The sequence below is a fragment of the Pseudomonas sp. So3.2b genome (assembly GCF_019464415.1).
GTDB lineage: Bacteria > Pseudomonadota > Gammaproteobacteria > Pseudomonadales > Pseudomonadaceae > Aquipseudomonas > Aquipseudomonas shahriarae.
The window spans coordinates 2,311,261-2,367,114 of sequence record NZ_CP080494.1 but is presented as its reverse complement, the minus strand read 5'-3'; the positions used below and the strand labels follow the sequence as shown (position 1 = coordinate 2,367,114).

Below are 55,854 nucleotides of genomic sequence, written 5' to 3'. Positions count from 1 at the left end.
GAGCGCTGGTACCTGCCGGGCAGCCACAGCCTCAACTTCCTCCTCGAAAACGCCCTGGGCGGCGGCGGTATCGCCAGCCTGCGCATCGACCCACAAGGCAAGGCTTTCGCCCAGCAACTGCTGGAAATCCCGATTGCCGTGCCCCGCCACATCGCCGATCAACTCACCTAAGGGACTCTCGCCGTGGCCTTCGACTCGATCTTCAAAGCCGACCTGTTCCAGGGGCAGACCCTTATCGTCACCGGTGGCGGCAGCGGCATTGGCCGTTGCACCGCCCATGAACTGGCGGCACTCGGCGCCCATGTGGTGCTGGTGGGGCGCAAGCCGGAAAAGCTGCAACGGGTCACCCAGGAAATTACCCAAGACGGCGGCCACGCCAGCTGGCACGCCTGTGATATCCGCGATGAAGAAGCGGTGAAGGCGCTGGTCAGCCAGATCATCGAGGCACACGGGCCGATCCAGGGTCTGGTGAACAATGCCGGCGGCCAATACCCCTCGCCCCTGGCGTCGATCAATCAAAAAGGCTTTGAAACCGTGCTGCGCACCAACCTGGTGGGCGGTTTCCTGATGGCGCGGGAAGTGTTCAATCAGTCAATGAGCAAGCACGGCGGTGCCATCGTCAACATGCTGGCCGACATGTGGGGCGGCATGCCCGGCATGGGCCACTCGGGCGCAGCGCGCGCGGGGATGGACAACTTCACCAAGACCGCCGCGTTCGAGTGGGGTTACGCCGGGGTGCGGGTCAACGCAGTGGCGCCGGGCTGGATCGCCTCCAGTGGCATGGACACCTACGAAGGCGCGTTCAAGGCGGTGATCCCGACCCTGCGCGAGCATGTGCCCCTCAAGCGCATTGGCACCGAATCGGAAGTCAGTGCGGCGATTGTGTTCCTGCTCAGCCCCGCCGCCGCATTCGTCAGCGGCAGCACCTTGCGCATCGACGGCGCCGCCAGCCTGGGCAGCCGCGCCTGGCCGCTGCACAAGGCGCAGCCGCCGAGCCCGTCGTTCAATGGTTTTCACCGCGCCTACCTGCCGGATGTGCTCAAGGAGGGCCAATAAACCATGCCGGTCATCGACTCCCTACTCGACACCCACAGCCCGCAGTTCGCACAGAACCGCGAGGCCATGCTCACCGCCATCCATCATCTGCGCCAACTGGAACAGAACCTGTTGGACAAGGCCGCCGAGGCCAAGGGCAAGTTCGACAAACGCGGCCAACTGCTGCCCCGTGAGCGCCTCAACCTGTTGCTCGACCCCGGTGCGCCCTTCCTCGAACTGGCAAGCCTGGCCGGTTACAAGCTGCACGACGACAAGGATGGCAGCGCGGCCGGCGGCGGGCTGATTGCCGGTATCGGCTATGTCAGCGGCGTGCGCCTGCTGGTGGTGGCCAACAACAGCGCAATCAAGGGCGGGACGATTTCCCCCAGCGGCTTGAAAAAATCCCTGCGCCTGCAACAGATCGCCATGGAGAACAAATTGCCGGTGGTGACCCTGGCCGAAAGCGGCGGCGCCAATCTTAATTACGCGGCGGAGATTTTCGTCGAAGGCGCGCGCAGCTTCGCCAACCAGGCGCGGATGTCAGCCATGGGCCTGCCGCAGATCACCGTGGTGCACGGCTCGGCCACCGCCGGCGGTGCCTATCAGCCGGGGCTTTCGGATTACGTGGTGGTGGTGCGCGGCAAGGCCAAGCTGTTCCTGGCCGGCCCGCCGCTGCTCAAGGCCGCCACCGGCGAAGTGGCGACGGACGAGGAACTGGGCGGCGCCCAGATGCATGCGCAAACCGCCGGCACCGCCGAATACCTGGCGGAAAATGACGCCGACGGCGTGCGCATCGTGCGCGAGATTGTCAGCCTGCTGCCCTGGGACGACCGGCTGCCACCCCAGCCGGCGCGGACCTATACAGAGCCGCTGTATCCGATTGAAGAGCTGCTGGGCCTGATCCCCTCGGACCCGAAAAAGCCCTATGACGTAAGGGAAATCATCGCGCGTATCGCCGATGGCTCCAACTTCCTGGAGTTCAAGGGCGAGTTCGATCCCCACACCGTCTGCGGCCACCTGCACATCCAGGGCCGGGCCTGCGGGTTTATCGGCAACAACGGCCCGATCACGCCCAAGGGCGCGAGCAAGGCCGCGCAATTTATCCAGCTGTGCGACCAGAGCCAGACACCGCTGCTGTTTTTCCACAACACCACCGGCTTTATGGTGGGCACCGAATCCGAGCAACAAGGCGTGATCAAGCACGGCGCGAAGATGATCCAGGCGGTGGCCAATGCCCGCGTGCCCAAGCTCACGGTGGTGGTCGGCGGTTCCTACGGCGCCGGCAACTATGCGATGTGCGGCCGTGGCCTGGACCCACGCTTTATCTTCGCCTGGCCCAACAGCCGCACCGCCGTGATGGGCGGCGCCCAGGCCGGCAAGGTGCTGCGCATTGTCACCGAGGCCAAGCAGTTGAAAGACGGCCTGGTGCCCGACCCCAAGGTGCTCGACATGCTCGAACACGTCACCGCGCAGAAACTCGATAGCCAGTCCACGGCCCTGTATGGCAGCGCCAACCTGTGGGACGACGGGCTGATTGACCCGCGGGACACCCGCACGCTGCTGGGCTACCTGTTGGATATCTGCCAGCAAGCCCAGGTGCGCCAATTGCAACCCAACAGCTTTGGCGCCGCGCGCTTTTAACGATCAGGAGAACAATAAAAATGATCTTCACCCAGGAACACGAAGAGCTGCGCCGTACCGTACGGGGTTTTATCGAGCGCGAGATCAACCCCCACGTCGACGAATGGGAAAAAGCCGGGCGCTTTCCCATCCACGAGATTTTCCGCAAGGCCGGCGATCTCGGTCTGCTGGGTATTTCCAAGCCAGAGAAGTTCGGCGGCATGGGTCTGGACTACAGCTACTCGATTGTCGCCGCCGAAGAATTCGGCACCATCCGCTGCGGCGGCATCCCGATGTCCATCGGCGTACAGACTGATATGTGCACCCCGGCGCTCGCACGTTTTGGCTCCGATGAACTGCGCGACGAATTCCTGCGCCCGGCCATCAGCGGCGAACAGGTGGGCTGCATCGGCGTCTCGGAGACCGGCGCTGGCTCCGACGTGGCGGGCTTGAAAACCCACGCCCGCAAGGACGGCGACGACTACGTGATCAACGGCAGCAAGATGTGGATCACCAACTCCCCCAGCGCCGACTTTATCTGCCTGCTGGCCAACACTTCGGACGGCAAGCCGCATATCAACAAGTCACTGATCATGGTGCCGATGAACACCCCTGGGATCAGCGTCAGCCCTCCCCTGGAAAAGCTCGGCATGCACAGCTCGGAAACCGCCCAGGTGTTTTTCGATGATGTGCGTATTCCACAGCGCAACCGCATCGGCCACGAAGGCGCGGGCTTCATGATGCAGATGCTGCAGTTCCAGGAAGAACGGCTGTTTGGCGCGGCCAATATGATCAAGGGCCTGGAGGCCTGCGTCGACAGCACCATCGCCTACTGCAAGGAGCGCCAGACCTTCGGCAAGGCCCTGATCGACAACCAGGTGATCCACTTTCGCCTGGCCGAACTGTCCACCGAGATCGAGTGCCTACGCGCCCTGGTCTACCAGGCCACCGAGCAATACCTCAAGGGCCAGGACGTGACGCGGCTGGCCTCGATGGCCAAGCTCAAGGCCGGGCGCCTGGGCCGCGAAGTCAGCGACAGCTGCCTGCAGTACTGGGGTGGCATGGGCTTTATGTGGGACAACCCGGTGGCCCGCGCCTATCGTGATGTGCGCCTGGTGTCGATTGGCGGCGGCGCCGACGAGATCATGCTGGGGATCATCTGCAAACTGATGGGTACGCTGCCGGGGAAAAAATCGTGAACGCCTGTGAAACCCTGCTGCTGGAGCCGCACAACGGCGTGTTGCACATCACCCTCAACCGCCCGCAGAACCGCAATGCCATGAGCGTGCAGATGGTCAGCGAACTGCGCGCCGTGCTGACGGATGTCGCCCGTGACGAGCAGGTGCGGGCATTGGTGATCAGTGGCGCTGGCGGGCACTTCTGTGCGGGCGCCGATGTTAAGGACATGAGCCGCGCGGGCAGCCGCGAAGGCTTGCGTGATTTGAACCGGGTGTTTGGCGCGCTGTTGCAAGAAGTCGAAGCCCTGCCCCAAGTGGTGATTGTGGTGTTGCAGGGCGCGGTGCTGGGCGGCGGTTTTGGCCTGGCGTGTGTCAGCGACATCGCCATTGCCGACCACCAGGCACAGTTCGGCTTGCCGGAAACCAGCCTCGGCGTGCTGCCGGCGCAGATCGCACCGTTTGTGGTGCGGCGCATCGGCCTGACCCAGGCCCGGCGCCTGGCGTTGACCGCAGCGCGGTTTGACGGGGTCGAGGCGCAGCGCCTGGGGGTGGTGCATTTTGTCGAGCATGCCCCCCAAGGATTGGCGCAGCGCCTGGATGAGGTGTTGGGGCAGGTATTGCGCTGTGCACCGCGCGCCAATGCGCGAACCAAGGCGTTGTTGCTCCAGAGCCTGGATCAGCCGTTGGAGCTGCTGCTGGATCAGGCTGCCGATTGGTTTGCCGAGGCGGTGACCGGGGAAGAAGGCATTGAGGGGACGCGGGCGTTTGTCGAGAAACGCAAGGCCAGGTGGGTGAGTTGATCTTGAAAACGCCACATCCCCTGTAGGAGCTGGCTTGCCTGCGATGCGGGCACCTGGATCTGTCAGGGATACCGAGGTGATGCAATCGCAGGCAAGCCAGCGCCCACACAAGCCCGCGCCTGCGCAACCAATCAAACAGGGACCCAAAATGCCCAGTTTCAATAAAATACTGATCGCCAACCGCGGCGAAATCGCCTGCCGAATCCAGCGCACCGCCCAGGCCCTGGGCTACCGCACCGTGGCGATCTATAGCGCAGCCGACGCCAACGCCCTGCACGTACAAATGGCCGACGAAGCGGTGGATATCGGCCCCGCCCCGGTGCAACAGTCCTACCTGAACATCCCGGCGATCCTCGATGCCGCACGCCTGACCGGCGCCGATGCGATCCACCCCGGCTACGGCTTTCTCTCGGAGAACCCCGAGTTCGCCAAGGCCTGCATTGCCGCCGGCCTGGTATTTATCGGCCCCAGCGCCGACGCCATCGAGTTGATGGGCAGCAAGCGCCTGTCAAAAATCGCCATGCTCGACGCCGGGGTGCCGTGCATTGCCGGCTACCAAGGCAGCGCGCAGGACGACACCACCCTGCAGAGCGAAGCCGAGCGCATCGGCTACCCGCTGATGATCAAGGCCAGTGCCGGCGGCGGCGGACGCGGCATGCGCCTGGTGCACGCGCCGGCGCAGTTGCTCGAACAACTGCACACCGCACGCTCCGAGGCCCTGAATGCCTTTGGCAGCGACGAACTGATTCTGGAGCAGGCGCTGATCGAACCGCGCCATGTGGAAATCCAGCTGTTCGGCGATGCCCACGGCAACCTGATCTACCTGGGCGAACGTGATTGCTCGGTCCAGCGCCGCCATCAGAAGGTCATCGAAGAAGCACCCTGCCCGGTCATGACTGCCGAACTGCGCCAGGCCATGGGCGAAGCGGCGCTCAAGGCCGGACGCGCAGTGGCGTATGTCGGCGCGGGCACTGTGGAGTTCCTGCTGGACCGGAGCGGGCGGTTCTATTTCCTGGAAATGAACACCCGCCTGCAAGTGGAGCACCCGGTCACCGAACTGATCACCGGCCTGGACCTGGTGGACTGGCAACTGCAAATCGCCGCCGGCCAGCCCCTGCCCTTGCGCCAGGACCAGGTGACGCTGAGCGGGCATGCCATGGAAGTGCGCCTATACGCCGAAGACCCGGCCCAGGGTTTCTTGCCACAAACTGGCGAGGTGTTGCGCTGGGAGCCGGCAGCCGGGGTGCGGGTCGATCATGGATTGCAAGCCCCGCAGCGCATCAGCCCGTTCTATGATCCGATGCTGGGCAAGATCATCGCCCATGGCGCTACCCGCGAAGAGGCCCGGCGCAAGCTGCTGCGGGCGGTGCAGGACTGCGTGCTGCTGGGGATCCCCAGCAATCAGCGGTTACTGGTGGACCTGCTGGGGCATGCGCAATTTGTCGCGGCGGATTTCAGCACCGGATTTATTGCCGAACACTTCAGTGACATTGCCCGCCCTGCCGTCAGCGAAGAAGACCTGGCTCTGGCCGCCGCCCTGTTTTATCGGCACAGCGCGGCAGTGCATGGCCCGGCCCTGGCAGGCTGGCGCAACAATGCCAGCGTGCCCTGGACCTACCGCCTGGGCGTCGATGAGCACCGCCATGAGGTCAGCGCCCGCTTACTGGCGGAGGATCATCTGCAAGTCGGCAACATCGACATCCACCTCCTCGACAGCGACGGACGCTGGGCCAGCCTGGTCATCAACGGCATTCGGCGGCGGATTGCCTATCACCTGCAAGGCTCCCAGCTCTGGCTGTTGAATGCCGGCACCAGCCTGTGCGTGAGCAACCAGACGCAAACCGTGGCCAGTCGTGAAGCGCCCGTCAGCAGCGGCACGGTCAAGGCGCCGATGGACGGTGCCATTACCCTGCTGCAGGTGCGCGAAGGGGATGTGGTGAGCAAGGGCCAACTGCTGCTGGTGCTCGAAGCGATGAAAATGGAGCATCCGCTCAAAGCGGGCATCGACGGGGTGGTCAAGGCCATTCACGTCAGCGCCGGTGATCAAGTGCGCAATCGCCAGGTATTGCTGCAGATCGAGTAGCCCTGGGCGGAACTACCAGGCTTGGCTACGCTCTATCCCCATCAGAAAGGGATGAGTACGGGAACCTGCGATGCCTCATTGGCTGATTATTGATCTTGAAGCCACAACGGATGACGGCGGCTGGCCCGTGTCGGAGATGGAAATCATCGAAATCGGCGTGAGCCTGGTCAACCGCCAGGGCCGCGAGCTGGACCATTTCCAGCGCTTCGTGCGGCCCTTGCGCCGCCCGTTGTTGACGCCGTTCTGCCGCCAGCTGACGCACATCAGCCAGGCCAGTATCGACAGCGCAGCGCCCTTGACCGAGGTCTGGCCGCTGTTCGAACGCTGGCTGGGCCAGCATCATCCGCGCCTGGAAGGCTGGGCCAGCTGGGGCGACTATGATCGCCAGCAACTGGAGTTGGAGTGGCAGCGCCATGGCTTGGCCAGCGCGCTAAGCCAGACACCCCATGTGAACCTCAAGCAACGCTTCGCCAAGGCCCGACGCCTGGACAAGCCGTTGGGGCTCAATGGCGCCTTGCAACTGGCGGGCATGCAGTTCAACGGCCAGCAACACCGGGCACTGGAAGATGCGCGCAATACCGCGCGTTTGCTGCCGTTGATTTTGCCCGTGTAGAAGGCATACTGGCCGACCTTTCTTGCCCCTTTTTTCGAGGATTCGCCCATGTTCAAAGTCAATGAGTACTTCGACGGCACCGTCAAGTCGATCGCCTTCGGCACCCCTGAAGGTCCGGCGACCATCGGCGTGATGGCTCCGGGTGAATACGAATTCGGCACGGCCCAGCGTGAAATCATGCACGTGGTCTCGGGCGCGCTCACCGTCAAGTTGCCAGGCAGCGACGCCTGGGAAACCTTCGCCGCCGGCAGCCAGTTCAATGTGCCTGCCGACAGCAAGTTCCAGCTCAAGGTGGCCGTGGACACTGCCTACCTCTGCGAATACCGCGGCTAAGCTTTTTCCGCGCAAAAAAAATGCCCGCCTCCCAAGAGGCGGGCATTTTTCATGGGCGACGGTTATTCGAGGATCGTCACCGGCATGCCGACTTCCAGGCGGCCCGCACCGTCATTGACCAGGTTCTGGCCGAACATCACGCCATCGGGCTGTTTGCGGTAGGTTTCCAGGGTCGCCAGCGGCTGGCGATCGGCACTGCGCTCCCCGGTCGCCGGGTCGATGGTGGTGAGGATGCACCGCGAGCAAGACTTGACCACCCGGAACTCCACCTCACCAATGCGCAGGCGCTTCCAGCCATCCTCGGCAAAGGCCTCGCTGCCTTCGATCACCAGGTTGGGGCGAAAGCGCAGCATTTCCATGGGCCGGCCGACGCGTTGCGACAAGTCGTCGAGAGACGCCTGGCCTATCAGCAACAAGGGGAAACCGTCGGCGAACGCCACCTGGTCATCGTCCTTGCCGTAGCCGGCCGCCGTGGTGCGCGCGCGCTCCAGCGGGACTTGCACCAAGCGTGTCGGTTTGCCGATGAACTGGCTGACCCAATCGGCGGCCTCAGCACCGGCGTCCGGGACCCGCAGGGTGTCGCGCCAGATGGTGACACCACGCAGCTCGGCATCGGCGCCGGGCAACGCCACATCCAGGGTGGGCAGGCCTGCAGCGCTCAAGGTCAGGCCACCGGCGGCATTCCACAACGCCGACAGCTGGCTCATCTGCGCCACGGCACGCTGGGTCAGGAATCGCCCACTGGCCTCGTCCACCAGCATCCAGCGTCGGTCCCCGTCCAGCCCGAGTTTATCCAGGCCGATCTGCGACAAGGTCTCTGCCTTGCCCGACTTCAAGGGGTACCGATACAACGCGCTGAGACGAAGCATGAGCGTGGGTTCCTGTGAGCAAAAGCGTCACCCTATACGAGCACGCCGGCAGAATCAAAATTTCCCCCGGCCGGCAATTAGAGGCCCCCTCGTCACAGGCCGGAATCAGGCCGGCACTTCGTCCAGCATCAGGCGCTGGCGCACCACATCCACCAACTTGTCGGGCTGGAATTTGGAGAGGAAGTTGTCGCAACCGACCTTCTTCACCATCGAGTCGTTGAAGCTGCCCGACAAGGATGTGTGCAGCACCACATAGAGGCCGCGCAGACGCGGGTCGTTGCGGATCTCGGTAGTCAGGCGGTAGCCGTCCATCTCGGGCATTTCGGCGTCGGTGAAGATCATCAACAGTTTGTCGGTCATCACCTGGCCGCTGTCCGCCCATGCCTTGAGCATGTTCAAGGCCTTGAGGCCGTCACTGGCGATATGCATCTTCACCCCCAGTTGCCCCAGGGTGTCGCGCAGTTGCGACAAGGCCACGTTGGAGTCATCCACCAACAGCACTTCGCGACCACGGGCACGTTCGAGCACCGGATCCTCGAGTTTTTCCCGGGAGACCTTGGCGTTGTAGGGCACGATCTCGGCGAGGACTTTTTCCACGTCGATGATTTCCACCAACTGCTCATCCACCTTGCTGATGGCCGTGAGGTAGTGCTGGCGGCCGGCGCTCGCCGGCGGTGGCAGGATCGACTCCCAGGTCATGTTGACGATGCGGTCGACGCCGCCCACCAGGAACGCCTGTACCGAGCGGTTGTACTCGGTAACGATAATGGTACTGTTGGGCCCCGGTACCAGCGGACGCATGCCGATGGCCTGGGACAGGTCGATCACCGGCAAGGTCTGGCCGCGCAGGTTGACCACGCCGCAGACAAACGGGTGACGCTGGGGCATCAGGGTCAGCTTGGGCAACTGCAGGACTTCCTGCACCTTGAACACGTTGATTGCGAACAACTGGCGCCCTGCCAGGCGAAACATAAGGATCTCCAGGCGATTCTCACCCACCAGTTGCGTGCGTTGATCTACCGTGTCGAGAATGCCAGCCATTGAAGACTCCTGGGGTGTGCTGAAAGATTTGCTGCTTACTGGAGAAAGATATCGGCAGACAGTGCCAAACCTTGACCCCCCGGTAAAATGCCACGCAAATGCATTGATGTCACACTGACATCATGCTTTACTGGCCTCACCTTGCCGTCCGGTCGTCAAGCCACGCCGCACGACCCTCAAACGGACATAAGGTTCCGCCATGTAAGGGATTCCCCTAGTCGCAATCAGGTCCAACCTGATATTCGCGATATCCAATAGCCATTAATGTGACGCCATTCTCATTGCATGAACGGAGTCAGGCTTTTGTTTGCTATCGCAAGCCCACGGCCCAAGGGCCTTCCAGGCATTAACGCCTGGGCAATCGAAGTAATGCGAATGCCTCTGGTTGTTCCCACTGCAAGCAGCGCCAGCAGTCGCGACGCTGGTCATTCAAATAAAAGTACTACTCAAAATTCAGAAATGAACTACAGATCTCGGTCATATTTCGGCGCTAGTTTTAAGCCGTTGCTCCGGTATTACATCTCATTGTCTGACCGTACGTTGTGGAGACTTTCATGATGAACGACGGTAAAGAGTGGCAAGACGCACTTCCCGAGTTCCTCCTGGAGGCAGAAATGCTGCTGGCCAAGTCTGAGGAATGCCTGAGCCACCTGCATTTGATCCGCAACGATAACGATGCCATCGACTGCATGAAAAACAGCCTGGTCAAACTGGCAGAAAAGGCCGATGCCATGGCGCTGGACGCCATTGGCAACTTTTCCCGGCATATCCAGGACCTGATCAGCAACGCCCAAAGCCCGATGCAGCTCCACGATACGGCACTTGCAGCCCTGCATGACTGCCTGACGCTGCTGGCCTGGCAACTGGAACTGATCGACGTCAAGACCGGCAAACTCAGCCTGGATGACGCGGAGCAAACCACGTTGATTGAGACGGTTGCCCAGCAGATCCCCCAGAAGGATGTTGGCGCTCGCCATCGCCACTCCATGCCCTACGCCTCCTGAACCTGCCGTGCGGTTAATCCAGGCCGCCGGCGGGCGCCCAACTAATGCTCGTCAAATATTTAGCCAGCCAACTATCATTAACCCAATATGGGTAATAGCGATACAAAACCAAATTAATAGTACAACTAGACGCCGCGGAACTAAGCCTTGTAGCAGGCGACCAACGGTAATTGTTGGTGGTACTATTAGCGCGCTCGAAGTGGCCGACCGTGAATACGTAATAAATCTGAGAAGCGCCTCGAACCAAGACTAAACCCAATCGCTTTCCAAACAGAGCCCGGCCAGCGGTCATGACCGGTCTACCCGCAGCGAACACCCATCGGCTCCATCTGCTATGTACGCCAGCCTCAAGTCACTCATCGCCAGGTTCGTCCTCTCGGGCAATACCCGTTGGATCACCCTGGGTCTTTGCCTGTGCGCGACTCTGGTCAGCCTCTGGGTCTATGCCCACAAAGCACCGCTGCCGCTGTTTTTGCTGTTGCTCAACCTCGCCGCCCTGACCGCCGCCGGCCTGCAGCGTTGGCGCTCGCGCAAGTCGATCAAGTTCCAGCCCCAGGAATTGGCCGACCGCCTGCTGCAAGTCCAGGAAAACGAGCGCCATCGTCTCAGCCGCGAGCTACATGACGATATCGGCCAACTGCTGACCGCTGCCAAACTGCAAAGCGACTGGCTGCAACGCCGCTCGCCGGCAGAGTTGCAGGACCAGTGCGGCGTACTGTGCAACACCCTCAACGAAACCCTGGCCAAAGTGCGGGACGTCTCGGCCATTCTCAATCCCCGGCAACTGACCAGCCTGGGCCTGGAGGCGAGCCTGCGCGCGCACCTGCTCAAGACCCTGGCAAACACCCCGGTACATTGGAGCCTGGAATGCCAGCAACGCCTGACCGGGATTCCCGAAGAGATGGCGGTGGCGGCCTTTCGTATCACCCAGGAAGCCGTGACGAACATGTTGCGCCATGCCCAGGCGCGCAACCTGCTGGTGCGCCTGCAACGTTTGCCACAGGGGTTGTCGCTGTTTATCAGCGATGACGGCCGGGGGTTCTCCCCCGCCACCGACCCGGCCCTTGCGGGGCAACGGGGCATGTCAGGCATGTGCGAACGCATTGATCAACTGGGCGGCATGCTGACGGTCAATAGCCAACCCGGCTTTGGCACGCGAATCGAAGCGCTGTTCCCCTGGGCGCCCCGTACCCTCGAACGGGCCAATTCCCCTGAGGTTCTAGAGTGACCTGCAATTTACTGCTGGTAGATGACCACGCCCTGATCCGCGCGGGTGTGCGCGCGCTGATCCTGGATATCCCAGGCTATGCGGTGATTGGCGAGGCCACCGATGGCGCGCAACTGCTCGCACAATATACCGCCTTGCTGCCCGATATCGTCTTGCTGGACCTGTCGATGAAGCACACCAGCGGCCTGGATGCGTTGCAGCAACTCAAGCACGCCTACCCCAAGAGCAAAGTGCTGATCCTGTCGATGCACACCGACCCGCAATTGATCATGCGTGCCCTGGAGGCAGGCGCCCACGGCTACCTGCTCAAGGACACCACCGCCAACGAGCTGGAACATGCGCTGCTGGCACTGCGCAACAACGAGCGCTACCTGAGCCCGGCCATCGCCCACACCGTGATCAACCAGGCCTTGATCCACAGCCAGTCCCACCCGGAGGCGCCCGTGCAGCGCCACAACCTGACGGCGCGCCAGCTGGAAATCCTGCGCCTGATCGTACGCGGCAAATCCACCCGGGAAATCGCCCACGGCCTGGGCCTGAGCATCAAGACTGTGGAAGCTCACCGCTCGCAGATCATGAAGCGCCTGCAGATTTTTGATGTGGCCGGCCTGGTGCTGTTCGCCGTGCGCGAACAGATCATCAGCCTGGACGATTAGCCAGCAACGGTGAATCCACCGGCAAGTGCACCTGCAAGGCCTTGGGCAAGGCGCTGAAGCGCAGGTCACTGCCCTTGAGCGGTTCGCCATCCAGGTTGATATCCAGTCCTTCGGCCACCTTGATTTCCACCCACGGCAGGCGTGCCCGCACAAACAGGTTATCCAGGCCCCAGCCGTCGGTCATCAGGCTGCGCAAGGTGCCGACCACTTCCTGAGGCGCCGGCAGGATGCTGATATCCAGCAAGCCATCATCGGCCATTGCCCCCGGGCACAGCTCGTGCCCGCCACCGGCCTGGCGACCGTTGCCGATGCCCAGGGCCAGTAACTCGCCGCTCCAGTGAAAGTCCGGCCCCACCAGCTCCCCATAAGCCGCCCGCAACTCGCTGAAACGCGACAAGCCGGTAAACAGATAGGCCGCACCGCCCAGCACCTTTTTCAGATCCTCGGAAGTGTTGGCCGTGACCTGGCTGCCAAAACCGCCAGTGGCCATATTGAGAAACACCTGCCCGCCAACCTCCCCCAGGTCGATAGCGCGCGGCGCAACGTCCAACAGCGCCAGGGCCTCACGCGGCTCCAACGGCACGCCGGCCGCACGGGCGAAGTCATTGGCAGTGCCCAGGGGCATCAGCACCAGGCTGGCGTCGGTCTTGGCGCGGGCCATGGCCTCGGCCACATCACGCAGCGTGCCGTCGCCGCCGCCCGCGATCAGGCGTGTGTAGCCGGCATCCAGGGCTTCACCCACCAGGCGTTGGGCATCGCCGCCCTCCCAGGTGACGCGCACCGCCAGCTCCCACCCCTGCTCGCGCTTGCCTTGCACTGCCGCCCGCACGTCTTCGTTGAGGGCTTGCTTGCCGTGCAGAATCAACAGTGCCTTGGGTTTACTCATGGGGTGAAGCTCCTATTGTTGGAGGGGACCTGAGGGATGTTGACCTTCGGCAGTCAGAAAAAAGCCATTGGGCTGTAAATAAATTCTTCAGCCCAACACTTCACTCAGGGGAATGAAATTCACCCGATCACCGATGGCCAAGGTGCTGCCCTCCACCACTTCCACCAAACCCTCTGCCCAGGCGGCACTGCGCAGCACACCGGAACTCTGGTTCGGGTAGATCACCGCCCGCCCCTGCTCCAGGCGCCCGCGCAGGTATTCGCGACGGTTGCCCGGCTTGGCCCACACGAACCCTGCCGGCACCTCGAAACGCAACGGCTGCACCACCGCGACACCCTGACGGCGCAACAGATACGGGCGCGCCAGCAAGGCGAACGTAACCAGAGTGGACGCCGGATTCCCCGGCAGGCCGATCACCGGTACGCCGCGGAAATGACCGAATGTCAAAGGCTTGCCAGGCTTGATCGCCAGCTTCCACAAGGCCAGTTCGCCCTCCTCGCGCAATGCGATACCGAGGAAGTCCGCTTCCCCCACCGAGACTCCGCCGGTGGACAGGATCAAGTCCACCGAACCCAGTGCGCCCAGGCGGGTGCGGGTCAACTCCAGGTCATCGGGCAAGATACCGGCGTCGATCACCTCGCAGCCCAGGCGTTGCAACCAACTGCACAACACCCGCCGGTTGCTGTTGTAGATCTGTCCCGGCCCCAGTGGCAGGCCCGGTTCGATCAACTCGTCGCCCGTAGACAGCACCGCCACACGCACGCGGCGCACCACCGCCAACCGGTCGCGCCCCAGGGACGCCGCCAGGCCCAGTTCAATCGGGCCGAGCCGTGTACCGGCAGCCAGGACTTCCTCACCGACTGTAGTCTCCTGCCCCTTGGATCGGATGTTTTGCCCTACGCGCAGCGCCTGGGTAAAGCTCACGCGCTGATCGGGTTGCAGCTCGGCGTTTTCCTGCATTTCCACACAGTCGGCCCCGTCGGGTACCGGAGCGCCGGTGAAGATCCGCGCACAGGTACCCGCCGCCAAGGGCTCAGGGGCCTGGCCAGCGAAAATACGCTGGCTCACCCGCAGCGGCTCGCCGGTCCAATCGGCAGTGCGCAGGGCGTAGCCGTCCATGGCGCTGTTGGGCCACGGCGGCAGGTCGAGGGTGGAAACCAATGCCTCGGCCAATACACGCCCATCGCACGCGGCCAATGGCAGGTGTTCCTGCTCACGGATCGGCGCGGCCTCGGCCATGTTCAGCAGCCGTTCCAGGGCTTCTTCCACCGGCATCAGGGCGCCGGTCTTGCCCGGCTTATCCACGGGATTCACACGGCTCGGCCAGCTTGAGGTGCGGCACAAAATTGCATGGGCGATGGCGGGCATCCAGCTGTTCGGCGAGAATCCCGTCCCAACCTGTACGCACCGCATTGGTGGAACCCGGCAGGCAGCACACCAGGGTGCCATTGGCCAGGCCGGCCAGGGCACGGGACTGCACGGTAGAGGTGCCGATATCGGCGACCGAAATCTGCCGGAACAGCTCGCCAAAGCCGTCCACTTGCTTGTCCAGCAAGCAACTGACCGCTTCGGGGGTGCTGTCACGGCCAGTGAAGCCGGTGCCGCCGGTAATCAGCACCACTTGCACCACATCCTCGGCAATCCAGTGGGCGACTTGCGCACGGATTTTGTAGAGGTCATCTTTGAGCAATACCCGTTCGGCCAGGCGATGCCCAGCAGCGAGCAGGCGGTCAACAAAGACCTGCCCGGAGGTGTCGGTTTCCAGGGTGCGGGTGTCGCTGACGGTCAGTACAGCGATATTAAGAGGTACGAAAGGCGCATCAGCCTTGGCTTTCATGGCTCGGTCCGGTTGTCGAAGGAACAGCCCGATGTTATATCACAGCCCCCTATTTCACTGCCGCTGCGGAGCCGTCATGCCACTCAATTCTTCGCCCCTGCCCTGCTCGATCCTGTTGCTGGCCGGCGGTCGCGGCCAGCGCATGGGCGGCCTGGACAAGGGTCTGCTCGACTGGCACGGGCAGCCGCTGATTGCTCACCTGCACCAACTGGTGCGGCCGTTGACCGACGACCTGATCATCTCCTGCAACCGCAACCAGGCGCAGTACGCCCCGTACGGCGACCAGTTGGTGAGCGACGACAGTCCGGACTTCCCGGGCCCCTTGGCCGGTATCCGCGCCGGCCTGGCCGCCGCGCGCCATGAACATCTATTGATCTTGCCCTGCGATGTGCCGCATATCGACGGGCAACTGTTGGCAGACCTGCTCGAAACCGCGCGGCAGCACCCCCAGGTACCGGTGATGATCCGCCATGGGGCGTTCTGGGAGCCTTTGCTCTGCGTCATACCGACGCGCCTGCGCGACGCGGTGGAGGACGCCTGGCTGGCTGCAGAGCGCAGCCCGCGCCAGATCCTGCTGAAACTAGGGGCCCAGGCGCTCGATTGCGCCGAGAACGACCCTCGCCTGGCCAACCTCAATACACCAGAGTTGTTGCGCCCACGCCCCGGCGTGTCAGAATGAGCGCTAGACAAGGAACTTTGCCGACGTTGCATACGTCACAAGGTCAGAACTCAACACAGTATTACTCTCGGAGAAGACTCATGACCCAACGGACCATCGCCGCTCTCATGCTTGCACTGGGCCTTGCTACCCTCGCCGGTTGCGCCTCGCCTACAGTGATCACCCTGAATGACGGTCGCGAAATCCAGGCTGTCGATACCCCTAAATTCGATCAGGATTCGGGCTTCTACGAATTCGAACAACTGGATGGCAAGCGTACCCGCATCAACAAGGATCAGGTTCGCACCGTTAAAGACCTGTAAGTCTTAACGCCAGATACAACAAAGCCCGCTCTTAAGCGGGCTTTGTTGTATCTGGCGCATGGGAAACATCACCACTCAAGCACGATCCGGCTGCTGAAGTCGCGCTGCTCGCCGGTCACCGGGTCGATAAACCGTACGCCCTGGGCCAGCAACTTGAGCGGGTTGGCGTAGTCATCCACAGCATCCTTGATGACCTCGGGATAAAACGGGTCATTGCAGATGCTCGCCCCCAGTGCCGTCATATGCACGCGCAGTTGATGCTTCTTGCCCGTCACCGGAAACAGGCCATAGCGCCACAGGTCACCATTCTTCTCGCGCACCTGCACCGCCGTTTCCGTGTTGCTTGCACCGGGCCCTTCCTGCATGCGGAAGAACGGTTCGCCCTCCACCAGGCGACTCTTGTGCACCAGCGGGAATGTCAGCGCGGGCAAGGCCGGGGCAATGGCTTCGTAGAACTTATCAATCTGGCGGGTGGGGAACAGTTGTTGATACGCCGAGCGGCTTTGCGGGTTGGCAGAGAACAGCACCAGCCCGGCAGTATGGCGATCAATGCGATGCAGCGGCACCAGCGACGGGTTATCCAGGCGGCGGATCAGGCGGCGCAGTAAAGTCTGCTCGACATATTCGCCGGCGGGCGTCACTGGCAGGAAGTGTGGTTTGTCGGCCACCACCAGATGCTCATCGGCATACAGGATGGTCTCCTGCACCGGGATCGGCTTCTCATCCGGCACTTCGCGAAAGTAGTGGATGCGCAAACCTTCCTTGTAGGCCAGATCCACGGCGACGGGCTGGCCATTGCCATCCAGCACCCGGCCACGGGCGATGCGGTCCAGCCACTGCTCGCGGCCGATGGCGCGAAAGTGCTCGCACAGGCAGTCGAGCACCGTCGCCCAGGGCCCAGGCGGCAGGTACAGCGTACTGGCTTGGTTCTGGGCAGCGGAAAAACCGGTATCGGACATGCGTACACTCAAGGGCCTGGAAATACTAAGGGGGCATTATCCCCCAGAATCTCAAGCCCTGACCAATTCGGCCCGCAGCACCGGCGAGGCGCTGGCAGCCTCGGTAAACTCCTTGAGCCAACGCAGGACGTCCACCGCCTCCCAGCGGCCGGGATCGTACAGTGCATACAGCAAGCCCTGATACCCCACCACATCCAACTGCTTGTGATAACCGGCGCGCTGGAACAAGGCTTCGATTTCGGCAAAACAGGTATTGAAATGCACTTTGTTGAACGGCGTCTTGCCTTCCGTGACCAGGCCATCGAGCCGCAGTTCATTCACCGCATCGCGTACGATATCGACGGACATGCGGTTGACGCTGCTTTTCAGTTGTTCGACATTCACCACGGGCGCTCCCTCTCACCCAAATCGCTGTACAAACATACAGTAACCGAATAATCAGCAACCTGCCACGGGATTAGCGCTAACTTAAAAAGGCGACCACCTGTTCAGTTTCGAACGGCCAGCCCAGTTCCGCCCCGGTATCCACCCGGCGCAGCACCGGAATACTTAGGCCATAGACGTCAAACAGCGCTTGTGAATCGGCGATATCCACCAACTCGACCAACAGCCCGCATTCGACCAACGGCATGATTTCAGCTTCCGCAAGCTCACACAGATGGCAGCCCAGGGTGCCGAACAACTGGCATTCAGGAGGCATGGCGTAAAGACCCGATAAGAAACAGGTACCCATTCTAGGCCGCGAGAAAAACCTCGTCGAGTCATGCCAAAGACCTGATCCAGATCACCATGGCCTATAACTGATTCAGCGATTCTCGCGGCTTTTTTCCTGCAACACCCCGACGGAGATGTCTGTGTTTGCCAACCTGCTGATCATTCTTGCCTCATCCCTGGTCGTCATTGCGCTGTTCCGTCGGCTGCAACTGCCTCCGGTGCTCGGCTACCTCTGCGTGGGCCTGGCCGTAGGGCCGACAGCCCTGGACTGGGTCAATGACAGCGAAGACCTGCCAGACCTCGCCGAACTGGGGGTGGTATTCCTGCTGTTTTCCCTGGGCCTGGAGTTCTCCCTGTCCAAGATGCTCAGCCTGCGCCGGGTGGTGTTCGGCCTCGGCAGCCTGCAGGTGCTGTGCTGCGCGGTAGTGCTGGGTGCCCTGCTGCTGTTGATGGGCATGTCGCCGGTGGCCGCCTTGCTGCTGGGGGCCGGGCTGGCACTGTCATCCACCGCCATTGTGAGCAAGGAGCTGACCAGCCTCGGGGAGATATTCAGCACTCATGGGCAGAATGCGATTGGCGTGCTGTTGTTCCAGGACGTGGTCGCGGTGCTGTTGCTGACCCTGGTCCCGGTGTTCGCCGGCAGTAGCGAGCAGGCCTGGTACTGGGCACTGCCCCTGACCCTGGGCAAGACCGTGGTGTTGTTCTTCGGTCTGCTGCTCGCCAGCCGCTGGGTGCTGCCGCGCCTGTTCCATGAAGTAGCCGCCTCGCATTCGGCGGAACTGTTCGTGCTGCTGGCCCTGGTGATTGTGTTGCTTACGGCCTGGCTCACACACCTGCTGGGCCTGTCGCCGGCCCTCGGCGCGTTCCTGGCGGGCATGCTGCTGGGGGAAAGCCATTACCGGCACCAGATCGAAGCGGATATCCGACCGTTTCGCGACATCCTGCTGGGGTTGTTTTTTGTCAGTATCGGCATGCTGATCGACTTGCAACTGTTCGTCAGTCACAGCCTGCAGATCCTCGGGCTGACCCTGGCACTGATGTTGATCAAGGGCTGCATTGTCGCCGCGCTGGTCAAGCTGCGCGGCAGCGACAGCGAGACCGCCTGGCGCAGCGGCCTGGCCCTGGCCCAGGGCGGTGAGTTCTGTTTTGCACTGATGGCGCAAATGCAGTTGAGCAATATGCTGCCCGGCGAAATCAGCAGCCTGCTGCTGGCCGCGACGTTCTGCTCCATGCTGCTGACGCCCCTGCTGCTGCGGGCCGCGCCCTCTATCGCCCTGCGCCTGCATCGCAAGCCCAACCAGCAAGTGCAACTGGAGGCAATCACCGCGCTCAACGCCGAGCTGCGCGGGCATGTGCTGATCTGCGGTTATGGCCGGGTCGGCCAATCCATCGGGCGTTTCCTGCGCCGTGAACAACAGGCGTTCATTGCCCTGGACGATGACCCCGAACGGGTGCAGGAAGCCGCCACCGAGGACAGCAGCGTGCATTATGGCGATTGCCGGCGCGGCGCCCTGCTCAGCGCAGTCGGCCTGGAGCGCGCACGCCTGGTGGTGATTGCCGTGGACAATAGCGACGTGGCCCTGGTGGTGCTCAAGGAAGCGCGACGGATCAACCACAAAGTGCCGATCCTGGTGCGCACCCGCGACGACAGCCAGTTGACTGAACTGAAGGCCGCCGGGGCCAGCGAGGTGGTGCCCGAACTACTGGAGTCGAGCCTGATGCTCGCGTCGCACGCAATGATCATGCTCGGCCTGCCCGACCAGCAGGTGCGCGACCGCGTCGACGAAGTACGGCGCAATCGCTACCGCTTGCTCCACGGTTTCTACCAGCATACCGACGCCAACCGTGAAGCCCCGATCAATCCTGACTGACTGCACCAATCTTATGGATCGACAAGTCCGCGCCGTAGTACTCCTCTTCCTGGCTCAAGCGCAGGCCGCAGAGGCGCTTGAGCACGCCGTACACCAGCAACCCGCCCGCCAGGGCCACTACCACCCCCAGGGCGGTACCGATCAACTGGCTGATCAGGCTCACGCCGCCCAGCCCACCCAAGGCGCTCTGACCGAAAATCCCGCAGGCAATCCCGCCCCACACACCACACAAGCCATGCAACGGCCAGACACCCAGCACATCGTCGATCTTCCACAGATTCTGGGCGGCGATAAAGCACCACACAAACAGGCCACCGGCCACCACGCCGGTGACCAGCGCGCCCACCGGATGCATCAGGTCGGAGCCCGCGCAGATCGCCACCAGCCCGGCCAACGGGCCATTGTGCAAGAAGCCCGGGTCGTTACGCCCGATCACCAGTGCCGCCACGGTCCCACCTACCATGGCCATCAACGAGTTGACCGCCACCAGCCCGCTCACCCCGGACAAGGTCTGCGCACTCATCACGTTGAAACCGAACCAGCCGACGATCAATATCCACGAGCCCAGTGCCAGGAACGGAATGCTCGACGGCGCAAACGCCACCAGACGCCCGTCGCGGTAACGCCCCTGACGCGGCCCCAGCAGCAACACCGCCGCCAGCGCCAGCCAACCGCCCATGGCATGTACCACCACCGAACCGGCAAAGTCATGGAAGGATGCGCCGAAGGTCGCCAACAACCAGGCTTGCAGGCCAAAGTTGCCATTCCACACCATGCCCTCGAAAAACGGGTAGATGAATGCCACGATCAGCGCCGTGGCACACAGTTGTGGAACAAAGCGTGCACGCTCGGCAATGCCCCCGGAGATGATCGCCGGGATGGCTGCTGCGAAGGTCAGCAGGAAAAAGAACTTCACCAGGCCATAACCATGGTCGGCACTGAGCACGGCGGCCGGCTGCATAAAGCTGACCCCGTAGGAGATCCAATAGCCTATAAAGAAATAGGCCAGGGTCGAGACCGCAAAATCACTGAGGATTTTCGACAACGCGTTGACTTGGTTCTTCTGCCGTACCGTACCGACTTCCAGAAACGCGAAGCCGGCATGCATCGCCAGGACCATCACCGCGCCGATCAGAATAAACAGCGTATTGGAGCTATGGACGAGAGTGTCCACCGCGCTTTGCACATTTTCCATGGGGATTGGCAGGCCTGCAGTTCAGGAAAAAGCACCAAAGCAGTTCATTGCCCAACAATCGCGCACTAAATTGGTACTGCGCGTTCTACCCTTCTTCAGAGGGAATGAACCGCTTTGGCGCGACGACAATCGAATAAGGCAGTGACTTGCGGGTTTTTCCACGGGTTTTAGGGATTTAGGGTAAGGTTTTTCAAGGCGTTGGCCGAAACCGCCCACAATGCGCGCAAGCCTTGCGGCTGGCGCACCAAGGCAAAGCAAAAGCTGTACCAGACAATTGCAGTGAACCTTCACCAATACCGGTGACTCTCAAGCAAAACCCTGTAAAAGCACCAGACAGCCACTCACGGAGATAACCATGGCCAGAAAATCGGCAAAGACTGCTCAAGAAATATTGATGGAAGATTTCCAGACCCTGGTCAGCGATACCGAAAAGCTGCTGGACGACACCGCGATTCTGGCCGGTGACCAGGCTGACGAGCTGCGCTCGAAGATCCATGACAGCCTGCTGCAGGCCCGGGAAACACTGAAGTTGACTGAGGACTCCCTGCGCGAACGCGGCAAGGCAGCAGTCACCGCCACCGAGGACTACGTGCAGGCCAACCCTTGGCAATCCGTTGGCATCGCTGCCGGCGTGGGCTTCCTGATCGGTCTGCTGGCTACAAGGCGCTAATCATGTCTATCGGCGAAACCGGCTCGTCCGCGGGCCCAAGCTCCACATCGCGGCGCCTCGGCGCGGCTGTCCTGGGCTTGCTGCACAGCCATGTCGAGCTGTTCGGCATCGAGTTGCAGGAACAGAAAGCACGCACCGTCAGCCTGTTGCTGTTTGCCGGGCTGGCACTGGTGTTCGCCCTGTTGCTGCTGGTGGGGTTATCGGCGCTGGTCATGATCCTGGTCTGGGATACCTACCGCCTGACCGGGATCATCAGCCTTTGCGTATTTTACGTTCTGGCCGCAGGGTTCTGCGGGTTGCGCTTGAAGGCGGCGGTATTCGATGAATCCACGCCTTTCCACGCCACCCTCGAAGAGTTGGCCAACGATCGGGAGCGCCTGCTGCCATGAGCCTGACTGAATTGCCGCACACCAACTCCCGGCGAGAAATGCGCAAGGCCTTGATCCGCCTGCGCATGGAAATGCACCGCCAGGAAATTCGCCACGAGTCCCAGCAATTGCTGCTGCCCTTGCAAAAGGTGCGCAACATGGGCCAAAGCTGGCAGGACGGGTTTGGTATCAAGCATGCGCCGCTGTGGGGCGTCGCCGCTGTGACCCTGCTGGGATTCTTCACCGGCAAAGGCGCCAAGGGTGGCGGCATCGGCACCATGACCCGTCTGGTACGGCTCGGTGCGGGCCTGATCCCGTTGATCAAGCTCGCCATGCAGGGTGCGTCCCGCAAGTCCTGACGTAACTGGCTGCATTCTTGCAAACGGATCTGGCCCGGCGCCCTCTCTGCAGGGGCCGGGCCTTTTTCATGCCGAAGCACCTAAGGAGGCTCTGTGATTGACGGGCAACCGCTCGCCTGTTTTCAACCGTTTATCGACACCGCCACCGGACGCATCGCCGGGGTGGAAGCGCTGGGCCGCCTGCTCCAGGCAGATGGGCAACTGCTCTCGGTAGGCCCACTGTTCGCCGATGCACGCACGCCCACCTCGGCGTTACGCCGCCTGGACCGCAAGATCCGCGACAATGCCCTGAGCCGCCTGCATGAAGCACCTGAAGACTGGTTTCTGAGCCTCAATATCTCGCCCCGCTGGATCACGTTGCTGCGACCCGGACAAGCCCTGCCCAGCCTGAAGCAGTTGCAGGCCCATGACGTCGATCCAAAACGCATCGTGTTTGAGATCACCGAGCTGGGAGGCGACAGCCAGCGCCTGGCCGAAGTCGTCGCCCGCTATCGTGAAGCGGGCGCACGGATTGCCATTGATGATTTCGGCGCCGGGTATTCGCAACTGGATCGGGTCCTGGCCCTGCGCCCGGATATCCTCAAGCTGGATATGCGCCTGTTCCAGGCCGCGGCACTGGGTGGCCCGAGCGGCGAGGTGGTGCGCGCCCTGGCGCAAATGGCGGAAAAAACCGGATGCTGGATCATCGCCGAAGGCGTGGAAACCGAAGCGCAACTGAGCTTTGCCCTTGAGTGTGGCGCACGTTATGTCCAGGGCTATCTGTTTGCCCAGGCGCAACGGGACTGGTTCGCCGCCGATGCCTTCGTCCCGCGCTTTGCCGTGCTGCGCCAGGCTTATGTGCAGCAGAAACTGATGGAGCGCGGACGGATCATGCAATTGCGCCAGCAATTGATCGAACTGATGCAGATCCTGCAAGGCTGGGCCCTGGCCCAGGCTCCCCTGAGCCAACTGCCATGGCTGCCGGGTTTTCCCCGGTTACTGCGGTTTTATCAGTGCGATAGCCACGGCACCCAACTGACCCCCAACTTCGAATGGCGCCAGGATGCCTGGCAAGCCGACAGCCGCTACCTGGGCCACAACTGGTCATGGCGCCCCTACTTCTATCATCTGCTGGCCGAAGGCTGGGAAGAGCGGCGCCTGATTCTCTCCAACACCTACCGTGATGCCACGACCAATCAACACTGCCTGACAGCAGGACAATTCTTCAGTAACGGTCAGCGCTTGCTGTTAATCGATATTGACGCCGCCGGACTGTAGTTTTTCGCTTGCTCCGGGCGCGCCGAACCGGGAAGCTGAGGGCCGACATTCATCCTATGGAGAGCCCTCGCCTTGGATTGGCCTACCCTGCTTACCCGCGAACGCCTTGGAAAACCCCTGCACAGTCCGGAAGAACTGGGCCGCAGCCCGTTTCACAAAGACCATGACCGGATTATCTTCTCCGGGGCCTTTCGCCGCCTGGGCCGCAAGACGCAGGTTCACCCGGTGACCAGCAACGATCATATCCATACCCGGCTGACCCACTCGCTGGAAGTCAGTTGTGTGGGGCGTTCCCTGGGCATGCGCGTCGGCGAGACCATTCGCAGCGCCCTACCCGACTGGTGCGACCCCAGCGACCTGGGGATGATCGTGCAGTCGGCCTGCCTGGCCCACGACATCGGCAACCCACCGTTCGGTCATTCCGGCGAAGATGCCATTCGCCATTGGTTCCAGCAGGCAGCCGGCCGTGGCTGGCTGGATGACATGAGCAGCGCCGAACGCAATGACTTCCTCAATTTCGAAGGCAACGCGCAAGGCTTCCGCGTGCTGACACAGCTGGAATACCACCAGTTCGACGGCGGCACGCGCCTGACCTACGCCACCCTGGGCACCTACCTGAAGTACCCATGGACCGCCCGCCACGCCGACTCCCTGGGCTACAAGAAACATAAGTTCGGCTGCTATCAGAGCGAGCTGCCGATCCTTGAACAGATCGCCCAGAAGCTCGGCCTGCCACAACTCGAGGAACAGCGCTGGGCGCGCCACCCATTGGTCTATCTGATGGAGGCGGCCGACGACATCTGCTACGCCCTGATCGACCTGGAAGATGGCCTGGAAATGGAGTTGCTGGAATACGCCGAGGTCGAGTCGTTGCTGTTGAACCTGGTCGGTGATGACCTGCCGGAAACCTATCGGCAACTGGGGCCCGAGGATTCCAGGCGACGCAAACTCGCGATCCTGCGGGGCAAGGCGATCGAGCACCTGACCAACGCCGCCGCGCGGGCGTTCGTCGAACAACAGCCTGCGCTGCTGGCCGGGACCCTGCAAGGCGACCTGGTGGAACACATGCACGGCCCGGCCAAGCGCTGCGTACTGAATGCCAAGGACATGGCCCGCAAGAAGATCTTCCAGGACAAGCGCAAAACCCTGCATGAGATCGGCGCCTACACCACCCTGGAAATCCTCCTGAACACTTTCTGCGGCGCGGCCCTGGAGCAACATGGCGGCCGTACGCCATCCTTCAAGAATCGACGCGTCCTGGATCTGCTCGGCAACAGCGCCCCCCATCCTGACTGGCCACTGCATCGTTCATTCCTGCGCATGATCGACTTCATCGCCGGCATGACCGATAGCTACGCCAGCGAGATGGCCCGGGAGATGACCGGCCACTCAAACCCTCAATGACCCACACCCCGGGCAGGTTTTCCTGCCTGGGTGCTTGCCTCAAAGAATCCACCTACGCAGGCACCAGAGCAGCCTGATCGAATTCACCCCAACACCCGATGAATAATCACCCCTCTCTTATCCGCTCCAACGATCAGCTCCTACACTCACGCAAACCCACGATAGCCCAGCGCCTGACTCACCGAGCAAACAGACACAGGCATCGGCCGACGTGTTTCCGGCTGCTGCTACTTCCACGGAAACTCCTATGCCCGAACGAAAATTGCGCATCCTGTTGGTGGAAGATCACCCTTTTCAACTCCTGGCCATTCAGTGCCTGCTCAAGAGTTTCGGCTTCCACCAACTGACCCCTGCCGAGAGTGCGGAGCAGGCGATCAAGTTGATGAGAACAACCGAGGCCCCCTTCGATATCATGTTATGCGATCAATGCCTGCCGGACCTCACCGGGTTGGAGCTGGTGGAGATAGCCTGCCATACGGGCTTTGTCAAAAGTGCTGTATTGCTAAGTGGACTGCCTGCCCTCGAACTGGAATGTTTGAAAACCCTGGCAATACAACGTGACTTGCGCCTGCTTGGATATTTGGCTAAGCCCTTGAATAAAGAAGCCTGGATCGAATTGATCAGCCAGTCGGGACTTGCCGATGATTAAAGAGTGCGACCTTGCACTTGCCCAGCAACCATCTGACCAAACTGCTCCCCCACTACATCAATACACCGAGCCTGGCCAAAGTAATTTTCAAATTTTGGCGTAGGACATTAAACACTCTTGAAACTGAAACATTACCTTAATTAAAGCGGCAAATAACACCGCACAACTTCCCAATCCTTCACCTAAGAAACTCTTACAACACGACCAATAAAGCCTTAGTGCGTCGTAGTCCAATACCTTTTTGGCCGTAGGAATTTTCCTGTTTTATATCTACTCAGCCTTCCCTTCATGCTCCTGCCCTACCTTCTGAGCTAATGTGCGCGCTTATTTGCACTAGTATGGAATTGGCTCATGAATACAGTTTTTATTATTGACGACCACCCGGTCATTCGACTTGCAATCCGAATGTTGCTGGAACATGAAGGTTACAAAGTAGTCGGCGAAACAGATAACGGTTGTGATGCAATACAAATGGTCCGCGAATGCCTCCCAGACCTCATAATTCTTGACATCAGTATTCCAAAACTCGACGGACTGGAGGTTCTCTGCAGGTTCAATGCAATGAGCACGCCAATGAAAACCCTGATCTTGACGGCCCAATCGCCGACACTTTTTGCGACACGCTGCATGCGTTCCGGTGCTGATGGCTATGTTTGCAAAGAAGGCGACCTAAGTGAACTGCTAAGTGCTGTCAGAGCTGTACTTTCAGGTTACAACTATTTCCCAAGCCAGGCATTAAACAGCACCGGCACCGATGTGGGCGAAAACGAAGAATTGAATCTTTTCAAAGCCGTTAATGATCGGGAACTTATGGTCCTACAACTTTTCGCGCAAGGCCGTACAAACAAGGAAATTGCCAAAGGCATGTTCCTCAGCAACAAAACTGTTAGCACTTATAAAAAACGACTTATGCAAAAACTTAAGGCCAAGTCCTTGGTAGAACTTATCGAGATGGCAAAACGCAACGCGTTAGTGTGAGAAACAGGATGCCAAGGCGTTTAAAGGACTATCTAATCATTTTGAGTACCGGGCTGTGCTTGAGTACAGCCGTGCCAGCCACTCAAACCGCTCCAGAACGCTACGCACTGCTGAGTCGTGCCGGCATCGTTCAGTTGGACACTCAACTGACCCCCACGCAGCGCCATTGGCTACAAAACAAACGGGAACTGCTGCTGGGAGCCTCGACACCCGACTACCCACCTTTCGACATCACCGCCAGCGGTCGTGACTATGAAGGTATTACTGCCGATTACGCGGGCATCCTCGCCAAAGCCCTGGCATTGCCCGTCTCGGTGGTGCGCTACCCCTCGCGGGAGGCGGCAATCCAGGCACTGGAAGAGGGGAAAATCGACCTGCTGGGCAGCGCCAACGGATTTGAAGCGAGCAACACCGACATCGTCCTGTCAACACCCTATGCGGTCGACCAGCCGGTACTGGTCACCCGTGACACAGAAACCCGCCCGCTCGATGACGGGCTGGCGGGCCTGCGCTTGAGCCTTGTCTACCACTACCTGCCCTTGAAAGAAGTCGAAGCGCTGTACCCCAATGCGATCATCCAGATCTATCCGTCCTATTTGAATGCGCTGAATGCCGTGGCCTTTGACCAGGCCGATGTGTTTCTCGGCGATACCATTTCCACCCATTACATGATCAACAAGGGCTACCTGAAGAACATCCGCATGGCCAATTTCGGCAAGCACGAAGCGTACGGCTTCAGTTTTGCCGTGCACCGCGACCAGCAGACCCTGCTGGGCATCATCAATACGGTCCTCGCCGGTGTCGGGACCTACGAGCGGGAGAACATCGCCAAACGCTGGAGTGCAGGCAGCGATATCCTGCTGACCGACCATAAGTTGCAGTTGAGCCAGCGTGAAGAGCGCTGGCTCATGGATCACCCAGTGGTGAAAGTGGTCATCAACGAAACCTTCGCGCCACTGACATTCGCCGACTCAGATGGTCAACTGCGGGGCATGACCGCCGACCTGCTGGAGTTGATCCGGCTACGTACGGGCTTGCGCCTGGAGTTCCTGAACACCCGCAACGTCAAACAGATGATCGAGCAGGTGGAAAACGGCAATGCCGACATCATTGCCGCCATCAGCCCCAGCCGCGAACGCGAAACCAAGCTCAATTTCAGCCGCCCGTACCTGCAGAACTCCTATGTCCTGCTGACACGCAAGGAACCTGGGGCACCCTCAAGCCTTGAGCAAATGGCGGGGAAAAAACTGGCAATCACCGAAGGCAACCCCCTGGTGGGCTACCTGCGCCGCGAGTTTGCACAGATCACCCTGGTGGAGGCCAGCGACACCTTCAAGGCCTCGGAAATGCTGGCCCAGGGGCAAGTGGATGGGGCCGTCAACTCGTTGGTGGTTGCCAACTACTTCCTCTCATCCCACTTCTTCCAGGGTCAGTTGCAGGTCAGTTCGAGTATCGGCACGCAACTGGCTTCTTTTTCCCTGGCGACGTCACGCAGCGCCACCGAACTGGCCTCCATTCTCGACAAGGCCCTGCTCAGCATCGCGCCGGACGAACTTGGGGTCATCAACAACCGCTGGCGTGGCTACACGGCCGCCTCCGACAGCTATTGGCGCAACTACCACCGTCTGATTATCCAGATCGTCAGCGCCGCCGGGCTGCTGCTGCTTACATCCCTGGCCTGGAACGGCTACATGCGCCGACAGATCAAGCAGCGGCAGATGGCGGAAAGGGCCCTGAGCGATCAATACGAATTCATGCGCGCCCTGGTCAATGAGACCCCTCACCCGATCTACGTGCGTGATCGCAATGGTTTGCTACAGACCTGCAATGACAGTTACTTGCAGGTCTTCGGCGTCAAGCGCGAGGACGTCATCGGCAAGAGTGTCATGCAGATCAACCTGGAAAACGAAGCACAAGCCAGTCAGTACCATGCCGACTATCTGCGGGTAGTCGCCGAAGGCAAGCCGCTGATCCTGGATCGCGCCCTGCATATTCATGGGCAGCACCTGACGATCTATCACTGGATCCTGCCGTACCGCGATTCGGTCGGTAAGGTCCAGGGCATCATCGGCGGCTGGATTGATATCAGCGAACGCCGCCAATTGTTCGATGACCTGCGCAGCGCCAAGGACCGTGCCGATGAGGCCAATCGCGCGAAAAGCACATTCCTGGCGACCATGAGTCATGAGATCCGCACCCCCATGAACGCGGTGATCGGCATGCTGGAGCTGACCCTCAAGCGTGCCGACCATGGGCATCTGGATCGTCCGGCCATCGAGGTGGCCTACAACTCGGCCAAGGACTTGCTGGAGTTGATTGGCGACATCCTCGACATCGCACGCATCGAGTCGGGTCGCCTGAGCCTGGCGCCGGAACGCGTCAACCTGCGGGAACTGATCGAGTCGGTGGTGCGTGTGTTCGATGGGCTGGCACGCCAGAAGAGTCTCAATTTGCTACTGGAGTTCAATCCCGGCGTTGAAGAACGTGATGTGCAGATCGACCCCCTGCGCTTCAAACAGGTCCTGTCGAACCTGGTGAGCAATGCCATCAAGTTCACCGAGCAGGGCGAAGTGAAGATCAGGGTGGATATCCAGGCCACCGGCGAGCCACAGCAAATCGAGATGAAACTGGTGGTCGAGGACACCGGCATCGGGATCAGCCGAGACGATCAGCAGCGCCTGTTCGAACCGTTTTCCCAGGCCGACAATTCCGGGCACCTGGCCAGGAGCGGCGCAGGTCTTGGGCTGGTCATCTGTCGTAGCCTATGCGAAATGATGGGAGGGCAACTGACCCTGAGCAGCGTGCCCAGGGTCGGCACCCAGGTGTTTGTCTCGCTGCAGATGACCAGCCTGCCACCTGCCTACCCGCTGATCGAGCTCAAGCCTGCGACCCAGGATGCTGCGGCGGTGCTCAATGTGCTGGTGGTGGACGACCATCCGGCCAACCGCCTGCTCATGTGTCAGCAACTGGGTTTCCTCGGGCACCGGTTCACTGCAGTCCAGCATGGCGCGGCGGGGTTCCAGGCCTGGCGCCAGGAGCACTTCGACCTGATCATTGCCGACTGCAATATGCCGATCATGAACGGCTATGAACTGGCACGGTCGATCCGCGAACATGAACAACGGGAGGACATCACGCCCTGCATCATCCTGGGCTTTACCGCCAATGCTCAGCCGGAGGAAAAACAGCGCTGCCGGGATGCAGGCATGAACGACTGCCTGTTCAAACCCATCAGCCTTACCACACTGGAGCGCCATCTGGCCGAGATCACCCCACTGTCGCCAGGGCGGATCTTTGACCTCGATAGCCTGAACACCCTCACCGGTGGTGATCCACTGTTAAGCCAGCGTCTGTTGGAAGAATTGTTGAGCAGCAGCCGGCGTGATCGCGAGGAACTCATGGCAATGCTCGGACAAGGCACGCCTCAGGACCTGATCGACCAGGCCCACAAGATCAAGGGCGCTGCCAGGATCGTCCAGGCCCGCACACTGGCCAAGCAATGTGAGGTGCTGGAACAGGCAGGTGAGGCAGCCGACCCGGTGCAGGTCGAGATTTGGATCAAAGCCATAGAACAAGCCATGCTCGACCTTGAGCACGTGCTGCAAGAGCAGTTGGACAATATGGCGCCATTGTAGGGGCGGGCTTGTCGGGTCGCCGCATCGCGGCGATGGTCGTTAACGTAGACGTGGGGCCCCGCCCCCACTGTTCTACCCGACGCCATCGCAGGCAAGCCAGCTCCCACAAGGAATGCAACTGCGCTCACTCAGCAGTCAGTCAACCGCAGGAAGATTGCCGCCAGTTGCTCAATCCCCATCTGATCCTCAAGCCTGAAACGCGCCAGTTTCGGGCTATCCAGATCCAGCACCCCAATCAACCGCCCATCCTTGATCAATGGCACCACCAGCTCACTGTTGGAAGCACTGTCGCAAGCAATATGCCCGGCAAAGGCATGCACATCTTCCACCCGCTGGGTTTGCCGTGAAGCCGCCGCCGCACCACACACCCCTCGACCAAACGGGATCCGCACACAGGCGATCTGCCCCTGGAAAGGCCCCAGCACCAGTTCCTCATCACGATTGAGATAGAAGCCCGCCCAGTTCAAGTCATCGAGTTGGTTGAACAGGAACGCCGAAAACTGCGCCGCGTTGGCGATAAAGTCGCGCTCATCGGCCAGCAGCGATTCCAGCTGCGCACAGAGCATGGCGTACCCATCAAGGCCGCTGCCCGACTGTTGCAAATCAATCATGGCTGACGCTCCAGCAATTTAAGCCCCACCCAGTAGCGGGCGAACTGGTAGGCGCAACGACCGTTGCGATTGCCACGGCCGGTGGCCCAGCGCACCGCAAGGATGTCGAGTGCTTCATCGCGCTGCCACTGCAAACCCGCTTTGTTGGCCAACTCGCCGATCCAGTGCTCCACCACGTCCAGGAAGTGCTCCTGGGTGAAAGGATAGAACGACAGCCACAAACCAAAACGGTCGGACAAGGCGATCTTGTCTTCCACCGCTTCACTGGGGTGCAGTTCACCGTCCACGCGTTTCCAATTGTCGTTGTCGCTCTGGTTTTCCGGTACCAGGTGACGACGGTTGGAGGTGGCGTACAGCAGCACGTTTTCCGGGGCCTGCTCCAGCGAACCGTCGAGCACGCTCTTGAGCACACGGTAATCGCCTTCGCCGGCCTCGAACGACAGGTCGTCGCAGAACAGGATAAAACGCTGGGGCAGCTTGAGCAGTTGCTCGACCACCCGCGGCAGGTCGGCCAGGTGGTCACGCTCGATTTCGATCAGGCGCAAGCCGGCTTTGGCATGCTGGGCCAGCAAGGCGCGGACCATGGACGATTTGCCTGTGCCCCGCGAGCCCCAGAGCAACGCATGGTTGGCGGGCAGGCCGTCGAGAAATTGCTGGGTATTGCGGGCCAATTGCTCGCGCTGCTTGTCGACTCCAATCAGGTCGGACAGGCGCATATCCAGGCTGACTTCCAGGGGCAGCAGAAAGCCGCTGCGCCCCTCACGCTGCCAGCGGGCCGCCAGGCAGTGGTTCCAGTCAATCACCGCGCGAGGCGCTGGCAACAGGGGTTCCAGACGAGCAAGCACCGCATCGGCCCGCTCAAGAAAGGCATTCAATCGAGAATCCATGACTATTCCTGTGGCAAGTTCTTGTAAAAGATGGCGTATTGGCAACCCTGACGCAGTTGCCAGACGGCTGCACCTGAAAAAACGATTCATACCGGGCAAGGCCGACGCTGAGGATGTTCAGCTATGCTTGCCGGGCGAAGGGAAACGTAAAGTGGCTCAGCACCCAATGGATATCAAGTTCGCCCACCGCTTGTCTTATAAACAAGCCAGACTGACTGTGCTGGTCGGTTTCGTATTGGGAACCTTGCTCAGCCTGATCCAAATCGGCATTGATTATGCCAGCGAAGACGCGTCCATCAACCGTGAAATACACGCGCTGATTGAAATCAGCCATAACCCTGCCTCACGTATCGCCTACAACATCGACGCCGAACTGGCCCAGGAACTGACCCTGGGCCTGCTGCACTCCCCCGCCATCACGCGGGCTCAGTTGGTCGACAATAATGGCCTGGTGCTGGCTGACGTTGATCGGCCGCGCAAAGAGAGCAGCTACCGCCCCATCAGCGATTTTTTGTTCGGCGCCAACCGCCAGTTCGAAAACCGGTTGTATCTTACCCATATGCCCGGCGAATCCCTCGGCGTATTGCGCCTTGACGTCGATACGTACGCGTTTGGCAGCCGATTCCTACGCCGAGCGGAGATCACCCTGCTCAATGGCTTTGCTCGCAGCCTGATCCTGACCGGCATCCTTCTGGGCCTGTTCTACGTGATGCTGACCCAACCCCTGGTGCGGATCATCCGCGAGCTGAGCACCCGCAGCCCCGGCAATGGGCCCCAGGCTCGCCTGGACTGCCCGTCGGGGCACGAACACGATGAGATCGGTGTGCTGGTCAATGTCGCCAACCAACAGTTCGAGAATATGGAGACCGAAATCCAGCAACGGCGCCACGCCGAGGACCGCCTGACCGAGTACCTCGGCCAACTGGAAGATATTGTTTCGGCGCGTACCACCGAGCTCAAGGCGATCAACCAGCGGCTAAGCCAGTCCAACGAGGAACTGGAAGCGTCGAAAATGACTGCCCTGGGCATGGCCCAGGCGCGTGCGGCCTTCCTCGCCAACATGAGCCATGAAATCCGTACCCCGCTCAACGGCCTCCTCGGCATGATCGCGCTGTCCCTGGACAGCACGCTGAATGCCGAGCAGCGCCAACAATTGTCGATTGCCCATGACTCCGGCAAGGTCCTGGTAGAACTGCTCAACGATATTCTCGACCTGTCCAAGTTCGATGCCGGGCAACTGGAACTGGAGAGCATCCCTTTCGATCTCGGCTCCCTGGTGGAAGACACCGCCAACCTGCTGTCGCAGAACGCCGCCCCCAGCGTCGAATTGACCTGCCTGATCGACCCGCAGTTTCCCGCCCAGGTCGTGGGTGATCCGACCCGGGTGCGGCAGATCGTCAGTAACCTGCTGTCGAATGCCTTGAAGTTCACCCGTTTCGGCCGCGTCGACGTACGCCTCAGTGCACAACCCGATGGCGTGCGCATCGAAGTGTGCGACACCGGCATCGGCATTGCCCAGGAGGCCCAGACGCGGATTTTCAAACCCTTCACCCAAGCGGGCGCCGGCATTACCCGCCAGTTTGGCGGGACTGGCCTGGGGTTGGCGCTGACCCACAACCTTTGCGAGGCCATGCGCGGGCGGCTGACCATCAGCTCGGAAACCGGCTTCGGCAGCCAGTTCTGCGCCGAACTGCCACTGGCCGCCCACACACCGGCGGCGCGGCTGGGGCCGTTGACCGGCGAGGTCGCGGTGATTACCGGGGCCAGCAGTGGCCTGGCAGAACTGCTGCTCAGCCTGCTGCCGCACTGGGGATTGTCCCCACACTGCTACACCATCGACGACGACTTGACCGGCCTGGCGCCGGACATCCTGATCACCGACTGCCCCGAGTGCCTGTTCCGCCTGCGCCCGACCGTCAGCGCACCGATCCTGCTGATTACCGCCTACGGCAACTTCATGCCCAGCGAAGAAGTGGCTGCCCTGGCGCCCCTGCAACAGCAGGCTCGCCCGCTGAGCCGCGCTGCGCTGTATCAGGTCCTGCACCGCACCCTGCGCGCCGACAGCGAAATCGTCCTCGACCTGGCCCAACTGGAAACCGGCCCGGTCGCGCATCGGGCGCGCATCCTTTTGGTGGAGGACAACCCGGTCAATCAACTGGTGGCCAAGGGCATGCTCGGCAAGCTGGGCTGCGAGGTGGTGGTCGCGGCCCATGGCGGCGAGGCACTGAAGCAACTGGAAGAACAGCGCTTCGATATGGTGCTGATGGACTGCAACATGCCGGTGATGGATGGCTACGAGGCGAGCCGGCAGATTCGCCGTAGCGGGCGCTGGCCGGAGCTGCCGATTGTCGCGCTGACCGCCAATGCCCTGGCCGAGGAGCGCGAACGGTGCCGGGCCGCCGGTATGAACGACTACCTGGCCAAACCCTTCCGCCGCGAAGAACTCAACGCCCTGCTCGACCTCTGGGTGCCGACTACGACAAGTCTGTGATCTGCCGGAGCAACTGGTCGAGGCCATGGCGCAAGGCATCCGCCTGGCTCAGGTCCACACCACTGTCACACAACAGGCGGGCCTTCAGCGGCTGGACGCGCTCACGCAGCGCCTGGCCCGCGTCGGCAAGACACAAGTGCACTTCGCGCTCATCCCGGGTACTGCGCCGGCGCGTGATCAACGCCAGCTGTTCGAGGCGCTTGAGCAACGGCGTCAACGTGCCGGAGTCGAGCAACAAGCGCTCTCCCAGCGCCTTGACCGTCGGCTGGGGCGGCGCAACGGCGTGCCACTCCCACAACACCAACATGGCCAGGTATTGCGGATACGTCAGGCCCAACTCGTCGAGCATCGGTTTGTAGGCCCGCGTCACCGCCCGGGAGGCGGCGTACAGCTTGAAGCACAACTGGTCATCCAGGGCCAGGGATACGGCAGGCAAGTCGGTCATTTGAGCAACGCTTCGATCTCTTGGGTCAGTTCCTGAGGTTTGGTGGTCGGGGCAAAACGCTTGACCACCTGACCGTCGCGACCGATCAGGAACTTGGTGAAGTTCCACTTGATGCCCTTGGAGCCCAGCAGACCCGGTGCGCGCTGTTTCAATTGCACAAACAGCGGGTGGGCCTCGCCGCCGTTGACATCGACCTTCTTGAACAACGGGAAACTGACGCCGAAATTCAGCTCGCAAAACTCCGAAATGGCCCCCTCGTCACCCGGTTCCTGCTTGCCGAACTGATTGCACGGAAAGCCCAACACCACCAGGCCCTGGTCCTTGTACTGCTGCCAAAGCTGCTCAAGGCCTTTGTACTGCGGGGTGAAACCGCACTTGCTGGCGGTATTGACCACCAGGATCGCCTTGCCAGCGAAGTCCGCCAGGGTCTTTTGCTCGCCCTTGATGGTGGTGCAGGGGATGGTCAGCAGGTTGTTGCTCATGAGAACGCCTCGGATGCAGAGAAGGTTGTGAAAACATAGCGAGCAATTAAATTGCATGCAATTTAATTGACCAGACTGATAACCCGACATCAGCGTGTGACGAGGGGGGCTTGCCCCCTCATCACCACAGCCCCTCGCTACAGGGGATTTCAGCGGGGAACCAGGTCCAGGCACACCGAGTTGATGCAGTAACGCAAGCCAGTAGGCGGCGGACCATCCGGGAACACATGCCCCAAGTGCGCATCGCACCTGGCACAGGTCACTTCAGTACGGATCATCCCGTGGCTGACATCACGAATCTCAATCATCGCGCTATCAGCAATCGGCTGATAAAAACTGGGCCAGCCACAACCGGCATCGAACTTGGTCTTTGAATCGAACAGTGGCTCATTGCAGCAAATGCAGTGATACACACCATCGGTCGTAGTCGCGTTGTAAATGCCGGAAAACGGCCGCTCGGTGCCCTTGAGACGGCACACTTGATACTGCGCCGGGTCGAGCATTTCCCGCCATTCATCCAGGGTCTTATCCAACTTTTCCATCAATCCACCTCGACAACTGAAAAAGCCTGATCTGTGTCTTTTCCATGGATCAGGCGGCACGTATGATTGCGCCTCTTCAAAGCGCCAGTCTGGCACCCGCGTTATCGGCATTCAAACGTATTTATGGGTCAGGCCACACGCAGGATTCCCAGCACGGTAGTCTTCACATCGTCTGGATCGTTCATTTTCGGGATCACATCGCCATGCAGGTCAGCAAATCGAATAAGCTCGCCAACGTCTGCTACGACATTCGCGGCCCAGTGCTCAAGCACGCCAAACGCCTGGAAGAGGAAGGCCATCGCATCCTCAAGCTGAACATTGGCAACCCGGCGCCCTTTGGTTTCGAAGCACCGGACGAAATCCTCCAGGACGTGATCCGCAACCTGCCCACCGCCCAAGGCTATAGCGACTCCAAAGGCTTGTTCAGCGCGCGCAAGGCCGTGATGCAGTACTACCAGCAAAAGCAGGTGGAAGGGGTCGGTATCGAAGATATCTACCTGGGCAACGGCGTCTCCGAGCTGATCGTGATGGCCATGCAAGCCCTGCTCAACAACGGCGACGAAGTGCTGGTGCCGGCGCCTGACTACCCGCTGTGGACGGCGGCCGTGACCCTGGCGGGCGGCCATCCGGTGCATTACCTGTGCGACGAGCAAGCCAACTGGTGGCCGGACCTGGCTGATATCAAGGCCAAGATCACGCCCAATACCAAGGCGCTGGTGATCATCAACCCGAACAACCCGACGGGCGCAGTGTATTCCAAGGAAGTGCTGCTGGGCATGCTGGAACTGGCGCGCCAGCACAACCTGGTGGTGTTCTCCGACGAGATCTACGACAAGATCCTCTACGACGACGCCGTGCACATCTGTACCGCCTCCCTGGCCCCGGACCTGCTGTGCCTGACCTTCAACGGCCTGTCCAAGTCCTACCGGGTGGCGGGTTTCCGTTCCGGCTGGGTGGCCATCTCCGGGCCCAAGCACAATGCCCAGAGCTACATCGAAGGCATCGATATGCTGGCCAATATGCGCCTGTGCGCCAACGTGCCGAGCCAGCACGCGATCCAGACCGCGCTGGGTGGCTACCAGAGCATCAACGACCTGGTACTGCCGGCCGGCCGCCTGCTGGAGCAGCGCAACCGTACCTGGGAACTGCTCAACGACATTCCCGGCGTCAGTTGCGTCAAACCCATGGGCGCCCTGTATGCGTTCCCACGGATTGACCCGAAGGTCTGCCCGATCCACAACGACGAGAAGTTCGTCCTCGACCTGCTGCTGTCGGAAAAGCTGCTGGTGGTCCAGGGCACGGCGTTCAACTGGCCGTGGCCCGACCACTTCCGTGTGGTGACCCTGCCGCGCGTGGATGACCTGGACATGGCCATCGGGCGCATTGGCAACTTCCTGAAGTCCTATCGCCAGTAACCCGGCTTTCGCTGTACGGCCCGCAAAAGGTCGTACAGCGAGTATCTGGCAACACATTCTGTACCCAGACACACCTTCTGCTCCGCCCGCTTCCCCTCTACCCTGTACTTACCCGCAATCGTGGGGCGCAGACGCCAGCCAAGGGCAATTTTCACGGGTCCCAAGCCTCGGAAAATCCCTGCAAGCCTCTACATTCATGCTGTAGGACACAGTTTGAAATAGTCGCCCGGTTGAATAGCCCACTGCCGCACCTTATATACCCCGCAGTACGCGACATATTAAGCATGAGGAGAATTCTACAACCATGATGCGCATCCTGCTGTTCTTGGCCACTAACCTGGCGGTCGTGCTGATTGCCAGCATCACCCTGAGCCTTTTCGGCTTCAACGGGTTCATGGCGGCCAACGGGGTTGATCTGAACCTCAATCAGCTGCTGGTTTTCTGTGCCGTCTTTGGTTTTGCCGGCTCGATCTTCTCGCTGTTCATCTCCAAGTGGATGGCGAAGATGAGCACCAGCACCCAGATCATCACCCAGCCACGCACCCGGCATGAGCAATGGCTGCTGCAGACCGTCGAGCAACTGTCCCGCGAAGCCGGGATCAAGATGCCCGAAGTCGGCATCTTCCCGGCCTACGAGGCCAACGCCTTCGCCACTGGCTGGAACAAGAACGATGCTCTTGTTGCCGTCAGCCAGGGTTTGCTGGAGCGTTTCTCGCCCGACGAAGTGAAGGCCGTGCTGGCCCACGAGATCGGCCACGTCGCCAACGGTGACATGGTCACCCTGGCATTGGTCCAGGGCGTGGTGAACACCTTCGTGATGTTCTTTGCACGGATCATCGGCAACTTTGTCGACAAGGTGATCTTCAAGAACGAAGGCGGCCAGGGTATCGCCTACTACGTGGCGACCATCTTTGCCGAACTGGTACTGGGCTTCCTTGCCAGCTCCATCGTGATGTGGTTCTCGCGCAAACGCGAATTCCGCGCCGACGAAGCCGGCGCGCAACTGGCCGGTACTGCCGCCATGATCGGCGCCCTGCAACGCCTGCGCTCCGAACAGGGCCTGCCGGTGCATATGCCGGACACCCTGAATGCCTTCGGCATCAACGGTGGCGTCAAGCAAGGCCTGGCGCGGATGTTCATGAGCCACCCGCCACTGGAAGAGCGGATCGACGCACTGCGTCGTCGCGGCTGACAGCCAGCGGGTAAAAAAAGGGGCGATTGAATCGCCCCTTTTTTGTGGGCGCGTGATTTACAGCGGCGCCAACCGGTAAACCCGCTCCTCCAGCCGCGTGACACCGCCCTGGGCGAACTTCGGGCTCTCGGCCAGGATATCCCGCTGCTCCAGGACGCTCAGGCGCCAGTGCACTCCCAGCAGCCCACGGACTTCATCGTCGCTCACGGCAAACGGCGGGCCTGCCTTCAGGGCCTGCTCATAGTCCAGGCTGATCAGCAGGCCACTGTCCACCTGCGGCGCAATCGCCTGCAAATGCGCGGCATAGCGCTCGCGCATCAACGGCGGCAAGGCGATCAGCGCCGCCCGGTCGTAGAGGGCCGTGCAGCCCGCCACATCTTCGCGGCTCAACTCGAAGAAGTCACCGCACCACAGCTCGATAGCGCCTGCCTGATACACCTTGAAGCTACCCCGTTGGCTGACTTGCGCAACCAGGCGCTGCTCCTGGAAAAACTCTTCAATGGCCTTTTCCGACAGCTCCACCCCCAGGACTCGATGCCCCTGGTTCGCCAGCCAGACCAGATCCAGGCTCTTGCCACATAGCGGCACCAGCACCCCCACCCCGCTGGCCAACCCCAGGCCCGGCCAGTGTCGCTGCAAATAGGGATTGACCTCGGGCAGGTGAAAGCCGATCTGATTACGTGCCCAGCGGTCATGCCAAAAGGTGGAGTCCATGAATAATCCTGAAAATTCGATCAAATAGCGCTAAAACTTATATTAGATTTAGATCAATGATCTGATTGAAGATGGTCCCATCTTAACCTTGAGGACCCCACTCATGCTGCCCAGCCTGTTTATTTCCCACGGCTCGCCCATGCTTGCCCTGCAACCCGGCGCCAGCGGGCCGGCCCTTGCACGCCTGGCGGCGGACTTGCCACGCCCCAAGGCAATCGTGGTGATGTCCGCACACTGGGAAAGCCGTGAACTGCTGGTCAGCGCCAGCCCCGCCCCAGAGACCTGGCACGACTTCGGCGGCTTCCCCCGCGAACTGTTTGCCGTGCAGTATCCGGCACCGGGTGATCCGGCACTGGCCCAGCAGATCGTCGAGTTGCTCATCGCCGATGGCTTGCAAGCCCGCCTCGATCACCAGCGCCCGTTCGACCATGGCACCTGGGTGCCGCTGTCGCTGATGTACCCGGCGGCCGACATCCCTGTGGTGCAGGTCTCCCTGCCCAGCCATATGGGCCCCGTCCTGCAAACCCGCATCGGCCAGGCACTGCGCGGCTTGCGCGAACAGGGCGTGCTGTTGATCGGCTCGGGCAGCATCACCCATAACCTCGGCGAACTGGACTGGCAGGCCGGGCCGCAAAGCATCGAGCCCTGGGCACGGGAGTTCCGCGACTGGGTCGTCGACCAACTCGGCGCCGAGGATGAAGCTGCCTTGCACGACTACCGCCGCCAGGCACCCCATGCAGTGCGCAGCCATCCCAGCGATGAGCACTTGTTGCCACTGTATTTCGCGCGCGGTGCGGGCGGGCAGTTCAGTGTGGTCCACCAGGGGTTCACCCTGGGAGCCTTGGGGATGGATATCTATCGTTTTGCTTAACCACGGTTTTTTGTAGGGCCCCGGGGAAACCCAGGCAAAAAAAATCCCCGAACCAGTCGGGGATTTTTTATGTTCGATCAATCAACCCGAGGGCTGATCAATCTTCGCGATAGCGACGCAGCTTGAGCTGCTTGCCGGCAACGCGGGTGTCTTTCAGCTTGGCCAGCAACTTCTCCAGGCCATCTTCCGGCAGCTCAACCAGAGAGAAGCTGTCACGCACCTGGATGCGACCGATCGCTTCACGTGCCAGGCCACCCTCGTTGAGGATAGCGCCCAGCAGGTTCTTGGCAGCGATGCCATCACGCGCACCCAGCGCGGTACGGCAACGAGCACGGCCTTCGGCCAATGGAACCGGCGCACGACGCTCACGATCACCACGGTCCGGACGGTCGCCAGTACGCTCTGGACGATCACCGCGCGGGGCGTTGTTCGGCACCAGTGGACGTTCTTTCTCGATCGCCGCCAGGGTCAGTGCCTGACCGTTGGTAGCCTTGCGCAGCAGGGCTGCAGCCAGGGCGCGTGGGGTGCAACCGATATCGGCGGTCAGGCGGTCCAGCAGGTCGCCGTGGGTCGATTCAGCGTCAGCCACCAGCGGCGACAGGCTGTTGGTCAGTTTCTTGATGCGGGCATCGAGAACGGCCTGGGCATCCGGCAGGCGGACTTCGGCAACTTTCTGACCGGTTACACGCTCGATCACTTGCAGCATGCGGCGCTCACGCGGAGTCACCAGCAGCAGTGCACGACCTTCGCGACCGGCACGGCCGGTACGGCCGATACGGTGAACGTAGGACTCTGGGTCGTACGGCATGTCAACGTTGAACACGTGGGTGATACGTGGAACGTCGAGACCACGGGCAGCTACGTCGGTCGCCACAACGATGTCCAGACGGCCATCCTTGAGAGAGTCGATGACGCGCTCACGTTGGTTCTGGGCAATGTCACCGTTCAGCGCAGCGGCTTTGTAGCCTTTGGCTTCCAGGGCACTGGCCAGGTCCAGGGTCGCTTGCTTGGTGCGCACGAACATGATCAGGGCGTCGAAATCTTCGACTTCCAGCAGGCTCAATACAGCCGAGGTCTTCTGGTCAGCGTGAACCAACAGGTGAGCCTGTTCGATCGCGGTAACGGTCTGGGTCTTGGTCTGGATCTTCACGTGTTGCGGATCGCGCAGATGGCGTTCGGCAATGGCACGGATCGACTGTGGCAGGGTAGCCGAGAACAGTACGGTCTGACGGGTCGGTGGCAGCGCCTTGAAGATGACTTCCAGGTCATCCATAAAGCCCAGCTTCAACATTTCGTCAGCTTCGTCGAGAACCAGGTGGTTCACGGTCGACAGGACTTTTTCGTCACGACGCAGGTGGTCGCACAGACGGCCCGGCGTGGCGACAACAATCTGTGCGCCATTACGGATTGCTTTCAGTTGTGGGCCCATAGGCGCGCCGCCGTAAACGGCCACAACGGTAACGCCCGGCATTTGCTTGGCGTAGGTTTCGAAAGCGGTTGCTACTTGCAGCGCCAACTCACGGGTTGGCGCCAGGATCAGGGCTTGCGGCTCGCGCTTGGCAGGATCGATGCAGTGCAGGATTGGCAGGGCGAACGCGGCGGTTTTACCGGTACCGGTTTGCGCCTGGCCAATCATGTCTTGGCCGGCCATGATGATCGGGATCGATTGCTGCTGAATAGCCGAAGGTTCTTCGTAGCCGGTCGCAATGACGGCAGCAAGAATGTTCGGGTTAAGATTAAAAGCGGCGAAGCCGCCGGTTTCCTGGGTCATGGGTCTGCCTCTAAGTGCATCCGCAAAGACCCATGCTCCAAAGCTGCGCATGCCGTGTTGAGACTCAAGAGTCGCCCTGGCTGCTTTGTCGGCGGGGATTTGCGAAAACGAATGAATGAAAAAGATTCGTCAAGGGAGAGTCCGCTGTGCGGACGTGCAGCCGAAGCTGACTTCGGGGAATTGCGCTACCTAAACGCGGCCCGGTTAAAGGCCGGCGCGCACTATACCGGAAATCCCTGAAAAAGGGAGCTTTTTTTATCGGAAAAGGCCATTCCACTGCTCTGTGTCACTGGCTTTGCGCATCTTCGCAGGAACGTCTATTTTTCAAAGGCCCGGCCCCGTTGGTCATTGCGCTTAAACGCTTCACCTTTTGCAGTGGGCCCTTCGGTCCGAAACTGCCTTTCGCGCCCGAGGATGCCCCCATGAGTCAAGCCAGTAGCAGCCGCGTCAGCCGTGAACTACAAGGGCATGTCCTGCTGCTGGGGCTCGATCGGGTCGCCAAGCGCAACGCCTTTGACCTCGATCTGCTCAACGAACTGAGCCTGGCCTATGGCGAATTCGATCGTAATGAAGAAGCGCGGGTGGCCGTGGTGTTCGGGCATGGCGAGCATTTCACCGCCGGACTGGACCTGATCAACGTCGCCCACACCATGGCCCAAGGCTGGCAGCCGCCGCTGGGAGGTTGCGACCCGTGGGGCGTGTTCGCCGGGCCCAGGGTCAGCAAGCCGGTGATCGTTGCCGCACAGGGCTATTGCCTGACCATCGGTATCGAATTGATGCTCGCGGCAGATATCAACCTGTGTGCCAGCAATACGCGCTTTGCGCAGATGGAAGTGCAGCGCGGGATCTTTCCTTTTGGTGGTGCCACCCTGCGCCTGCACCAGATCGCCGGCTGGGGCAACGCCATGCGCTGGCTGCTGACGGGCGATGAGTTCGATGCCCATGAAGCTTTAAGACTGGGACTGGTGCAAGAGGTCATGGCCAGCGAGGACCTGCTGCCTCGAGCACTGACCCTGGCCAACCGGATTGCCAGCCAGGCACCGCTGGGCGTGCAGGCGACGTTGACATCGGCGCGCCAGGCGCGGGATGAAGGCGAGAGCGCTGCGGCGGCCGGGTTGCCGGTGCTGGTCGAAAAACTGCTTAACAGCGAGGATGCCAAGGAAGGGGTGCGGGCGATGCTGGAGAAGCGGCCGGGGGTATTCAAGGGGTTGTGAGCAGGCAGTGATGGCCTCATCGTGAGTAAGTCGAATCGGCGCACCGTCCCATTTGACTGCGTACACCTGTGGGCTTGCCCGCGATGAGCATAGGTCTCTACACAACTCTCTTCTCGGTATGTGTACATAGCCATTGCTGCGGTAACGGCGGCTATTGGTTCCGCCCTGACGGCGGCTCACTTTCGAAAAGCGCGAAAATAACCAAAGCGCTTTTGCCACCACTCGGTGCCTCGCCTAGGCTCGGCATGCCCGCAGCAACAGATATGTACACAAACCTGAGAAGCACCAAAGAGATGTGCAGAGACCTGGGCCGCAATGCGGCCAGTCCAGGCAACTAAGTCGCCGGACGAACCGCCTTGATCAAGGCCTGCAACGAATACCCCAGGCGCGGCGCCAGCGCCTCGGCCCGCGCAGACACCGCCGCCAGGTCCAGCGTCTGGTCCAGCTCCGCCGGCACGATCAGGATCACATTGCCCTCCTTCACCGGCAGCTCCCAGTAATGCCGATGATAAAGCCCACGCAACAACGCAGCGCCCAGGGGCTTGCCATCATCGGTGGCCCATTGATTGATCACCAGCCAACCACCAGGGTTGAGCTTCTTCTGGCAGTTCTCCAGGAAGGTCCAGGCCAGGTGGCCAACCCCCGGCCCCACATCGGTATACAAGTCGACGAAAATCAGGTCCGCCGGCTCCGCCGTCTCCAGCAACTCCAGCGCATCGCCCACGCGGATGTACAACCGCGGATCATCATCCAGCCCCAGGTATTCGATGGCCAGGCGCGGTACATCCGGGCGCAGTTCAATGGCTTCGACATCTTCCAGGGGCAGGAACTTGAGGCAGGCCTGGGTCAGCGTCCCCGCCCCCAGGCCAAGGAACAGCGCACTTTCGGGATGCTCGTGGCACAAGGCGCCAATCAACATGGCACGGGTGTAGTCATACTCCAGCCAGCTTGAATCGGCGGTGAACACACAGCTCTGCTCGATGGCATCGCCAAACTCGAGAAAGCGGTAATCGGCCACTTCCAGCACACGGATCATGCCGAAGTCATCGTGGACCTCAGCCAACAGGCGCTCGACGCGCTCCTCAGTCATTTCATCTCCTAATGGGCCCGGGCACGGGTTCAAGCCGCCTGGTAGCAAGCGGGAAAGGCGCGATTGTCGGCCAAGCGGCGCCAGCAGGTCACGCACTAATTGCTGATAACATGCACGTTCCCGACATTCATTCGAGTTCACGATGAGCCAACCCTGGAGCCCCGACAGCTGGCGCGCCCTGCCGATCCAGCAACAACCCCACTACCCTGACGCCGCGCACTTGCTGCAGGTCGAGCAGAGCCTGGCCAGTTACCCGCCGCTGGTGTTCGCCGGTGAAGCCCGGGAGTTGCGCCGCCAGTTTGCCGAAGTGACCCAGGGTCGCGCATTCCTGCTGCAAGGTGGCGACTGCGCCGAGAGCTTTGCCGAGTTCTCCGCTGCAAAAATCCGCGACACCTTCAAAGTGCTGCTGCAGATGGCCATTGTCATGACCTTCGCCGCCGGCTGCCCGGTGGTCAAGGTCGGGCGCATGGCCGGCCAGTTCGCCAAGCCGCGCTCGGCCAACGATGAAACCATCGACGGCATCACCCTGCCCGCCTACCGTGGCGATATCGTCAACGGTATTGGCTTCGACGAGAAAAGCCGCGTCCCGGATCCGGACCGCCTGTTGCAGTCCTACCACCAGTCCACCGCGACCCTGAACCTGCTGCGAGCCTTCGCCCAGGGCGGTTTTGCCGACCTGCACCAGGTGCACAAGTGGAACCTGGACTTTATCGCCAACTCTGCGCTGGCCGACAAGTACAGCCAACTGGCAAACCGCATCGACGAAACCCTGGCCTTCATGCGCGCCTGCGGCATGGACAGCTCGCCACAATTGCGCGAGACCAGTTTCTTCACCGCCCACGAAGCGCTGCTGCTCAACTACGAGCAAGCCTTTGTGCGTCGTGACAGCCTGACCAACGACTACTACGACTGTTCGGCCCATATGCTGTGGATCGGCGACCGTACACGCCAGCTCGATGGTGCCCACGTCGAGTTCCTGCGCGGGGTGAACAACCCGATCGGGGTCAAGGTCGGCCCGAGCATGAACCCCGAGGATCTGCTTCGCCTGATCGACATTCTCAACCCGGACAACGATCCTGGGCGCCTGAACCTGATCGCACGCATGGGCGCCAACAAGGTCGGCGACCACCTGCCCAACCTGATCCGCGCCGTGCAGCGCGAAGGCAAGCAGGTGTTGTGGAGCAGCGACCCGATGCATGGCAACACCATCAAGGCCAGCAGCGGCTACAAGACCCGGGACTTCGCGCAGATCCTCAGTGAAGTGAAGGAATTCTTCCAGGTCCATGAAGCCGAAGGCACTTATGCCGGCGGGATTCATATTGAAATGACCGGGCAGAATGTCACCGAGTGCATCGGCGGTGCGCGGCCGATTACCGAGGATGGCTTGTCGGACCGGTACCACACCCATTGCGACCCGCGGATGAATGCCGATCAGTCGCTGGAGCTGGCGTTCCTGATTGCCGAGACGTTGAAGCAGGTCAAACGCTAGGCAGGTGTGGCCTGAACCAACGCTATCGCGAGCAAGCCGGGCTCCCACCACGGTCAATATGGGAGCCGGGCTCGCCCGCGATAGCGTCCTATCTGCCAGCCTCCATTGCCAGCATTGCCACCCGCAACCGGGCTGCGCTGTGCCGCTGACAATTGATCTGCACCTGCTCCAACCCCAGCCAATCCGCCATCTGCCGCAGGCTCAACGCCAGTGCCAACATCCCCGCCTCATCCAACCCTGGCTCTTCCTCATGCACGGCATGCACTGCCAACCGCGCATTGGCACGCTCGGCGCGCAGGTCCACCCGTGCGGCGATGCGTTCGTTGTGCAGGAACGGCAGCACGTAATAGCCGTACACCCGCTTGTCCTGCGGGGTGTAGATCTCCAGCCGATAGCGAAAGTCGAACAGGCGCTCGGTACGGCTACGCTCCCAGATCAATGAATCAAAGGGCGACAGCAAGGCACTGGCTGTCACCTTGCGCGGGACCGTTGGCTCGGGCAGGCAATACGCCGGCTGTTTCCAACCCTGGACCTGGCAGACCTGCAATTGCCCATCCTCGACCAAGTCGGCGAGGCGCCCACGACCCTCTGCCGGGGTCAGGCGAAAATAATCGCGCAGGTCCTTTTCCGTGGCGATACCCAGCGCCGTCGCGGCATGCAGCAACAGGCCACGCTGGGCACTGTGCTCGCTCAAGGGTGCCTGTTGCAGAATCGCTGCCGGGATAACCCGCTCCGGCAGGTCGTACAGCCGCTCGAAACCACGGCGCCCGGCCACCGTCACCAGTCCTGCGGCAAACAGCCATTCCAGGGCCTGCTTTTCATCACTCCAGTCCCACCACGGCCCGGCGCGCTCTTCACGGGTCGACAGGCTGCCCGCCCCCAACGCACCCTGCTGTTCGACGATGGCCAGCACGCGGCGGATGGTCGCCTGTTGCTCGCGCCCAAAACGCGCCATCTGCTGATAGATCCCCTGCCCCTCGGACGCCCGCTGCATGCGCCAGCGCATCAGCGGATACAGCGCCATCGGCAGCAGCGAGGCCTCATGCCCCCAATACTCGAACAGCGTACGCTTGCGCCCCTGGCTCCAGGCCGCCTGTTCCAGCAGCAACGGCGAGTAATGACCCAGGCGGGAAAACAGCGGCAGGTAGTGGGAGCGCACCACGGCATTGACCGAGTCGATCTGCAACACACCCAGGCGCTCGATCAGACGATTGACCTGGGCTGCCTTGATCTGTGCGGGCGGCTGGCGCCCGGAAAAGCCTTGGGCCGCCAGTGCCAGGCGGCGTGCTTGCTTGAGGGAAAAGCGCAGTTCTGCGGGCATGTGCATCTCCTGATTACGCCCGCAGACTGTAGCGCGGTGGCCGTCATTTACCCAACGGGTCATTCCACACAAACCGGTGGCGTTCATGCTCGACATCCGCCCGGGTCAAGCCAATATCCTTGAGTGAGTCATCACTCATTTCTGCCAGGACCTGACGCTCGCGCTGCACGGCGTACCAACGGCAAACCCTTTGAAACACCCCGGCCAACGGGCGTTTCACCAACAACACATAACCTCTTTGACCCTTCATCATCTCGCCCTCCAGTGGGGATGACTAAAGTCTGGGCCTGGGGCTATGATCAATCCAACGAATGTTTTTTATGCAACACATCTCAGAGATTGATCAATTGAACAACTACCCGAGCATTGATACCGACGTGCTGCGCACCTTCGTCGCCATCGCCGACCAGGGTGGTTTCACCCGCGCCGGCGAGAAGGTCAACCGCACCCAATCGGCGGTCAGTATGCAAATGAAGCGTCTGGAGGAGGACGTGTTGCAGCGCAAGTTGTTCGAGCGTGATGGCCGGCAGGTCAGGCTTACGCCCGAGGGCCAGGTGTTGCTGGGGTATGCGCGGCGCATCCTGAAGCTGCACAGCGAGGTGTTCAATACCTTGCGCGAGCCGCATATGGTCGGGCTGGTGCGCATCGGCACCCCGGACGACTACGTGATGCGCTACCTGCCCGGTATCCTCAAGCGCTTTTCCAAGGCCTACCCGCTGATCCAGATTGAGATGCACTGCGAAGGCACGCCCGTGTTGATGCAGCGACGTGACCTGGCGTTGACCGTGGTCAGCCGTGAACCGGGGAATGAAATCGGCGAACAGCTGCGCAACGAGCGCATGGTCTGGGTGGCGTCACCGTGCTTCTGCGTGGATGAACACGAGACCCTGCCCCTGGCGATCGCCGGCCTGGACAGCTTTTGCACGCAATGGGCGCGCGCCTCGCTGGAGGCCGTGGGGCGCGAGTATCGCCTGGCCTACCACAGCTCCAACGGTGCGGCGATCCAGGCCGTGGTGGGTGCGGGGCTGGCGGTGACGGTGATGATGGAAAGCCTGGTCACCGACGATCTGCGGATACTCGGCAGTGACGAAGGTTTCGGCCCACTGCACACGGTCAACTTGCGCCTGCTGCGCAACCCGAATATGACCTCGCCCATCACCGAGTGCCTGGCCGAGTACATCCTCGAAGGCTTCAGACTTTAAAGGTCAACATCACCGCGCATACCACCAGGAAGCCGCAGAACAAACCGCGCAGCAGGCGCTCCGGCAACGCGTGGGCGATTTTCACCCCCCAACTGATACTCAGCAGCCCGCCGACCGCCAGGGGCACGCCGATCAGCCAATCCACTTCCTGGTGCCAGGCATAAGTCACCAGGGTGACGCCGGTGCTGGGCAAGGCCAGTGCCAGGGACAGGCCCTGTGCAACCACCTGGGTGGTGCCGAACACGCTGGTCAACACCGGTGTGGCAACCACCGCGCCGCCAACACCAAACAGGCCCCCCATGGATCCCGACGCCGCGCCCAATACCCCCAGCCACGGCCAGGAATAGCGCATCTGCGCCGAAGGTGGCGCATTGCTGGTGACCATGCGCACCAGGTTGTACGCCGACAGGGCCACCAAAAATGCGATAAAACCAATGCGCATCACGCCCGCATCAATGCCTACCGCCCAGATCGAACCCAGCCAGGCAAAGCAAAACCCCGTGATGCCAAGCGGCAAGGCATGGCGCAGCTCAATGCGGTTGCGCTGGTGATAACGCCACAGCGCCAACATCACATTGGGCACGACCATCACCAGCGCAGTGCCTTGGGCGATTTGCTGATCCAGGCCAAACAAGACGCCCAGCACCGGAATCGCGATCAGCCCGCCACCAATGCCAAACAGCCCGCCGACGGTACCCAGGGCTATGCCCAGCACCACATACATCGCCATATCCACCACAACCGTACCCCTGCACCGTCTCAAGCCCTGCATGCTACGCAGTCCACTCTGGTATGGAAACGCACAGCAACGCACAATGGCTATGCCAAATCCGCACAAGCGAATCCCCCCCATGAACCCTACGACCTTGACCGATCAACTGGGCCTGTTCCTCGACGTGCTGGAGGCCGGAAGCTTTTCCGCAGCGGCGCGGCGCCATCCGCTGACGCCCTCGGCCGTGGCCCGGCGGATCGACAGCCTGGAAAGCGCCCTGGGCAGCCAGCTGTTCCTGCGCAGTACCCATGCGGTGCTGCCCACCCCCGCCGGCCTGGCATTTGCCGAGCGGGCGCGGCGGATTGTCCGGGAGTTGCAACTGGCGCGAGCCGAGGCGGTATCACTCAGCCATGCGCCCGAGGGCCTGATTCGCGTGGATGCGCCCGCCGCGTTTGGCCGGCGACACCTGGCGCCGGCAATCGCGGACTTTCTGACGGTCTATCCGGGCCTGGACGTGCACCTGCATCTGATCGACAGTTTTGTCGACATGCAGGGCGAGCACCTGGGCAAGGTCGACCTGGTGCTGCGGGCCGGACATATCGTCGACACACGGCTGATCGCCACGCCTTTGGCCAGCATCGTGCGAATCGCCTGCGCCAGCCCGGCCTACCTGAAAAACCGTGGCACGCCGGCCCATCCCAGCCAACTCAACGAACACGACGGCCTGGACTGGGAAGGTCTGGCGCCGATGTTCGCCTGGCGTTTTGAACTGGATGGTCGCAAGAACACCTACCGCCCACAGCGCATCCGCATGAGCGCCAACAATGCCGAAGCCCTGCTATCGGGCGCTCTGGCCGGACTGGGCATCGCTCACCTGCCCACCTGGCTGACCAGTGAGTACCTGGTGCGCGGCGAACTGGTGCCGTTATTCTGCGAAAACGGCCTGCCGACCGCAGAAACCGCCGGCATCTACGCCCTGCGCCTGGAACAGCAAGCCAATGCTCGCAGCCGTCTGCTGCTGGAGTACCTCAAGAGCCGTTTCAGCCCCGTCCCGCCGTGGGATCTGGCGTTGCAAAGTGGTTGGGGCTGACTGCGGCTGCAGAATTGTCTGGCGCGTTAAAGATTTGGCCGCTAGATTCCAGATCAAATACGCTTTAAGGCACCGCCATGACCCACTCTTGCGACGCCCTGCTCCTCGACAACCAACTGTGCTTCGCCCTGCACTCCACCTCGTTGTTGATGACCAAGGTCTACAAACCCCTGCTGCAGGCCCTTGGCCTGACCTACCCGCAGTACTTGGCCATGATGGTGTTGTGGGAACAAGATGGTTTGACCGTGGGTGAAATCAGCAATCGCCTGCTCACCGATCCGGGCTCACTGACCCCACTGCTCAAGCGCCTGGAAGCCGAAGGCCTGTTAAGCCGCACCCGCAGCCGCGCCGATGAGCGTGTGGTCGTGGTGGAGTTGACCGAGGCTGGCCGAGCACTGCGGGACAAGGCCATGGATGTTCCCCCCTGCATCCTTGGCGCCAGCGGCCTGCAGATGGAACAACTGCAGAAGCTGCAAGCCGACTTGCTGGAGCTGCGCAGGAATCTGCAGGCCAGCGTCTAACCGCCCCCACAGGTGATCACGATCACTTCAAAAATTTATATTGCGCGCTAAACATTTGCGCGATACATTCATCTCGCCACTTACTTTGCGCGCAAACCTTTAGCGCAAAAACAAGCGAGGAATCCCTGATGCAAACCCTCTATACCGCAGTAGCCACCGCCACCGGCGGCCGAGATGGTCGTGCCGTTTCCAGCGACAGCATCCTCGATGTCAAGCTCTCTACCCCTAAAGAGCTGGGCGGCGCGGGCGGCCAAGCCACCAACCCGGAACAACTGTTCGCTGCTGGCTATTCGGCCTGCTTTATCGGCGCCCTGAAATTCGTCGCCAGCCAGAGCAAACGCAAAATCCCCGATGATGGTTCGATCACCGCCCACGTCGGCATCGGCCAGATTCCCGGTGGTTTTGGCCTGGACATCGACCTTCACATATCCCTGCCCGGCCTGGCGCAAGATGAAGCACAGAGCCTGGTAGACGCTGCACACCAAGTCTGCCCGTACTCCAACGCTACCCGTGGCAATGTGGATGTGCGCTTGCATGTCACGGTGTGACAGGTAAACAGGCATAAAAAAACCCGACTCTTGGTCGGGTTTTTTATTGGTAACACCAGAATTACTTCTTGGCGCGACCTTTGTACGAACCACCTTCACGGGTGTCGATTTCGATCAGGTCGTCGATTTCGATGAAATCAGCAACTTGCAGTTCGGTACCGTTAGACAGCTTGGCAGGCTTCATCACTTTGCCCGAAGTGTCGCCGCGAGCGGAACCTTCGGTGTAGGCGACCTTACGCACGATGGTGGTCGGCAGCTCTACGGAAACCAGGCGCTCTTCGAAGAAAATGGCTTCGCAGACGTCTTCCATGCCTTCTTCGATGAACGGCAGAACAGCTTCGATATCTTCAGCGTTCAGCTCGTACATGGTGTAGTCGGTAGTATCCATGAACGTGTAGGTGTCGCCGCTGATGAACGACAGGGTCGCTTCTTTGCGGTCGAGGATCACGTCATCCAGTTTGTCATCGGCGCTGTAGACGATCTCGGTCTTGTAACCGGTCAGCAGGTTCTTCAGCTTGGTCTTCATGATTGCGCTGTTACGACCAGACTTGGTGAACTCAGCTTTCTGAACCAGCCAAGGGTCGTTTTCGAGACGGATCACTGTACCGGGTTTCAGTTCTTTACCAGTTTTCATTACGAATATCCGAAATTTGGATGGGATTTACAAAAATCAAGGTCGCGTATCATATCCAATTTTCATAAAAGTGTACCAGCGCCGTCGCAAGATCGGCCTGCAAGGCCTGTTCCAGACACCATTTTTCGGCATGTGCGGTCACCTCAGGCCAATGCTCAAGGAGCATTTTCCAGTTGGCGGCCATGTCAGCGTCCGTGTTCCAGGCTTGCCAAAGGGCAATCAGTGCACCTTTGGCTACGGGTGACAGGCCCTCGGTGTAGCGCTCAAGGAATGCATCGAGCTTGTCCAGGTGAATGTCTTCATCCTGACGGTAGATATGCCACAACAGCGGGCGCCCGGCCCATTGCGCACGGACGAAGGAATCCTCGCCGCGCACCGCATTGAAGTCGCAGCACCACAACAGGCGGTCGTACTGCTCCTGGCGCACGAACGGCAGCACCTGCACCGTCAGCGCGCCACGCAGGTGTACCTGCCCCACGCCCAGCGCCTCGACGCCCAGCCAGCGCTGCACATCACCAAGGATGCGCCCTTCCGGCACCAGCAGATGGGTGGGCTGCCCGTCGGCCGCCAACACCTCTAGCCAACTGGCCAGGCCGGCATTTTCGTAGGCAAACAGCGAGATCAATCGTGCGCCCGCCACAGGAACAACGCCCAAACCCTGTAGGAATTGTTGCTGAGCCTGGGAATCACGCTGAAACGCCTGACGCTGCTCGATCAACCCGGCCTCACGCAGCAAGCCCCCGGTGCCGGGACGGAATCCCGGAAAGAAGAAGTACTTTTGCACGCCCTTGAACTTGACCGACGGCAAGCCATGGCAACCGACCACCCACTCTTCGGCGCTCAGGTAATCCAGGTTCATCCACAGCGGGGTGCGCTCGCGAGCGGCCATGGCTTCCATGTAGTCCGGGGGCAACTGGCAGGCAAAGGCGGCGATCACCACGTCCGCCGCCGGCGTGGTAGGCCAGTGCGCCGGCCAGTGGCGCACGTCCACGCCCTCCTGCCACTGCTGCGCCGCCTGCACATCAACCTCAGGGCACATGCGCTCGAACGCCCGCAGGTCATCGACCCACAACCGCACCGCACAGCCCTGTTCCGCCACCAATTGCCGGGCCAGGCGCCAGGTCACGCCGATGTCGCCGTAGTTATCGACGACGCTGCAAAAAATATCCCAGCGGGCTTTCATTCCGGGCTCCATCAGTCAAAGGCTCGATTGTCCGCATAATTGCCGCCATGCAGAAGGGTTGATCGCGATTATTCTGCACGCTGGCTATGCGACAATCCCCAGCTCGCCGCAAACGCCCGCCAGGAGGCCGCCATGTCCGATCGCCCGTTGTCGATGTTCAAACTCAGTATTGCCGTGGCCCTGGGCCTGTGGCTGGGCTTTGTCGCCATCGCCCTGACCGGCTGGCTGGCCTCGCGCTACCTGCTTGAACAACCCGTGGCCACCGTCACCCAGGCCGTGCAGCAACTGGGCAAACCACCTGCCGTGACGCCCGAGCCACCGAACCGGATGTTTGAGCAATACCAACAAAACCTGCACAAGCAGGAACAGCAGCAGGTGCTGGATCAGGCCCAGGACAACCCACGCAACCTGTCCAACCCCAAATGCCAGTTCTGGCTCCAGCAGGACCAGAACGCCCCCAGCGACAAGAGCCGGGCCAACGTCCTGCAATTTTGTGATTGAGCCGAAAACCGCCCATGAATAAACACGCCGTCCTCCAGTTGATCCTGGAAAAACTCGTCGCCGATCTGGATGTGGCACAACGCGCCGCGCAAACTGCCTACGAAACCGCAACCCACGAAGAAAACATCGCCGAAAACAAGTACGACACCCTGGGCCTGGAAGCGTCTTACCTGGCTGCCGGGCAAGCCAAACGCGTCGAGGAGATCAAGCAGTCACTGGCGCTGTGCCAGAACCTCAACCTGCGTCCCTACGATGAACAACGGGGTATCGAGGTGGGCGCCCTGCTCGGCCTGGAAGATGACGACGGCCGCCAGCAATGGCTGTTCCTGGCGCCGGACGCGGCAGGCCTGAAAGTCTATGTGGTGGGGCAATTGGTGACCGTCATCACCCCTCGCTCGCCGCTGGGCAAAAGCCTGCTGGGCAAGTTCGAGGGAGATGAGGTGGAGATTACGGTGGCGGGCGCCCGGCAACAATTCGTGGTGACCGAGGCCCGCTAGGCCGATCAGTGAACCGGCAGTTCAATGCCGTCGAACAGCTCTTCCAGTTCCTGCTTGTTGTGGCACTGGATCGCCTTGGCCATGATTTCACGGGTCAGGTGCGGGGCGAACTTCTCGATGAAATCGCACATGAAGCCACGCAGGAACGTGCCACGACGGAAGCCGATCTTGGTCACGCTGGACTCGAACAACTCACTGGCATCCAGTACCACCAGGTCGCTGTCGAGCTTGGTATCGACGGCCATCTTGGCCACGATACCGACGCCCAGGCCCAGGCGCACGTAGGTCTTGATCACGTCGGCGTCAGCTGCGGTAAACACCACTTTGGGCGTGAGGCCGCGATGGCTGAAGGCTTCGTCGAGCTTGGAGCGGCCGGTGAAGCCGAACACGTAGGTGACAATCGGGTATTCCGCCAGCGCTTCCAGGGTCAGCTTCGGCAGTTTGGCCAGTGGGTGGCCCTGGGGTACCACGACGCAACGGTTCCAGCGATAGCACGGCATCATCACCAGGTCGCCGAACAGCTCCAGGGCTTCGGTGGCGATGGCGAAGTCGACGGTGCCGTCAGCTGCCATCTCAGCGATCTGCATCGGCGAACCCTGGTGCATGTGCAAGGCCACGTCCGGGTACTGCTTGATGAACGAGCTGATCACCGGCGGCAGCGCATAACGGGCCTGGGTGTGGGTGGTGGCGATCGACAGGGTGCCTTTTTTCTCGTTGGAGAATTCCTGGGCGATCTGCTTGATGCTTTCTACCTTGCGCAGGATTTCGCCGGCAGTGGTAATGATGCGCTCACCGGCAGGCGTGACGCGGGTCAGGTGCTTGCCGCTGCGGGCGAACACTTCGACGCCCAATTCGTCTTCAAGCAGGCGGATTTGCTTACTAATACCCGGTTGCGAGGTGTAGAGGCTTTGAGCCGTGGCGGAAACGTTGAGGTCGTGGTGCGCCACTTCCCAGATGTAGCGCAGTTGTTGAAGCTTCATATGTGTCCCTCAAAGCAGATAGACGCCACGGATATCAGCGACGGTATATAACTATATTAAAGGTTGGATTGATAAATCTAGAACTTTTTATCGTTTACACCCCATCACACATCATCACTGCGTCGACGTTGCAGCAAAGGCACCAGATAGACCGGCACCTGGGACAACTGCAACACCCGCGCCGCCGTACGCCCCAACGGGGTCGCAGCTCCTGCGCCCTGGCTATGACTCCCTACGATCAACAAATCCACCGAGAGTTTCTGCGCCTGGTCGAGAATCACTTGGGCGGGATCCCCCTGGATCACCCGCACCGAACGAATCACCTGCAAGTCCTGCTCACCGTCCTGCAACTCTTCACGAAAACTGTCCAGCACCCGCTGTTCGATGTTTGCCATCACTGTATTGAGGCCCTGGCTCTGCCATTCGCTCAGGGCCTGTTCATCAAGATAGGTTTGCAGCACCGATTCTGCGAACAGCCCGATCGGCTCCACCACATGAATCACATACAGCTCCGCCTTGAATGTGCGCGCCATCGCCAGCGCATGTTGCATCACGTAAGGCGCATATACACCCAGGTCTGAGGCATACAACATCGACCGAATCATAGAACCTCCTGGACTGCCAGGATGGCGGGGATTGTTTCAGCTTAGCAGCGCCTCCGCGACTGCGATGAACTTAGCTCTCGACCTGGACTTTCGGCTCATTGCTCACGCCATGGGGCACATGCCCGGTGGCCACCACCTCCCTGGCTTTCTCGCAATGGCCGGCCTGATCGTCAAAAAACACGTCGGCGGCGAACGCTTCAAGGAACGCCGATTTTTCCAGGCCGCCAAGAAACAGCGACTCGTCCAGGCGGATATCCCACTCACGCAAGGTGCGGATCACTCGCTCATGGGACGGTGCCGAACGCGCCGTCACCAGCGCGGTGCGGATCGGGCAAGACTCATCGGGGAACTCGCGCTGCAGCAGATTGAGGGCCGCCAGGAAGCCCTTGAATGGCCCACCGCGCAACGGCTCGCGGGCCGCTTGCCGCTCGCTGGCCTGGAACGCTTCCAGGCCGCCGCTTTGGTAGACGCGCTCTGACTCGTCGGAAAACAGCACCGCGTCACCGTCGAAGGCAATCCGCAACTCAGCGCTGGAAGCCCGACGGGCGCCGCCGGACAAAATGGTCGCCGCCGCAAAACCGGCATCCAGCGCGCTGCGCACATCTTCGGCGTGGGTCGAGAGG

At 61.1% G+C, this 55,854-nt stretch carries 58 protein-coding genes and 1 pseudogene (2 of these 59 cut by a window edge); 34 read left to right on the top strand and 25 right to left on the bottom strand.

The window, feature by feature from the left end; genetic code table 11:
* The 8 genes from K1X80_RS10855 to K1X80_RS10820 form a co-directional block, all read left to right on the top strand.
* Nucleotides 1-171: the end of an acyclic terpene utilization AtuA family protein gene (locus tag K1X80_RS10855; RefSeq protein ID WP_120732421.1), read on the top strand. Its footprint begins 1,608 nt before the window's first position; only the last 171 of its 1,779 coding nucleotides appear in the window; its start codon lies off the left edge, out of view; its stop codon occupies nt 169-171.
* Between the two features lie 12 nt (nt 172-183).
* Nucleotides 184-1,056, top strand: a complete 873-nt coding sequence (locus K1X80_RS10850) for an SDR family oxidoreductase (RefSeq protein WP_120732419.1) — start codon at nt 184-186, stop codon at nt 1,054-1,056.
* Nucleotides 1,057-1,059: 3 nt separating this feature from the next.
* Nucleotides 1,060-2,676, top strand: a complete 1,617-nt coding sequence (atuC, locus tag K1X80_RS10845; RefSeq protein ID WP_169989332.1) for a geranyl-CoA carboxylase subunit beta — start codon at nt 1,060-1,062, stop codon at nt 2,674-2,676.
* Between the two features lie 20 nt (nt 2,677-2,696).
* Nucleotides 2,697-3,854 carry a citronellyl-CoA dehydrogenase gene (gene atuD / locus K1X80_RS10840; RefSeq protein ID WP_220172882.1) on the top strand — a complete coding sequence of 386 codons (1,158 nt, stop codon included), beginning with the start codon at nt 2,697-2,699 and terminating at the stop codon, nt 3,852-3,854.
* Nucleotides 3,851-4,633 (top strand): enoyl-CoA hydratase/isomerase family protein, encoded by a 783-nt coding sequence (locus K1X80_RS10835; protein ID WP_258571551.1) that lies wholly within the window; start codon nt 3,851-3,853, stop codon nt 4,631-4,633. The genes atuD and K1X80_RS10835 overlap by 4 nt, the downstream gene beginning before the upstream one ends.
* A gap of 148 nt (nt 4,634-4,781) precedes the next feature.
* Complete coding sequence (locus K1X80_RS10830; RefSeq protein ID WP_120732413.1) at nt 4,782-6,716, top strand: acetyl/propionyl/methylcrotonyl-CoA carboxylase subunit alpha; 1,935 nt, start codon at nt 4,782-4,784, stop codon at nt 6,714-6,716.
* 70 nt (nt 6,717-6,786) lie between these two features.
* Nucleotides 6,787-7,329 (top strand): exonuclease domain-containing protein, encoded by a 543-nt coding sequence (locus K1X80_RS10825; protein WP_057439153.1) that lies wholly within the window; start codon nt 6,787-6,789, stop codon nt 7,327-7,329.
* A 48-nt stretch (nt 7,330-7,377) separates the two neighbouring features.
* The gene (locus K1X80_RS10820; protein WP_032862771.1) at nt 7,378-7,662 is read left to right on the top strand and encodes a pyrimidine/purine nucleoside phosphorylase; all 285 of its coding nucleotides are present in this window, start codon (nt 7,378-7,380) and stop codon (nt 7,660-7,662) included.
* 62 nt (nt 7,663-7,724) lie between these two features.
* Here K1X80_RS10820 and K1X80_RS10815 read toward each other — a convergent pair whose 3' ends face one another.
* Both K1X80_RS10815 and K1X80_RS10810 read right to left on the bottom strand, forming a co-directional pair.
* Nucleotides 7,725-8,531, bottom strand: a complete 807-nt coding sequence (locus K1X80_RS10815; RefSeq protein ID WP_120732409.1) for an MOSC domain-containing protein — start codon at nt 8,529-8,531, stop codon at nt 7,725-7,727.
* Between the two features lie 105 nt (nt 8,532-8,636).
* Nucleotides 8,637-9,572 (bottom strand): chemotaxis protein CheV, encoded by a 936-nt coding sequence (locus tag K1X80_RS10810; RefSeq protein WP_057960227.1) that lies wholly within the window; start codon nt 9,570-9,572, stop codon nt 8,637-8,639.
* 554 nt (nt 9,573-10,126) lie between these two features.
* Between K1X80_RS10810 and K1X80_RS10805 the strand changes: the two genes are divergently transcribed.
* From K1X80_RS10805 to K1X80_RS10795, 3 genes are all read left to right on the top strand, one after another.
* The gene (locus K1X80_RS10805) at nt 10,127-10,576 is read left to right on the top strand and encodes a hypothetical protein (protein ID WP_120732407.1); all 450 of its coding nucleotides are present in this window, start codon (nt 10,127-10,129) and stop codon (nt 10,574-10,576) included.
* 334 nt (nt 10,577-10,910) lie between these two features.
* A complete protein-coding gene (locus tag K1X80_RS10800; protein ID WP_057960228.1) occupies nt 10,911-11,804 on the top strand; it encodes a sensor histidine kinase in 894 nt (297 codons plus the stop codon).
* Nucleotides 11,801-12,460, top strand: coding sequence for a response regulator transcription factor (locus tag K1X80_RS10795; protein ID WP_057960229.1), 660 nt, complete (start codon nt 11,801-11,803; stop codon nt 12,458-12,460). Before K1X80_RS10800 ends, K1X80_RS10795 begins: the two co-directional genes overlap by 4 nt.
* On the opposite strand, the pseudogene yegS reads toward K1X80_RS10795, so the two are convergent.
* The 3 genes and pseudogenes from yegS to moaB form a co-directional block, all read right to left on the bottom strand.
* A pseudogene (yegS, locus tag K1X80_RS10790) lies at nt 12,422-13,346 on the bottom strand (lipid kinase YegS); the annotation flags it as partial. The gene K1X80_RS10795 and the pseudogene yegS overlap by 39 nt on opposite strands.
* An 87-nt stretch (nt 13,347-13,433) precedes the next feature.
* A complete protein-coding gene (gene glp, locus K1X80_RS10785; RefSeq protein ID WP_178118021.1) occupies nt 13,434-14,621 on the bottom strand; it encodes a gephyrin-like molybdotransferase Glp in 1,188 nt (395 codons plus the stop codon).
* A gap of 22 nt (nt 14,622-14,643) precedes the next feature.
* The gene (gene moaB / locus K1X80_RS10780; RefSeq protein WP_029298095.1) at nt 14,644-15,183 is read right to left on the bottom strand and encodes a molybdenum cofactor biosynthesis protein B; all 540 of its coding nucleotides are present in this window, start codon (nt 15,181-15,183) and stop codon (nt 14,644-14,646) included.
* Between the two features lie 76 nt (nt 15,184-15,259).
* On the opposite strand from moaB, the gene mobA reads away from it, so the two are divergent.
* On the top strand, nt 15,260-15,862 hold the full coding sequence (mobA, locus tag K1X80_RS10775) for a molybdenum cofactor guanylyltransferase MobA (protein ID WP_198799771.1): 603 nt from the start codon (nt 15,260-15,262) through the stop codon (nt 15,860-15,862).
* Nucleotides 15,863-15,942: 80 nt separating this feature from the next.
* The gene (locus tag K1X80_RS10770; RefSeq protein ID WP_029298091.1) at nt 15,943-16,164 is read left to right on the top strand and encodes a YgdI/YgdR family lipoprotein; all 222 of its coding nucleotides are present in this window, start codon (nt 15,943-15,945) and stop codon (nt 16,162-16,164) included.
* 68 nt (nt 16,165-16,232) lie between these two features.
* Here the strand turns inward: K1X80_RS10770 and K1X80_RS10765 are convergent, their stop codons facing one another.
* The 3 genes from K1X80_RS10765 to K1X80_RS10755 all read right to left on the bottom strand — a co-directional run bounded on the left by K1X80_RS10765 (nt 16,233) and on the right by K1X80_RS10755 (nt 17,823).
* Nucleotides 16,233-17,123 (bottom strand): pseudouridine synthase, encoded by an 891-nt coding sequence (locus K1X80_RS10765; protein ID WP_057958951.1) that lies wholly within the window; start codon nt 17,121-17,123, stop codon nt 16,233-16,235.
* Between the two features lie 51 nt (nt 17,124-17,174).
* Nucleotides 17,175-17,510 (bottom strand): hypothetical protein, encoded by a 336-nt coding sequence (locus K1X80_RS10760; RefSeq protein ID WP_029298086.1) that lies wholly within the window; start codon nt 17,508-17,510, stop codon nt 17,175-17,177.
* A gap of 76 nt (nt 17,511-17,586) precedes the next feature.
* A complete protein-coding gene (locus K1X80_RS10755; protein WP_057958950.1) occupies nt 17,587-17,823 on the bottom strand; it encodes a glutaredoxin family protein in 237 nt (78 codons plus the stop codon).
* A 148-nt stretch (nt 17,824-17,971) separates the two neighbouring features.
* On the opposite strand from K1X80_RS10755, the gene K1X80_RS10750 reads away from it, so the two are divergent.
* Nucleotides 17,972-19,708, top strand: a complete 1,737-nt coding sequence (locus K1X80_RS10750) for a monovalent cation:proton antiporter-2 (CPA2) family protein (protein WP_178118017.1) — start codon at nt 17,972-17,974, stop codon at nt 19,706-19,708.
* On the opposite strand, the gene K1X80_RS10745 is transcribed toward K1X80_RS10750, so the two are convergent.
* Entirely contained in the window at nt 19,695-20,903 is a 1,209-nt protein-coding gene (locus K1X80_RS10745) for an ammonium transporter (protein ID WP_057439162.1), read from the bottom strand. The genes K1X80_RS10750 and K1X80_RS10745 overlap by 14 nt on opposite strands.
* 355 nt (nt 20,904-21,258) lie before the next feature.
* On the opposite strand from K1X80_RS10745, the gene K1X80_RS10740 reads away from it, so the two are divergent.
* The 8 genes from K1X80_RS10740 to K1X80_RS10705 all read left to right on the top strand — a co-directional run bounded on the left by K1X80_RS10740 (nt 21,259) and on the right by K1X80_RS10705 (nt 30,223).
* A complete protein-coding gene (locus K1X80_RS10740) occupies nt 21,259-21,573 on the top strand; it encodes a YqjD family protein (RefSeq protein ID WP_057439163.1) in 315 nt (104 codons plus the stop codon).
* A 2-nt stretch (nt 21,574-21,575) separates the two neighbouring features.
* Nucleotides 21,576-21,962, top strand: coding sequence for a phage holin family protein (locus tag K1X80_RS10735; RefSeq protein ID WP_057439164.1), 387 nt, complete (start codon nt 21,576-21,578; stop codon nt 21,960-21,962).
* Complete coding sequence (locus K1X80_RS10730) at nt 21,959-22,300, top strand: hypothetical protein (RefSeq protein WP_057958948.1); 342 nt, start codon at nt 21,959-21,961, stop codon at nt 22,298-22,300. Before K1X80_RS10735 ends, K1X80_RS10730 begins: the two co-directional genes overlap by 4 nt.
* Before the next feature lie 93 nt (nt 22,301-22,393).
* On the top strand, nt 22,394-23,557 hold the full coding sequence (locus tag K1X80_RS10725) for an EAL domain-containing protein (RefSeq protein ID WP_120732405.1): 1,164 nt from the start codon (nt 22,394-22,396) through the stop codon (nt 23,555-23,557).
* Between the two features lie 72 nt (nt 23,558-23,629).
* Nucleotides 23,630-24,961 carry a deoxyguanosinetriphosphate triphosphohydrolase gene (locus K1X80_RS10720; protein WP_057439167.1) on the top strand — a complete coding sequence of 444 codons (1,332 nt, stop codon included), beginning with the start codon at nt 23,630-23,632 and terminating at the stop codon, nt 24,959-24,961.
* A 247-nt stretch (nt 24,962-25,208) separates the two neighbouring features.
* Nucleotides 25,209-25,610, top strand: a complete 402-nt coding sequence (locus tag K1X80_RS10715) for a response regulator (RefSeq protein WP_057958946.1) — start codon at nt 25,209-25,211, stop codon at nt 25,608-25,610.
* Between the two features lie 351 nt (nt 25,611-25,961).
* Entirely contained in the window at nt 25,962-26,588 is a 627-nt protein-coding gene (locus tag K1X80_RS10710) for a response regulator transcription factor (protein WP_057439169.1), read from the top strand.
* A gap of 8 nt (nt 26,589-26,596) precedes the next feature.
* Nucleotides 26,597-30,223, top strand: coding sequence for a transporter substrate-binding domain-containing protein (locus K1X80_RS10705; RefSeq protein ID WP_169989335.1), 3,627 nt, complete (start codon nt 26,597-26,599; stop codon nt 30,221-30,223).
* Between the two features lie 128 nt (nt 30,224-30,351).
* Here K1X80_RS10705 and K1X80_RS10700 read toward each other — a convergent pair whose 3' ends face one another.
* Both K1X80_RS10700 and K1X80_RS10695 read right to left on the bottom strand, forming a co-directional pair.
* Complete coding sequence (locus tag K1X80_RS10700; protein ID WP_057958944.1) at nt 30,352-30,834, bottom strand: GAF domain-containing protein; 483 nt, start codon at nt 30,832-30,834, stop codon at nt 30,352-30,354.
* A complete protein-coding gene (locus K1X80_RS10695; protein ID WP_029298058.1) occupies nt 30,831-31,721 on the bottom strand; it encodes an ATP-binding protein in 891 nt (296 codons plus the stop codon). The genes K1X80_RS10700 and K1X80_RS10695 overlap by 4 nt, the downstream gene beginning before the upstream one ends.
* A gap of 166 nt (nt 31,722-31,887) precedes the next feature.
* Between K1X80_RS10695 and K1X80_RS10690 the strand changes: the two genes are divergently transcribed.
* The gene (locus tag K1X80_RS10690; RefSeq protein WP_057958943.1) at nt 31,888-34,212 is read left to right on the top strand and encodes a response regulator; all 2,325 of its coding nucleotides are present in this window, start codon (nt 31,888-31,890) and stop codon (nt 34,210-34,212) included.
* Here the strand turns inward: K1X80_RS10690 and K1X80_RS10685 are convergent.
* The 3 genes from K1X80_RS10685 to msrB form a co-directional block, all read right to left on the bottom strand.
* Nucleotides 34,196-34,657: a MarR family winged helix-turn-helix transcriptional regulator gene (locus K1X80_RS10685; RefSeq protein WP_057958942.1), complete on the bottom strand. Its 462-nt coding sequence runs from the start codon at nt 34,655-34,657 to the stop codon at nt 34,196-34,198. The genes K1X80_RS10690 and K1X80_RS10685 overlap by 17 nt on opposite strands.
* The gene (locus tag K1X80_RS10680; protein WP_057958941.1) at nt 34,654-35,139 is read right to left on the bottom strand and encodes a glutathione peroxidase; all 486 of its coding nucleotides are present in this window, start codon (nt 35,137-35,139) and stop codon (nt 34,654-34,656) included. Before K1X80_RS10680 ends, K1X80_RS10685 begins: the two co-directional genes overlap by 4 nt.
* Nucleotides 35,140-35,288: 149 nt before the next feature.
* Nucleotides 35,289-35,681 (bottom strand): peptide-methionine (R)-S-oxide reductase MsrB, encoded by a 393-nt coding sequence (msrB, locus tag K1X80_RS10675; protein WP_057958940.1) that lies wholly within the window; start codon nt 35,679-35,681, stop codon nt 35,289-35,291.
* Nucleotides 35,682-35,884: 203 nt separating this feature from the next.
* Between msrB and K1X80_RS10670 the strand changes: the two genes are divergently transcribed.
* Entirely contained in the window at nt 35,885-37,096 is a 1,212-nt protein-coding gene (locus tag K1X80_RS10670) for a pyridoxal phosphate-dependent aminotransferase (protein WP_029298044.1), read from the top strand.
* Between the two features lie 304 nt (nt 37,097-37,400).
* Nucleotides 37,401-38,288 (top strand): protease HtpX, encoded by an 888-nt coding sequence (gene htpX, locus K1X80_RS10665; RefSeq protein WP_029298042.1) that lies wholly within the window; start codon nt 37,401-37,403, stop codon nt 38,286-38,288.
* Nucleotides 38,289-38,345: 57 nt separating this feature from the next.
* On the opposite strand, the gene K1X80_RS10660 is transcribed toward htpX, so the two are convergent.
* The gene (locus K1X80_RS10660; protein WP_186625776.1) at nt 38,346-39,002 is read right to left on the bottom strand and encodes a thiopurine S-methyltransferase; all 657 of its coding nucleotides are present in this window, start codon (nt 39,000-39,002) and stop codon (nt 38,346-38,348) included.
* Between the two features lie 103 nt (nt 39,003-39,105).
* Here K1X80_RS10660 and K1X80_RS10655 point away from each other — a divergent pair, with 103 nt between their 5' ends.
* A complete protein-coding gene (locus K1X80_RS10655) occupies nt 39,106-39,873 on the top strand; it encodes a class III extradiol ring-cleavage dioxygenase (protein ID WP_057958938.1) in 768 nt (255 codons plus the stop codon).
* A gap of 97 nt (nt 39,874-39,970) precedes the next feature.
* Here K1X80_RS10655 and K1X80_RS10650 read toward each other — a convergent pair whose 3' ends face one another.
* Nucleotides 39,971-41,644 (bottom strand): DEAD/DEAH box helicase, encoded by a 1,674-nt coding sequence (locus K1X80_RS10650; RefSeq protein WP_017136163.1) that lies wholly within the window; start codon nt 41,642-41,644, stop codon nt 39,971-39,973.
* A 422-nt stretch (nt 41,645-42,066) separates the two neighbouring features.
* Here K1X80_RS10650 and K1X80_RS10645 point away from each other — a divergent pair, with 422 nt between their 5' ends.
* The gene (locus tag K1X80_RS10645; protein WP_057958937.1) at nt 42,067-42,858 is read left to right on the top strand and encodes a crotonase/enoyl-CoA hydratase family protein; all 792 of its coding nucleotides are present in this window, start codon (nt 42,067-42,069) and stop codon (nt 42,856-42,858) included.
* A 334-nt stretch (nt 42,859-43,192) separates the two neighbouring features.
* Here K1X80_RS10645 and K1X80_RS10640 read toward each other — a convergent pair whose 3' ends face one another.
* Nucleotides 43,193-43,948: a spermidine synthase gene (locus tag K1X80_RS10640; protein ID WP_220172881.1), complete on the bottom strand. Its 756-nt coding sequence runs from the start codon at nt 43,946-43,948 to the stop codon at nt 43,193-43,195.
* Between the two features lie 142 nt (nt 43,949-44,090).
* On the opposite strand from K1X80_RS10640, the gene K1X80_RS10635 reads away from it, so the two are divergent.
* Nucleotides 44,091-45,437, top strand: coding sequence for a class II 3-deoxy-7-phosphoheptulonate synthase (locus K1X80_RS10635; RefSeq protein ID WP_057958936.1), 1,347 nt, complete (start codon nt 44,091-44,093; stop codon nt 45,435-45,437).
* Nucleotides 45,438-45,525: 88 nt separating this feature from the next.
* Here K1X80_RS10635 and K1X80_RS10630 read toward each other — a convergent pair whose 3' ends face one another.
* Together K1X80_RS10630 and K1X80_RS10625 are read right to left on the bottom strand one after the other, a co-directional pair.
* Nucleotides 45,526-46,758, bottom strand: a complete 1,233-nt coding sequence (locus tag K1X80_RS10630; RefSeq protein ID WP_169989337.1) for a winged helix-turn-helix domain-containing protein — start codon at nt 46,756-46,758, stop codon at nt 45,526-45,528.
* 43 nt (nt 46,759-46,801) lie between these two features.
* Nucleotides 46,802-47,008, bottom strand: a complete 207-nt coding sequence (locus K1X80_RS10625; protein WP_186625777.1) for a DUF1127 domain-containing protein — start codon at nt 47,006-47,008, stop codon at nt 46,802-46,804.
* Nucleotides 47,009-47,078: 70 nt separating this feature from the next.
* On the opposite strand from K1X80_RS10625, the gene K1X80_RS10620 reads away from it, so the two are divergent.
* Nucleotides 47,079-47,960 carry a LysR family transcriptional regulator gene (locus K1X80_RS10620; RefSeq protein WP_120734414.1) on the top strand — a complete coding sequence of 294 codons (882 nt, stop codon included), beginning with the start codon at nt 47,079-47,081 and terminating at the stop codon, nt 47,958-47,960.
* Here K1X80_RS10620 and K1X80_RS10615 read toward each other — a convergent pair.
* Nucleotides 47,950-48,699 carry a sulfite exporter TauE/SafE family protein gene (locus tag K1X80_RS10615; RefSeq protein ID WP_057439181.1) on the bottom strand — a complete coding sequence of 250 codons (750 nt, stop codon included), beginning with the start codon at nt 48,697-48,699 and terminating at the stop codon, nt 47,950-47,952. The genes K1X80_RS10620 and K1X80_RS10615 overlap by 11 nt on opposite strands.
* 112 nt (nt 48,700-48,811) lie before the next feature.
* Between K1X80_RS10615 and K1X80_RS10610 the strand changes: the two genes are divergently transcribed.
* The 3 genes from K1X80_RS10610 (at nt 48,812) to K1X80_RS10600 (ending at nt 50,831) form a co-directional block, all read left to right on the top strand.
* The gene (locus tag K1X80_RS10610; protein WP_220172880.1) at nt 48,812-49,762 is read left to right on the top strand and encodes a LysR family transcriptional regulator; all 951 of its coding nucleotides are present in this window, start codon (nt 48,812-48,814) and stop codon (nt 49,760-49,762) included.
* Nucleotides 49,763-49,839: 77 nt separating this feature from the next.
* On the top strand, nt 49,840-50,283 hold the full coding sequence (locus K1X80_RS10605; protein WP_057439182.1) for a MarR family winged helix-turn-helix transcriptional regulator: 444 nt from the start codon (nt 49,840-49,842) through the stop codon (nt 50,281-50,283).
* A gap of 128 nt (nt 50,284-50,411) precedes the next feature.
* The gene (locus K1X80_RS10600) at nt 50,412-50,831 is read left to right on the top strand and encodes an organic hydroperoxide resistance protein (RefSeq protein WP_220172879.1); all 420 of its coding nucleotides are present in this window, start codon (nt 50,412-50,414) and stop codon (nt 50,829-50,831) included.
* Nucleotides 50,832-50,892: 61 nt separating this feature from the next.
* On the opposite strand, the gene K1X80_RS10595 is transcribed toward K1X80_RS10600, so the two are convergent.
* Nucleotides 50,893-51,465 (bottom strand): elongation factor P, encoded by a 573-nt coding sequence (locus K1X80_RS10595; RefSeq protein WP_003172723.1) that lies wholly within the window; start codon nt 51,463-51,465, stop codon nt 50,893-50,895.
* A gap of 49 nt (nt 51,466-51,514) precedes the next feature.
* Nucleotides 51,515-52,648 carry an elongation factor P maturation arginine rhamnosyltransferase EarP gene (gene earP, locus K1X80_RS10590; protein ID WP_186625781.1) on the bottom strand — a complete coding sequence of 378 codons (1,134 nt, stop codon included), beginning with the start codon at nt 52,646-52,648 and terminating at the stop codon, nt 51,515-51,517.
* 132 nt (nt 52,649-52,780) lie between these two features.
* Between earP and K1X80_RS10585 the strand changes: the two genes are divergently transcribed.
* Together K1X80_RS10585 and K1X80_RS10580 are read left to right on the top strand one after the other, a co-directional pair.
* Complete coding sequence (locus K1X80_RS10585; protein ID WP_128593372.1) at nt 52,781-53,149, top strand: hypothetical protein; 369 nt, start codon at nt 52,781-52,783, stop codon at nt 53,147-53,149.
* 14 nt (nt 53,150-53,163) lie between these two features.
* Complete coding sequence (locus K1X80_RS10580; protein WP_057444675.1) at nt 53,164-53,646, top strand: GreA/GreB family elongation factor; 483 nt, start codon at nt 53,164-53,166, stop codon at nt 53,644-53,646.
* 5 nt (nt 53,647-53,651) lie between these two features.
* On the opposite strand, the gene cysB is transcribed toward K1X80_RS10580, so the two are convergent.
* The 3 genes from cysB to K1X80_RS10565 form a co-directional block, all read right to left on the bottom strand.
* Complete coding sequence (cysB, locus tag K1X80_RS10575; RefSeq protein ID WP_057958931.1) at nt 53,652-54,626, bottom strand: HTH-type transcriptional regulator CysB; 975 nt, start codon at nt 54,624-54,626, stop codon at nt 53,652-53,654.
* A 104-nt stretch (nt 54,627-54,730) separates the two neighbouring features.
* Nucleotides 54,731-55,231 (bottom strand): universal stress protein, encoded by a 501-nt coding sequence (locus K1X80_RS10570; protein WP_057958930.1) that lies wholly within the window; start codon nt 55,229-55,231, stop codon nt 54,731-54,733.
* A gap of 70 nt (nt 55,232-55,301) precedes the next feature.
* Nucleotides 55,302-55,854 carry the 3' portion of a 5'-nucleotidase gene (locus K1X80_RS10565; RefSeq protein WP_038447487.1) on the bottom strand. It continues 365 nt past the right edge of the window, so 553 of the gene's 918 nt are visible here — the last part of the coding sequence; its start codon lies beyond the right edge, outside the window; it ends in the stop codon at nt 55,302-55,304.

Coding starts and splice junctions, on each gene's coding strand:
- K1X80_RS10655 (WP_057958938.1), top strand. CDS start 39,106: ATGCTGCCCAGCCTGTTTATTTCCCACGGCTCGCCCATGCTTGCCCTG.
- K1X80_RS10645 (WP_057958937.1), top strand. CDS start 42,067: ATGAGTCAAGCCAGTAGCAGCCGCGTCAGCCGTGAACTACAAGGGCAT.
- K1X80_RS10700 (WP_057958944.1), bottom strand. CDS start 30,834: ATGATTGATTTGCAACAGTCGGGCAGCGGCCTTGATGGGTACGCCATG.
- mobA (WP_198799771.1), top strand. CDS start 15,260: ATGCCACTCAATTCTTCGCCCCTGCCCTGCTCGATCCTGTTGCTGGCC.
- K1X80_RS10685 (WP_057958942.1), bottom strand. CDS start 34,657: ATGACCGACTTGCCTGCCGTATCCCTGGCCCTGGATGACCAGTTGTGC.
- K1X80_RS10805 (WP_120732407.1), top strand. CDS start 10,127: ATGATGAACGACGGTAAAGAGTGGCAAGACGCACTTCCCGAGTTCCTC.
- K1X80_RS10570 (WP_057958930.1), bottom strand. CDS start 55,231: ATGATTCGGTCGATGTTGTATGCCTCAGACCTGGGTGTATATGCGCCT.
- K1X80_RS10620 (WP_120734414.1), top strand. CDS start 47,079: ATGCAACACATCTCAGAGATTGATCAATTGAACAACTACCCGAGCATT.
- K1X80_RS10750 (WP_178118017.1), top strand. CDS start 17,972: ATGTCTGTGTTTGCCAACCTGCTGATCATTCTTGCCTCATCCCTGGTC.
- atuD (WP_220172882.1), top strand. CDS start 2,697: ATGATCTTCACCCAGGAACACGAAGAGCTGCGCCGTACCGTACGGGGT.
- glp (WP_178118021.1), bottom strand. CDS start 14,621: ATGCCGGTGGAAGAAGCCCTGGAACGGCTGCTGAACATGGCCGAGGCC.
- K1X80_RS10580 (WP_057444675.1), top strand. CDS start 53,164: ATGAATAAACACGCCGTCCTCCAGTTGATCCTGGAAAAACTCGTCGCC.
- moaB (WP_029298095.1), bottom strand. CDS start 15,183: ATGAAAGCCAAGGCTGATGCGCCTTTCGTACCTCTTAATATCGCTGTA.
- K1X80_RS10625 (WP_186625777.1), bottom strand. CDS start 47,008: ATGAAGGGTCAAAGAGGTTATGTGTTGTTGGTGAAACGCCCGTTGGCC.
- K1X80_RS10630 (WP_169989337.1), bottom strand. CDS start 46,758: ATGCCCGCAGAACTGCGCTTTTCCCTCAAGCAAGCACGCCGCCTGGCA.
- K1X80_RS10600 (WP_220172879.1), top strand. CDS start 50,412: ATGCAAACCCTCTATACCGCAGTAGCCACCGCCACCGGCGGCCGAGAT.
- K1X80_RS10650 (WP_017136163.1), bottom strand. CDS start 41,644: ATGACCCAGGAAACCGGCGGCTTCGCCGCTTTTAATCTTAACCCGAAC.
- K1X80_RS10830 (WP_120732413.1), top strand. CDS start 4,782: ATGCCCAGTTTCAATAAAATACTGATCGCCAACCGCGGCGAAATCGCC.
- K1X80_RS10800 (WP_057960228.1), top strand. CDS start 10,911: ATGTACGCCAGCCTCAAGTCACTCATCGCCAGGTTCGTCCTCTCGGGC.
- K1X80_RS10640 (WP_220172881.1), bottom strand. CDS start 43,948: ATGACTGAGGAGCGCGTCGAGCGCCTGTTGGCTGAGGTCCACGATGAC.
- K1X80_RS10690 (WP_057958943.1), top strand. CDS start 31,888: ATGGATATCAAGTTCGCCCACCGCTTGTCTTATAAACAAGCCAGACTG.
- K1X80_RS10765 (WP_057958951.1), bottom strand. CDS start 17,123: ATGTCCGATACCGGTTTTTCCGCTGCCCAGAACCAAGCCAGTACGCTG.
- earP (WP_186625781.1), bottom strand. CDS start 52,648: ATGAAAGCCCGCTGGGATATTTTTTGCAGCGTCGTCGATAACTACGGC.
- K1X80_RS10770 (WP_029298091.1), top strand. CDS start 15,943: ATGACCCAACGGACCATCGCCGCTCTCATGCTTGCACTGGGCCTTGCT.
- msrB (WP_057958940.1), bottom strand. CDS start 35,681: ATGGAAAAGTTGGATAAGACCCTGGATGAATGGCGGGAAATGCTCGAC.
- K1X80_RS10820 (WP_032862771.1), top strand. CDS start 7,378: ATGTTCAAAGTCAATGAGTACTTCGACGGCACCGTCAAGTCGATCGCC.
- K1X80_RS10605 (WP_057439182.1), top strand. CDS start 49,840: ATGACCCACTCTTGCGACGCCCTGCTCCTCGACAACCAACTGTGCTTC.
- K1X80_RS10745 (WP_057439162.1), bottom strand. CDS start 20,903: ATGGAAAATGTGCAAAGCGCGGTGGACACTCTCGTCCATAGCTCCAAT.
- K1X80_RS10755 (WP_057958950.1), bottom strand. CDS start 17,823: ATGCCTCCTGAATGCCAGTTGTTCGGCACCCTGGGCTGCCATCTGTGT.
- K1X80_RS10635 (WP_057958936.1), top strand. CDS start 44,091: ATGAGCCAACCCTGGAGCCCCGACAGCTGGCGCGCCCTGCCGATCCAG.
- K1X80_RS10695 (WP_029298058.1), bottom strand. CDS start 31,721: ATGGATTCTCGATTGAATGCCTTTCTTGAGCGGGCCGATGCGGTGCTT.
- K1X80_RS10670 (WP_029298044.1), top strand. CDS start 35,885: ATGCAGGTCAGCAAATCGAATAAGCTCGCCAACGTCTGCTACGACATT.
- K1X80_RS10610 (WP_220172880.1), top strand. CDS start 48,812: ATGAACCCTACGACCTTGACCGATCAACTGGGCCTGTTCCTCGACGTG.
- K1X80_RS10715 (WP_057958946.1), top strand. CDS start 25,209: ATGCCCGAACGAAAATTGCGCATCCTGTTGGTGGAAGATCACCCTTTT.
- cysB (WP_057958931.1), bottom strand. CDS start 54,626: ATGAAGCTTCAACAACTGCGCTACATCTGGGAAGTGGCGCACCACGAC.
- K1X80_RS10815 (WP_120732409.1), bottom strand. CDS start 8,531: ATGCTTCGTCTCAGCGCGTTGTATCGGTACCCCTTGAAGTCGGGCAAG.
- K1X80_RS10585 (WP_128593372.1), top strand. CDS start 52,781: ATGTCCGATCGCCCGTTGTCGATGTTCAAACTCAGTATTGCCGTGGCC.
- K1X80_RS10825 (WP_057439153.1), top strand. CDS start 6,787: ATGCCTCATTGGCTGATTATTGATCTTGAAGCCACAACGGATGACGGC.
- K1X80_RS10595 (WP_003172723.1), bottom strand. CDS start 51,465: ATGAAAACTGGTAAAGAACTGAAACCCGGTACAGTGATCCGTCTCGAA.
- K1X80_RS10680 (WP_057958941.1), bottom strand. CDS start 35,139: ATGAGCAACAACCTGCTGACCATCCCCTGCACCACCATCAAGGGCGAG.
- K1X80_RS10710 (WP_057439169.1), top strand. CDS start 25,962: ATGAATACAGTTTTTATTATTGACGACCACCCGGTCATTCGACTTGCA.
- K1X80_RS10730 (WP_057958948.1), top strand. CDS start 21,959: ATGAGCCTGACTGAATTGCCGCACACCAACTCCCGGCGAGAAATGCGC.
- K1X80_RS10740 (WP_057439163.1), top strand. CDS start 21,259: ATGGCCAGAAAATCGGCAAAGACTGCTCAAGAAATATTGATGGAAGAT.
- htpX (WP_029298042.1), top strand. CDS start 37,401: ATGATGCGCATCCTGCTGTTCTTGGCCACTAACCTGGCGGTCGTGCTG.
- K1X80_RS10735 (WP_057439164.1), top strand. CDS start 21,576: ATGTCTATCGGCGAAACCGGCTCGTCCGCGGGCCCAAGCTCCACATCG.
- K1X80_RS10810 (WP_057960227.1), bottom strand. CDS start 9,572: ATGGCTGGCATTCTCGACACGGTAGATCAACGCACGCAACTGGTGGGT.
- K1X80_RS10660 (WP_186625776.1), bottom strand. CDS start 39,002: ATGGACTCCACCTTTTGGCATGACCGCTGGGCACGTAATCAGATCGGC.
- K1X80_RS10705 (WP_169989335.1), top strand. CDS start 26,597: ATGCCAAGGCGTTTAAAGGACTATCTAATCATTTTGAGTACCGGGCTG.
- atuC (WP_169989332.1), top strand. CDS start 1,060: ATGCCGGTCATCGACTCCCTACTCGACACCCACAGCCCGCAGTTCGCA.